This window comes from Brevundimonas sp. (assembly GCF_027487935.1).
Lineage (GTDB): Bacteria > Pseudomonadota > Alphaproteobacteria > Caulobacterales > Caulobacteraceae > Brevundimonas.
Genome location: NZ_JAIYCP010000034.1, coordinates 1 through 54162 on the forward strand (window position 1 = coordinate 1; position 54162 = coordinate 54162).

At 67.8% G+C, this 54162-nt stretch carries 56 protein-coding genes and 3 tRNA genes; 30 read left to right on the plus strand and 29 right to left on the minus strand.

The window, feature by feature from the left end; genetic code table 11:
* Positions 1-80 precede the first annotated feature (80 nt).
* Positions 81-165: transfer RNA gene (locus tag Q0053_RS12975), tRNA-Leu, on the plus strand.
* 63 nt (positions 166-228) lie between these two features.
* Here Q0053_RS12975 and arsC read toward each other — a convergent pair.
* Positions 229-630: an arsenate reductase (glutaredoxin) gene (arsC, locus tag Q0053_RS12980; RefSeq protein ID WP_298100825.1), complete on the minus strand. Its 402-nt coding sequence runs from the start codon at positions 628-630 to the stop codon at positions 229-231.
* A gap of 103 nt (positions 631-733) precedes the next feature.
* Here arsC and Q0053_RS12985 point away from each other — a divergent pair, with 103 nt between their 5' ends.
* From Q0053_RS12985 to Q0053_RS13005, 5 genes are all read left to right on the plus strand, one after another.
* Complete coding sequence (locus Q0053_RS12985; protein ID WP_298100827.1) at positions 734-1993, plus strand: multidrug effflux MFS transporter; 1260 nt, start codon at positions 734-736, stop codon at positions 1991-1993.
* Positions 1994-2047: 54 nt separating this feature from the next.
* Positions 2048-4060 carry a M1 family metallopeptidase gene (locus Q0053_RS12990; RefSeq protein WP_298100829.1) on the plus strand — a complete coding sequence of 671 codons (2013 nt, stop codon included), beginning with the start codon at positions 2048-2050 and terminating at the stop codon, positions 4058-4060.
* A 3-nt stretch (positions 4061-4063) separates the two neighbouring features.
* Complete coding sequence (locus Q0053_RS12995; protein ID WP_298100831.1) at positions 4064-5377, plus strand: serine hydrolase; 1314 nt, start codon at positions 4064-4066, stop codon at positions 5375-5377.
* Between the two features lie 108 nt (positions 5378-5485).
* Complete coding sequence (gene hppD / locus Q0053_RS13000) at positions 5486-6589, plus strand: 4-hydroxyphenylpyruvate dioxygenase (protein WP_298100833.1); 1104 nt, start codon at positions 5486-5488, stop codon at positions 6587-6589.
* A complete protein-coding gene (locus tag Q0053_RS13005; protein WP_298100835.1) occupies positions 6582-6767 on the plus strand; it encodes a hypothetical protein in 186 nt (61 codons plus the stop codon). The genes hppD and Q0053_RS13005 overlap by 8 nt, the downstream gene beginning before the upstream one ends.
* 8 nt (positions 6768-6775) lie before the next feature.
* Here Q0053_RS13005 and Q0053_RS13010 read toward each other — a convergent pair whose 3' ends face one another.
* The 4 genes from Q0053_RS13010 to Q0053_RS13025 all read right to left on the minus strand — a co-directional run bounded on the left by Q0053_RS13010 (position 6776) and on the right by Q0053_RS13025 (position 13086).
* The gene (locus Q0053_RS13010) at positions 6776-7330 is read right to left on the minus strand and encodes a hypothetical protein (RefSeq protein WP_298100836.1); all 555 of its coding nucleotides are present in this window, start codon (positions 7328-7330) and stop codon (positions 6776-6778) included.
* 308 nt (positions 7331-7638) lie between these two features.
* Entirely contained in the window at positions 7639-10920 is a 3282-nt protein-coding gene (locus Q0053_RS13015; RefSeq protein WP_298100837.1) for an error-prone DNA polymerase, read from the minus strand.
* Positions 10917-12527: a DNA polymerase Y family protein gene (locus Q0053_RS13020; protein ID WP_298100839.1), complete on the minus strand. Its 1611-nt coding sequence runs from the start codon at positions 12525-12527 to the stop codon at positions 10917-10919. The genes Q0053_RS13015 and Q0053_RS13020 overlap by 4 nt, the downstream gene beginning before the upstream one ends.
* Positions 12433-13086 carry a hypothetical protein gene (locus Q0053_RS13025; RefSeq protein ID WP_298100840.1) on the minus strand — a complete coding sequence of 218 codons (654 nt, stop codon included), beginning with the start codon at positions 13084-13086 and terminating at the stop codon, positions 12433-12435. The genes Q0053_RS13020 and Q0053_RS13025 overlap by 95 nt, the downstream gene beginning before the upstream one ends.
* A 171-nt stretch (positions 13087-13257) precedes the next feature.
* Here Q0053_RS13025 and Q0053_RS13030 point away from each other — a divergent pair, with 171 nt between their 5' ends.
* Positions 13258-14403 (plus strand): N-acetyltransferase, encoded by a 1146-nt coding sequence (locus Q0053_RS13030; protein WP_298100841.1) that lies wholly within the window; start codon positions 13258-13260, stop codon positions 14401-14403.
* 21 nt (positions 14404-14424) lie between these two features.
* Here Q0053_RS13030 and mscL read toward each other — a convergent pair whose 3' ends face one another.
* The 6 genes from mscL to aroA all read right to left on the minus strand — a co-directional run bounded on the left by mscL (position 14425) and on the right by aroA (position 19465).
* Positions 14425-14844, minus strand: a complete 420-nt coding sequence (gene mscL / locus Q0053_RS13035) for a large-conductance mechanosensitive channel protein MscL (protein WP_298100845.1) — start codon at positions 14842-14844, stop codon at positions 14425-14427.
* 7 nt (positions 14845-14851) lie between these two features.
* Positions 14852-15139 (minus strand): integration host factor subunit beta, encoded by a 288-nt coding sequence (locus tag Q0053_RS13040; RefSeq protein ID WP_298100847.1) that lies wholly within the window; start codon positions 15137-15139, stop codon positions 14852-14854.
* 211 nt (positions 15140-15350) lie between these two features.
* Positions 15351-17060: a 30S ribosomal protein S1 gene (gene rpsA, locus Q0053_RS13045; RefSeq protein ID WP_298100849.1), complete on the minus strand. Its 1710-nt coding sequence runs from the start codon at positions 17058-17060 to the stop codon at positions 15351-15353.
* 154 nt (positions 17061-17214) lie between these two features.
* Complete coding sequence (gene cmk, locus Q0053_RS13050; RefSeq protein WP_298100851.1) at positions 17215-17865, minus strand: (d)CMP kinase; 651 nt, start codon at positions 17863-17865, stop codon at positions 17215-17217.
* Positions 17862-18143 (minus strand): hypothetical protein, encoded by a 282-nt coding sequence (locus Q0053_RS13055; RefSeq protein WP_298100853.1) that lies wholly within the window; start codon positions 18141-18143, stop codon positions 17862-17864. Before Q0053_RS13055 ends, cmk begins: the two co-directional genes overlap by 4 nt.
* Before the next feature lie 14 nt (positions 18144-18157).
* The gene (aroA, locus tag Q0053_RS13060; RefSeq protein WP_298100926.1) at positions 18158-19465 is read right to left on the minus strand and encodes a 3-phosphoshikimate 1-carboxyvinyltransferase; all 1308 of its coding nucleotides are present in this window, start codon (positions 19463-19465) and stop codon (positions 18158-18160) included.
* Between the two features lie 125 nt (positions 19466-19590).
* Here aroA and Q0053_RS13065 point away from each other — a divergent pair, with 125 nt between their 5' ends.
* The 4 genes from Q0053_RS13065 (at position 19591) to Q0053_RS13080 (ending at position 21192) form a co-directional block, all read left to right on the plus strand.
* Positions 19591-20052, plus strand: coding sequence for a TIGR02300 family protein (locus Q0053_RS13065; protein ID WP_298100855.1), 462 nt, complete (start codon positions 19591-19593; stop codon positions 20050-20052).
* Positions 20053-20277: 225 nt separating this feature from the next.
* Positions 20278-20353, plus strand: a tRNA-Ala gene (locus Q0053_RS13070).
* Between the two features lie 150 nt (positions 20354-20503).
* Positions 20504-20926 carry an Hsp20 family protein gene (locus Q0053_RS13075; RefSeq protein ID WP_298100857.1) on the plus strand — a complete coding sequence of 141 codons (423 nt, stop codon included), beginning with the start codon at positions 20504-20506 and terminating at the stop codon, positions 20924-20926.
* A gap of 5 nt (positions 20927-20931) precedes the next feature.
* On the plus strand, positions 20932-21192 hold the full coding sequence (locus Q0053_RS13080) for a DUF1150 family protein (protein WP_298100859.1): 261 nt from the start codon (positions 20932-20934) through the stop codon (positions 21190-21192).
* Between the two features lie 100 nt (positions 21193-21292).
* On the opposite strand, the gene Q0053_RS13085 is transcribed toward Q0053_RS13080, so the two are convergent.
* The 3 genes from Q0053_RS13085 to rpoN form a co-directional block, all read right to left on the minus strand.
* Entirely contained in the window at positions 21293-21760 is a 468-nt protein-coding gene (locus tag Q0053_RS13085) for a PTS sugar transporter subunit IIA (protein WP_298100861.1), read from the minus strand.
* 75 nt (positions 21761-21835) lie between these two features.
* Positions 21836-22501, minus strand: coding sequence for a ribosome-associated translation inhibitor RaiA (raiA, locus tag Q0053_RS13090; protein ID WP_298100863.1), 666 nt, complete (start codon positions 22499-22501; stop codon positions 21836-21838).
* A 114-nt stretch (positions 22502-22615) separates the two neighbouring features.
* Entirely contained in the window at positions 22616-24133 is a 1518-nt protein-coding gene (gene rpoN / locus Q0053_RS13095; protein WP_298100865.1) for an RNA polymerase factor sigma-54, read from the minus strand.
* A gap of 147 nt (positions 24134-24280) precedes the next feature.
* On the opposite strand from rpoN, the gene Q0053_RS13100 reads away from it, so the two are divergent.
* Positions 24281-25588, plus strand: coding sequence for a M20/M25/M40 family metallo-hydrolase (locus Q0053_RS13100; protein ID WP_298100867.1), 1308 nt, complete (start codon positions 24281-24283; stop codon positions 25586-25588).
* Between the two features lie 47 nt (positions 25589-25635).
* On the opposite strand, the gene Q0053_RS13300 is transcribed toward Q0053_RS13100, so the two are convergent.
* From Q0053_RS13300 to Q0053_RS13125, 6 genes are all read right to left on the minus strand, one after another.
* Positions 25636-26013, minus strand: a complete 378-nt coding sequence (locus Q0053_RS13300) for a TonB family protein (RefSeq protein ID WP_367276692.1) — start codon at positions 26011-26013, stop codon at positions 25636-25638.
* Positions 26014-26129: 116 nt separating this feature from the next.
* The gene (gene lptB / locus Q0053_RS13105; RefSeq protein WP_298100928.1) at positions 26130-26888 is read right to left on the minus strand and encodes an LPS export ABC transporter ATP-binding protein; all 759 of its coding nucleotides are present in this window, start codon (positions 26886-26888) and stop codon (positions 26130-26132) included.
* A 53-nt stretch (positions 26889-26941) separates the two neighbouring features.
* Complete coding sequence (locus Q0053_RS13110) at positions 26942-27472, minus strand: LptA/OstA family protein (RefSeq protein WP_298100869.1); 531 nt, start codon at positions 27470-27472, stop codon at positions 26942-26944.
* Positions 27469-28125, minus strand: coding sequence for an LPS export ABC transporter periplasmic protein LptC (gene lptC / locus Q0053_RS13115; protein WP_298100871.1), 657 nt, complete (start codon positions 28123-28125; stop codon positions 27469-27471). Before lptC ends, Q0053_RS13110 begins: the two co-directional genes overlap by 4 nt.
* Positions 28125-28739 carry a ribonuclease D gene (locus Q0053_RS13120; RefSeq protein WP_298100873.1) on the minus strand — a complete coding sequence of 205 codons (615 nt, stop codon included), beginning with the start codon at positions 28737-28739 and terminating at the stop codon, positions 28125-28127. The genes lptC and Q0053_RS13120 overlap by 1 nt, the downstream gene beginning before the upstream one ends.
* A gap of 220 nt (positions 28740-28959) precedes the next feature.
* Positions 28960-29046, minus strand: a tRNA-Leu gene (locus Q0053_RS13125).
* 175 nt (positions 29047-29221) lie between these two features.
* On the opposite strand from Q0053_RS13125, the gene Q0053_RS13130 reads away from it, so the two are divergent.
* Positions 29222-30193, plus strand: coding sequence for a complex I NDUFA9 subunit family protein (locus tag Q0053_RS13130; RefSeq protein WP_298100875.1), 972 nt, complete (start codon positions 29222-29224; stop codon positions 30191-30193).
* A 128-nt stretch (positions 30194-30321) separates the two neighbouring features.
* On the opposite strand, the gene Q0053_RS13135 is transcribed toward Q0053_RS13130, so the two are convergent.
* Together Q0053_RS13135 and Q0053_RS13140 are read right to left on the minus strand one after the other, a co-directional pair.
* Entirely contained in the window at positions 30322-31179 is an 858-nt protein-coding gene (locus Q0053_RS13135) for an undecaprenyl-diphosphate phosphatase (protein WP_298100877.1), read from the minus strand.
* 25 nt (positions 31180-31204) lie between these two features.
* Complete coding sequence (locus Q0053_RS13140) at positions 31205-32389, minus strand: citrate/2-methylcitrate synthase (RefSeq protein ID WP_298100879.1); 1185 nt, start codon at positions 32387-32389, stop codon at positions 31205-31207.
* A 135-nt stretch (positions 32390-32524) separates the two neighbouring features.
* On the opposite strand from Q0053_RS13140, the gene Q0053_RS13145 reads away from it, so the two are divergent.
* From Q0053_RS13145 to queG, 3 genes are all read left to right on the plus strand, one after another.
* A complete protein-coding gene (locus Q0053_RS13145) occupies positions 32525-33475 on the plus strand; it encodes a cation diffusion facilitator family transporter (protein WP_298100881.1) in 951 nt (316 codons plus the stop codon).
* Positions 33476-33547: 72 nt separating this feature from the next.
* Positions 33548-34234, plus strand: a complete 687-nt coding sequence (locus Q0053_RS13150; protein WP_298100883.1) for a glutathione S-transferase family protein — start codon at positions 33548-33550, stop codon at positions 34232-34234.
* Between the two features lie 34 nt (positions 34235-34268).
* Positions 34269-35318 carry a tRNA epoxyqueuosine(34) reductase QueG gene (gene queG, locus Q0053_RS13155; protein ID WP_298100885.1) on the plus strand — a complete coding sequence of 350 codons (1050 nt, stop codon included), beginning with the start codon at positions 34269-34271 and terminating at the stop codon, positions 35316-35318.
* On the opposite strand, the gene Q0053_RS13160 is transcribed toward queG, so the two are convergent.
* Positions 35315-35818 (minus strand): FKBP-type peptidyl-prolyl cis-trans isomerase, encoded by a 504-nt coding sequence (locus tag Q0053_RS13160; RefSeq protein WP_298100888.1) that lies wholly within the window; start codon positions 35816-35818, stop codon positions 35315-35317. The genes queG and Q0053_RS13160 overlap by 4 nt on opposite strands.
* A 19-nt stretch (positions 35819-35837) precedes the next feature.
* Entirely contained in the window at positions 35838-37040 is a 1203-nt protein-coding gene (locus Q0053_RS13165) for a threonine ammonia-lyase (protein ID WP_298100890.1), read from the minus strand.
* Between the two features lie 140 nt (positions 37041-37180).
* On the opposite strand from Q0053_RS13165, the gene Q0053_RS13170 reads away from it, so the two are divergent.
* The 4 genes from Q0053_RS13170 to Q0053_RS13185 all read left to right on the plus strand — a co-directional run bounded on the left by Q0053_RS13170 (position 37181) and on the right by Q0053_RS13185 (position 39559).
* A complete protein-coding gene (locus tag Q0053_RS13170) occupies positions 37181-37687 on the plus strand; it encodes a hypothetical protein (RefSeq protein ID WP_298100892.1) in 507 nt (168 codons plus the stop codon).
* 65 nt (positions 37688-37752) lie between these two features.
* Complete coding sequence (locus Q0053_RS13175; protein WP_298100894.1) at positions 37753-38388, plus strand: hypothetical protein; 636 nt, start codon at positions 37753-37755, stop codon at positions 38386-38388.
* A 163-nt stretch (positions 38389-38551) separates the two neighbouring features.
* Positions 38552-38749, plus strand: coding sequence for a hypothetical protein (locus Q0053_RS13180; protein WP_298100896.1), 198 nt, complete (start codon positions 38552-38554; stop codon positions 38747-38749).
* Between the two features lie 72 nt (positions 38750-38821).
* Entirely contained in the window at positions 38822-39559 is a 738-nt protein-coding gene (locus tag Q0053_RS13185; protein ID WP_298100898.1) for a hypothetical protein, read from the plus strand.
* On the opposite strand, the gene Q0053_RS13190 is transcribed toward Q0053_RS13185, so the two are convergent.
* From Q0053_RS13190 to rplU, 3 genes are all read right to left on the minus strand, one after another.
* Complete coding sequence (locus Q0053_RS13190) at positions 39560-40093, minus strand: GNAT family N-acetyltransferase (protein WP_298100900.1); 534 nt, start codon at positions 40091-40093, stop codon at positions 39560-39562.
* 169 nt (positions 40094-40262) lie between these two features.
* The gene (gene rpmA / locus Q0053_RS13195) at positions 40263-40550 is read right to left on the minus strand and encodes a 50S ribosomal protein L27 (RefSeq protein ID WP_298100902.1); all 288 of its coding nucleotides are present in this window, start codon (positions 40548-40550) and stop codon (positions 40263-40265) included.
* Between the two features lie 27 nt (positions 40551-40577).
* Positions 40578-41075, minus strand: a complete 498-nt coding sequence (gene rplU / locus Q0053_RS13200; RefSeq protein ID WP_298100904.1) for a 50S ribosomal protein L21 — start codon at positions 41073-41075, stop codon at positions 40578-40580.
* A 193-nt stretch (positions 41076-41268) separates the two neighbouring features.
* Between rplU and Q0053_RS13205 the strand changes: the two genes are divergently transcribed.
* The 8 genes from Q0053_RS13205 to Q0053_RS13240 all read left to right on the plus strand — a co-directional run bounded on the left by Q0053_RS13205 (position 41269) and on the right by Q0053_RS13240 (position 50456).
* Positions 41269-41928 carry a hypothetical protein gene (locus Q0053_RS13205; protein WP_298100906.1) on the plus strand — a complete coding sequence of 220 codons (660 nt, stop codon included), beginning with the start codon at positions 41269-41271 and terminating at the stop codon, positions 41926-41928.
* Positions 41929-41938: 10 nt separating this feature from the next.
* Complete coding sequence (locus Q0053_RS13210) at positions 41939-42901, plus strand: cation diffusion facilitator family transporter (protein WP_298100908.1); 963 nt, start codon at positions 41939-41941, stop codon at positions 42899-42901.
* Between the two features lie 264 nt (positions 42902-43165).
* Positions 43166-44272 (plus strand): GTP-binding protein, encoded by a 1107-nt coding sequence (locus tag Q0053_RS13215; protein ID WP_298100910.1) that lies wholly within the window; start codon positions 43166-43168, stop codon positions 44270-44272.
* Positions 44269-44715: a DUF1330 domain-containing protein gene (locus tag Q0053_RS13220; RefSeq protein WP_298100912.1), complete on the plus strand. Its 447-nt coding sequence runs from the start codon at positions 44269-44271 to the stop codon at positions 44713-44715. The genes Q0053_RS13215 and Q0053_RS13220 overlap by 4 nt, the downstream gene beginning before the upstream one ends.
* Positions 44712-45680, plus strand: coding sequence for a WD40 repeat domain-containing protein (locus Q0053_RS13225; protein WP_298100914.1), 969 nt, complete (start codon positions 44712-44714; stop codon positions 45678-45680). The genes Q0053_RS13220 and Q0053_RS13225 overlap by 4 nt, the downstream gene beginning before the upstream one ends.
* Positions 45681-45751: 71 nt before the next feature.
* Positions 45752-46462, plus strand: a complete 711-nt coding sequence (mtgA, locus tag Q0053_RS13230) for a monofunctional biosynthetic peptidoglycan transglycosylase (RefSeq protein ID WP_298100916.1) — start codon at positions 45752-45754, stop codon at positions 46460-46462.
* Positions 46463-46548: 86 nt separating this feature from the next.
* Positions 46549-48441 carry a M2 family metallopeptidase gene (locus Q0053_RS13235; protein ID WP_298100918.1) on the plus strand — a complete coding sequence of 631 codons (1893 nt, stop codon included), beginning with the start codon at positions 46549-46551 and terminating at the stop codon, positions 48439-48441.
* A gap of 149 nt (positions 48442-48590) precedes the next feature.
* Positions 48591-50456: a ubiquitin-activating E1 FCCH domain-containing protein gene (locus Q0053_RS13240; RefSeq protein ID WP_298100920.1), complete on the plus strand. Its 1866-nt coding sequence runs from the start codon at positions 48591-48593 to the stop codon at positions 50454-50456.
* Positions 50457-50471: 15 nt separating this feature from the next.
* Here Q0053_RS13240 and Q0053_RS13245 read toward each other — a convergent pair whose 3' ends face one another.
* Positions 50472-51413: a 2-oxoglutarate and iron-dependent oxygenase domain-containing protein gene (locus Q0053_RS13245; protein ID WP_298100930.1), complete on the minus strand. Its 942-nt coding sequence runs from the start codon at positions 51411-51413 to the stop codon at positions 50472-50474.
* A gap of 206 nt (positions 51414-51619) precedes the next feature.
* Here Q0053_RS13245 and Q0053_RS13250 point away from each other — a divergent pair, with 206 nt between their 5' ends.
* Entirely contained in the window at positions 51620-52294 is a 675-nt protein-coding gene (locus Q0053_RS13250; protein ID WP_298100922.1) for an OmpA family protein, read from the plus strand.
* Between the two features lie 197 nt (positions 52295-52491).
* A complete protein-coding gene (locus Q0053_RS13255; RefSeq protein ID WP_298100924.1) occupies positions 52492-52683 on the plus strand; it encodes a hypothetical protein in 192 nt (63 codons plus the stop codon).
* Here Q0053_RS13255 and Q0053_RS13260 read toward each other — a convergent pair.
* The gene (locus tag Q0053_RS13260; protein ID WP_298100931.1) at positions 52659-53963 is read right to left on the minus strand and encodes a UDP-glucose/GDP-mannose dehydrogenase family protein; all 1305 of its coding nucleotides are present in this window, start codon (positions 53961-53963) and stop codon (positions 52659-52661) included. The genes Q0053_RS13255 and Q0053_RS13260 overlap by 25 nt on opposite strands.
* Positions 53964-54162 lie beyond the last annotated feature (199 nt).

Sequence of the window (54162 nt, forward strand, 5' to 3'; positions counted from 1 at the left end):
CCCTGAACACCGTTCCCGATTGACCTGATCGGACCGCGCGAGCTACCAAGCGCGCCTGCCGAAGCGAGCAACCGGCCTGTGCGGGCGTGGTGGAACTGGTAGACGCGCCGGACTCAAAATCCGGTTCCGAGAGGAGTGTCGGTTCGAGCCCGACCGCCCGCACCATCCTGCTTCGCCCTTCGGGCTTCGCAGGACCCGTCCCGGCAGATCAGGCGAAGCAGGGCCGGTTCAGACCACCTGGCCGTCTTCCTTGACGAAGCGGTCCGGCGCTTGCTCCAGCAGGTCGAACACCTTTTCCGACGGGCGGCACAGGGCGGCCCCCTTCGGCGTGCGTACGATCGGGCGGTTGACCAGCACCGGATGGGTGACCATGGCGGCAAGGATGGCGGTGTCCGGGGTGCCGGGGTCCAGCAGGCCGAGTTCGGTCGCCGGAGAGCCCTTCTCGCGCATGGCTTCGCGCGGCGTCAGGCCGGCCTTGGCGAACAGGGCCTTCAACTGATCGACGGTCCAGCCGGCTTTCAGATATTCGACCACCTCGGGCCGGTAGCCGGCGGCCTCGACCATGGCCACGACATTGCGCGAGGTGCCGCAGGCCGGGTTGTGGAAGATGGTGACGGGGAAGTCGGTCATGGGGCGCTCCGGGAGGAGGACCTAACATCCGGCCCGGGAGAAATCACCCTCCGCCGCCGTTTCGAGGCTTGCGCCCGCAATCCGCAGCCCGCATCTGACCCCGATGACTGCGCTTGGCTCCGGACCCGCCGCCCCCGCCTTCAAGGGCCCGGGCTTTCCCGAGTTCGTGGCCCTGATCGCCATGATGATGGCGCTGAACGCCCTGGCCATCGACGCCATGCTGCCCGCCCTACCGGCCATCGGCGATGCCCTGGGCGTGGCATCGGAGAACGGTCGGCAGTGGGTCATCACCGCCTATCTGCTGGGCTTCGGCATCGCCCAGATCGTCTATGGCCCGCTGGCCGACCGGTTCGGGCGCAAGCCGGTTCTGATGACCGGACTGGCCCTCTATGTCGTGTTCAGTCTGCTGGCGGCGTTTTCACCGACGTTCGAACTGCTGATCGCGGCCCGGGTCGGCACAGGGATCGGCGCGGCGGCCCTGCGGGTGCTGGCCGTGTCGATCGTGCGCGACCGCTATTCGGGGCGGACCATGGCGCGGGTGATGTCTCTGAGTTTTCTGGTCTTCCTCGGCGTGCCCATCCTGGCCCCGGCGCTGGGCCAGCTGGTCCTGACCATGGCCCCCTGGCGCGGGGTCTTCGGCGTGCTGGCGGCCGCCGGCACCGCCTTCGCGATCTGGGCCGCGATCCGCCTGCCCGAGACCCTGCATCCGGAGGACCGGATGCCGATCCAGGTCGGCCGCATCGCCTCGGCCTTCCGCCTGGCCCTGACCAACCGGCGGTCCATCGGCTATACCCTCGCCATCACGGCCATCTCGGGGGCCCTGTTCGGCTTCATCAATTCCAGCCAGCAGATCTTCTTCGACGTCTTCCATGAGCCGGGCCTGTTCACCGTCCTGTTCGGCGCGGTTGCGGGCGGCATAGCGGTGGCCTCCCTGCTCAATGCGCGGCTGGTCGAGCGGCTGGGGTCGCGACTGATCTCGCACACGGCCCTGCTGGGCTTCATCACCATGTCGACGATCCATGCGGCGGTGGCGGTGTCGGGCCATGAGACGATCTGGACCTTCGCTGTCCTGCAGGCCCTGACCATGTTCTGCTTCGGCTTCATCGCCGGCAATTTCGGCGCCATGGCCATGGAGCCGATGGGCCATATCGCGGGCACGGCCTCGTCAGCCCAGGGGTTCATCTCGACCACCGGCGGGGCGACACTGGGCTTTCTGATCGGCCAGCAGTTCAACGGCTCGACCGTGCCGATGACGACCGGCTTCGTCCTGCTGGGTCTGGCGGCACTGGTCTTCGTCCTGTTCGCGGAGCGCGGACAGCTGTTCCGGGCGCGGAACCTGCCTGCGGTTCCGGCCGCCTCTTGATCTTTCCGGCCGGACGGGGCGTTGTCCGCAGCGTTGACGTTCAAGGACACAGTCATGTTCCGCACGCTGCTTTCGGCCCTCTCGACGGCTCTCATCGTCGCGGCCTGTGCCACGCTCCCATCAGCGGCCCCTGACGCGGCACCGATGCCGTCATCGCCCCCAGCGGTCACAGCCGCCGACATCGGCAGGATGTTCTACGGCGTTCGGCAGTGGCCGGAACCGATACCCGGGGTGCGCGACGTTCACTCCCACGCCCGGCCGGAAATCGCCCGCGTGGTGAATGTTTCACTGCTGCTGACTGCGGATTTCGACGCCAAGGTTCTCTCGGGCACTGCCCAACTCGGCGTCATCGGCCGGCCGGGCGCGGACCACGTTGTTCTCGACACGCGGAACCTGGACATCCACTGGGTCATAGGTGGCGACAAGGTGCTGCGTTACGAACTCGGGCCCGAGGATCCGATTCTTGGCCGGTCGCTGACCGTGTGGTTCGACACGCCGACGACAGCGGAAGACAATTTCCGCACCGTCGTAATCGCCTATTCGACGCGTCCGGATGCCGCCGCCCTGCAATGGCTCAAGCCGGAACAGACCGCCGGCGGCCAGAAGCCCTATCTGTTCAGCCAAGGGCAGGCCATCCTGACCCGCACCTGGATTCCCACCCAGGACAGCCCCGGCATTCGACAGTCCTGGCAGGCCGGTATTGATGTGCCCGCTGGCCTGAGAGCCGTCATGAGCGGTGAGATGCGTTCGCCCGACGAGGGCGAAATCCCGACCTTGTACCACCAGGAGACGGGGCAACGGCGCTGGAACTTCCGCATGACCAATCCGGTCCCGCCGTATCTGATTGCGATTGCTGTCGGCGATGTCGCCTTCGCGCCGATCGATGAGCGCACCGGCGTCTGGACCGAGCCTTCGATGCTGCATGCCGCCGAGGCTGAACTGGCCCCCACGGCCGGGATGGTCGATGCGGCCGAGGCGCTCTACGGCCCCTATCGCTGGGGCCGCTATGACCTGCTGGTCCTGCCGCCCAGCTTCCCCTTCGGCGGGATGGAGAATCCGCGCCTGACCTTCGCCACCCCGACCATCATCGCCGGCGACCAGTCGCTGGTCAGTCTGGTGGCGCATGAGCTGGCGCACAGCTGGTCGGGCAATCTGGTCACCAATGCCACCTGGGACGACTTCTGGCTCAATGAGGGGTTCACCGTCTATTTCGAGAACCGGATCATGGAGGCGGTCTATGGCCGCGACCGCGCCCTGATGCTGCAGTCGCTGGGCTGGGGCGACCTGCAGTCGGTCCTCGCGAGACTGCCCCCCGAAGACACCCGGCTGAAGCTCAACCTGGTCGGACGTGATCCCGACGAGGGCATGAACGATGTGGCCTATGAGAAGGGCGCGGCCCTGCTGTTCACCATCGAGCGGATTGTCGGACGCGAACGGTTCGATGTCTGGCTGAAGGGCTATTTCGAGCGCAACGCCTTCCGGCCGATGACCACGGAGATGTTCCTCGCGGACATCCGCACCCATCTGGTCACGACCCGCGCCCTGGAAGACCAGCTGATGATGGACGCCTGGATCTATCAGTCGGGCATGCCGTCGAACTGGGTGCCGCCGGTGTCGGGGGCCTTTGCGCCGGTGGATGCGGCGGCCCGGTCCTTCCATGCCGGTGGCCCGGCCGCTGCGGTGCCCTGGGCCGGCTGGTCGACGCAGGAGCGCCAGCGCTTCCTCGCCTGGCGTCCCGAGGGCCGCGTCGCGGGCGCCGACTGGCTGACCCCGGCCCAGCTGGCCGATCTGGAGGCGACCCTGAAGCTGCGCGAGGAAGGCAATGCCGAGCTGGTGTTCGCCTGGCTGCAGATCGCGGTCCAGCACCACTACCAGCCTGCCGTGCCGACGCTGGAGCGGTTCCTGACCACCATGGGGCGGCGCAAATTCGTCCTGCCGCTGTTCACCAGCCTGTGGGCCGAGGGCGACTGGGGCCGGGGCATCGCCACGTCGCTGTATGCCCGGGCTCGCCCCGGCTATCACCCGGTGACGACCAATTCGGTCGATGCCGTGGTGGGTCGCCCCTGAGCCATGCGCCCGGATCGCCGCAGCCTGATCGCCGCCGCCGCGGTCCTGCCCTGGATCGGCAGTGCCGCGCGCGCAGGCACGGAGGCCGGGACGCTCGCCGCCCTGGCCGATCCGGCCCGGCCGGACACGGTCATGGGCGTCGGCGTGATCGCCCGGGACGGTGCCGGGCGGGTGGTGCTGGAAGAGGCCCACGGGTCGGGGCGGCTGACGGTCGGCGGCAGCTTGCGGACCCGCCCCTTCACCCTCGACACGCCGATGCGGATCGCCTCGGTCACCAAGCTGGTGGCCATTACCGCGCTGATGACCCTGGTCGAGGCGGGCCGGCTCTCGCTCGACGACGACGCGGGTGATCTGGCGGGCTTTCGCCTGCGCCATCCGGACCATCCGGACATCCGCATCACCCCCGCCATGCTGGCCAGTCACACCTCGAGCCTGCGCAACGGCCCCAGCTATCCGGTCCCGCTCGGGCATCATCTGGCCGAGGCCTTCACCGCCGGCGGGCGGCATTTCGACGACGGCGGCTGGTTCGCCCCGGCGTCCGAGCCGCCGGGCTTCTTCGCCTATGCCGATGTCAATTTCGCCGTCCTCGCCCAGATCGCGGAGCGGGTGTCCGGCGAGCGGTTCGACCGTTTCCTGAAACGCACCACGCTGGACCCGCTGGGCCTTTACAGCGGGCTGAACTGGAGCGGCGTGCCCGACAGCGTCCGCGCCCGCGCCTCCGCCGCCTGCCGGCCGGTCGACGGGGTCTGGGAGCCGCAGGTCGATGGCGAGGTTGCCCCCGCCCCGGCCATTCGCGTCACCACCCCGGCCGAGACCCCCGGCCTGACGGCGGATGACTATGTCCCCGGCGAGAACGGCTTTGTCTTTTCGCCCCAGGGCGGGCTGCGGGCCTCGGTCCGCGACCTCGACCGGCTGGCCCGGTCCTATGCCGGTCATGACGGCGTTCCGAAGATGGTCGCGCGTGAGACCATAGAACGCATGAGCGCGCCGCTCTGGACCTGGGATCCCGCAGCCCCGAACGGCGATCCGGACCGGGGCCTGCTCCAGAGCTATGGCCTGTCGGTACACATCCTGACCGGGCGCGAGGGCGACGCCTTCCTGGGTCCCGATTCGCGGGACTGGCGCGGTCATTTCGGCATCGCCTACGGCCTGCAGTCCGGCCTGTTCTGGAACCGGCGGGACGGCCGCACCCTGACCTATATGATCTCCGGCACGCCCCGGGACGGCGAGGGCCTGTCGGGTGCGCGCTCGGCCGCCGCTCCGTGGGAGGAGTTGATTTTCGACGCCGCCCTGGCCGCCTTTGCCGGGCGCGGGTGACGCTCCCGGCCCTGTGACCACGCCCCACCTTCCCTTCGCGCCTCTCCGCCCCTAGTTTCCGCCCGACAAACGGCGGCCAACGCCGACACGCGCTTTCAGGAGCCCCCCATGCATGACGCCCCCCAAACCGACGCGGCCGCGCGCCTCGACAAGGAAAACCCGCTGGGCGTCGACGGCTTTGAATTCGTCGAATTCACCGGCCCCGATCCGGCGGCCATGGTGGCGCGGCTGGAGCTGATGGGGTTCACCGCCACCCATGTGAACCCGGCCAATGATGTGGTGCGCCTGAAACAGGGCGACATCACCATGCTGGTCCACCGCTCGCCCAAGGGGCAGGCGGCCGCCTTCGCCGGTGAGCACGGCCCCTCGGCCAACGGCATGGCCTTCCGCGTCCGTGATGCGAAATCGGCCTTCGAGGGCGCGGTGTCGCGCGGTGCCAAGCCGGCCGAGGGTCACGAGGGCGGGGCCCTGGCCGGCGGCTATCCCTATGTGCTGCAGGGCATCGGCGGCTCGCTGCTCTACATCATCGACGCCTATGGCGAGGCCGGCTCCCTCTATGACAGCTGGGACGAGATCGAGGGCTGGGAAGAGGCCGAGCGCAAGAATTCGGTGAACCTGTTCAGCCTCGACCACCTGACCCACAACGTCCGGCGCGGCCAGATGCGCACCTGGTCCGGCTTCTACGGCGACGTCTTCGCCTTCGAGGAGCAGAAATACTTCAACATCAAGGGCAAGGCGACCGGCCTGCTGTCCCAGGCGATGATCGCCCCCGACCGCGCCATCCGCATCCCGCTGAACGAGAGCCAGGACGAGAACAGCCAGATCGAGGAATTCCTGCGCCGCTACAATGGCGAGGGCATCCAGCACATCGCACTGGCGACCGACAATATCTTCGAGACGGTGGAAGAGCTGAAGCGTCGCGGCATTCCCTTCCAGGATACGATCGAGACCTATTTCGACCTGATCGACAAACGCCTGCCCAACCACGGCGAGGACGTGGCCCGGATGCGGCTGAACCGCATCCTGATCGACGGCTCGGACGAGGACGGCCTGCTGCTGCAGATCTTCACCCAGGACACCTTCGGTCCGATCTTCTTCGAGATCATCCAGCGCAAGGGCAACCAGGCGTTCGGCGAGGGCAATTTCCAGGCCCTGTTCGACTCCATCGAGCTGGACCAGATCCGGCGCGGCGTCATCAAGGTAGATGCGTAAGCCGCCGTACTGGCTGCCCTGGCTCGGCCCGCTGCTCGCGGCCGTGGTCGGGGCCGCGGTCGGCGAATACGGCCTCGGCGGCGGCTTCTGGACGGTCCTGATCGCCGCGCTGGTGGGCGGGTTTGCGCCGATCGTGGGGTATCGCGTTTGGGTGTGGCGGGTGCGGCGGCGGGGGTAGGCTGAAGTTCAGGGCACCCGGCTCGGCGTCAGCGGTCCCCAGCATCGCAGTAGCGCCGATACGGCGTCATGCCCCCACCGACTGTAGTCGTTGCCCCCGGCCACTTCGACCGAGGCATAGGAACCGTCGGCGGTCTCGGACGCGAACGCCAGCCGGGTCGAGAAGCCGTCCTTCCTTGAGGGCGACATCGGCAGGGCCGCGCCGGGTTCGCCGCCGTGAGCGACGGACGGCATCGGCCGGACCTGTAACGGCGGCAGGGTTGCGAAAGACAGGGCGATCGTGCGCAATGCGGGGCAGGCGTCGGAGTCGATGGTTTCGGTCCCTCTTTCGGAGGTGCGCGTCGCCGTCCATGAGCGACCTTCCAGCTCCGCCCCGGTTCGCGCGTAAACGGGCTGGCCCGCCTCGATGACGATCGAATGAGCGATTGTGTAAGGCCGGTCTTCGGTGACCGTGATGGTCACCAACCGGTCGGACGGTATCTGGCGATCCTGGGCGCTGGCGATGGCGGGCGTGCTCAGTAGCACTGTGAGGACGCCAAATCGGACGAAGCTGCGGCAATCCATGATCGGCTCCTATTTGTGTCGGGCACGATGCCATCATCGGAGTGCAGTCACCACATCCCACGGAAGGCGATGAACGCTTGTCATCCCGGACGCCGCGCAGCGGCGATCCGGGACGCTTGTGCCCACCACTCGTTCACCCTCCCGGACGCTGCGTCAGCAGCGAGCCGGGAGACGGGTCAGGTCACAGCGCGGCACCCGCCCGTCTCCCGGCTCAGCCCTGCGGGCTGTCCGGGAGGGACAGATGGAAAGCCCGTCCCGTCCCCGATCTCCGCTTCGCTCCGTCGGGGATGACAAGGACCGCGCCACCCTCAATGAAATTCCCGCGACCCCGGCAGCACCCGCACATCGCGCGGATGCCGACCGCGGGCCGGGGCGTGGGCTGAGCCCGGGGCGGTGTCCGGGGTCAGGTCGCCCAGCATCGGGGTCCAGTCGTCCAGATGGTCGACGACCAGATGGGTCACGCCCTCGGCGGTCTGGACCTTGCCCCGCGCCAGCACCATGCGCGCGCCCATCGCCACAGGCCGGAAACGTTCGAACACATCGGGCCAGAGGACCAGATTGGCCACGCCGGTCTCGTCCTCCAGGGTCATGAAGCAGACGCCCTTGGCCGTGCCGGGCCGCTGGCGGACCAGCACCACCCCGCCGACGGCGACCTTCCGGCCGTTGGGGCGCGCCGGATAGTCACGCGCCGTCAGGGCTCCGACGCCCGTCAGCCGCTCGCGCAGGAAGCTGACCGGATGGCCCTTCAGCGACAGGCGCAGGGTCTGGTAGTCGCCGACCACCTCCTCCGACGGCGTCAGCAGCGGCAGGGCCTCGGGCGGGCGGCCGTCGGCCTCGTTCAGCCCCATGGCCTCGAACAGGGGCGCGGAGGCCGCCGGGGCCGCGCCCCTGGCCGCCCAGACGCCCTGCCGTCGGGTCAGATCGAGCGACCCGTAAGCATCCGCCTCGGCCAGCCGGTCCAGCGCCGGCGGTGTCAGGGCGGCGCGGCGGCGCAGGTCGTCGAGGTCGAGGAAGGGGCCCTCCGCCCGCGCGTCCATGATCGCCTCGGCCCAGTCCCGGCGGAAGCCGTCGATGGAGCGCATCCCCAGCCGCAGGGCGTGGCGGCGGCGGCGCGAGCGGGGCTCCAGGGAGGCATCCCAGTCGCTGGCGTTCACATCCGGATGCCGCACCTCGACCCCGTGCTCGCGGGCGTCGCGGACGATCTGGGCCGGGGCATAGAAGCCCATGGGCTGGCTGTTCAGCAGGCAGGCGGCGAAGACGTCCGGGTACAACCATTTCACCCAGGCCGAGACATAGACCAGATGGGCGAAGGAACAGGCGTGGCTCTCGGGGAAGCCGTATTCGCCGAAGCCCTTGATCTGGTTGAAACAGTTCTGCGCGAATTCGGCGTCATAGCCGCGCGCGATCATCCGCCCGACCATCTTCTCCTCGAAATTGCCGATGGTGCCGTTGTGCCGGAAGGTGGCCATGGCGCGGCGCAGGCCATTGGCCTCCTCGCCGGTGAATTCGGCCGCGACCATGGCGATCTTCATCGCCTGTTCCTGGAACAGGGGCACGCCGAGCGTCTTGCGCAGGACATTGGCCAGTTCGTCCGGATCGGCGGCCGAGCCCGGCATGGAGAAGCGGTAGCTGCCCGGCCCGTGCCGCGCCTCATGGGTCCGCCGTTCCAGCCGCCGCTGCAGATAGGGGTGCACCATATTGCCCTGGATCGGGCCGGGCCGGACGATGGCGACCTGGACCACCAGATCGTAGAATTCCATCGGCCGCAGGCGCGGCAGCATCGACATCTGGGCCCGGCTCTCGACCTGGAAGACGCCCACGGAATCCGCCCGGCACAGCATGCGGTAGACCCCCCGCCGCTCGACCGGGACGGCGGCGGTGTCGGGCAGGGGCCGGCCATAGGTGGTTTCGATCATGCGGAAGGCCCGCTTCATCGCCGTCAGCATGCCGAGCGCCAGCACATCGACCTTCATCAGCTTGAGGAAGTCGATGTCGTCCTTGTCCCATTCGATGAAGGTCCGGTCGGCCATGGCCGCATTGCCGACGGGCACGATCTCGATCAGCGGGCTCTGGCTGAGCACAAAGCCGCCGACGTGCTGGCTGAGATGGCGGGGGAACCGGATCAGTTCGGCGGTCAGTTCGAGGGCCAGCTTCATGCGGACGTCGTCGCGGCTCAGCCCGGCGCGATCGACATGTTCGTCCTTCACCCCGGCTCCCCCCGAGCCCCAGACGGTGTCGGCCATGCGGGCGGTGACGTCCTCGGTCAGGCCAAGAACCTTGCCCACGTCGCGGATCGCCGAGCGCGGGCGGTAGTGGATGATGGTCGCCACAATCCCCGCCCGGTCGCGGCCGTAGCGCTGATAGACATACTGCATCACCTGTTCGCGCCGCTCGTGCTCGAAATCGACGTCGATGTCGGGCGGCTCGGACCGGTTGGCGGAGATGAACCGCTCGATCAGCACCTCCTGTCGGGTGGGGTCGACATTGGTGATGCCCAGACAGAAGCAGATCACCGAATTGGCCGCCGACCCCCGGCCCTGGCACAGGATCGGATCGGGCCGGGACCGGGCCCAGGCGACGATGTCGTGGACGGTCAGGAAATAGGGGGCATAGCGAAGCTCGCGGACCAGCCGGAGCTCCTTGAGGATGATCGCCCGGATCGCCTTAGGGACGCCGCCGGGCCAGCGCGACCGGGCCCCCTTCAGGGTCAGCCGGGCCAGCCAGCCCTGGGCGGAATAGCCCGACGGGACCGGTTCGTCCGGGTACTGATAGCTGAGCTCCCGCAGTGAGAAAGTGCAGGCCCGCGCCACCGTCATGGTCCGCGCCAGCGCCGCCTCATGGCCCCGGAACAGCCGCGCCATCTGGGCCGGCGGCTTCAGATGGCGCTCGGCATTGGCCTGCAGCCGCCGCCCGGCCCTGTCGATCGTCGTCCCCTCGCGGATGCAGGTCAGGACGTCCTGCAGGGTCCGCCGTCCGGGGTGGTGATACAGCACGGCATTGGTGGCGATCATCGGGGCCCCGGTACGCTGCGCCATGGCCGCCAGCCGGTTAATCCGTGCACGGTCATCGCCCCGCCACAGGGGAGCCACGGCCAGATACAGGTCGTCCGGCCAGCGCCTTCGCCAGGCCGCCAGCCGCGCCTCGAAGGCTGCGTCGGGCCGTTCCGGCGCAGGAACGAGGGCGATCATCCCCTCACCCAGCGCCAGCGCCTGTTCGAAGGTCAGCCGCGTCTCGGCTTTTTCGATACGTGTCTCCTCCTCACGCAGTGGGGAGGAGAAGGCCTCGCTCTTGCCCAGGGACAGCAGGCGGCACAGGCGGCCGTAAGCGGCGCGATCGCGCGGGAAGACGATCAGCTCGGTCCCGTCAGTGAAGCCCAGCCGGGACCCCACGACCAGCGGGAGGTCGACGGCCTCCGCCCCCATCAGGGCCCGGACCATGCCCGCCAGGGTATTGCGGTCAGCCACGCCGACGGCGGCCAGGCCGAGGGATTTCGCCTGATGCATCAGCTCGGCGGGATGCGACGCCCCCTCCAGAAAGCTGAAATTGGTCATGGCCCCGAGCTCGGCATACGCGCCGTCCCAGCCGATCACGGCAGGACCCCGTGCATCCACCACGAAGGCGCGCGCTCGGCCGGGTCGCCGGAGTATTCCCGGCCGTACAGCCCTTCGCGGAACAGCCAGTAGCGCCCGCCCGCGTCATCCTCGACGCGGTAATAGTCGCGGGTGCGGACCTGCCGGTCGTCGGGGCGGGGCCGCCACCATTCGGGCGACAGCCGCTCCGGGCCGTCGGCGCGGGTCACCCGTCGCGACAGCCTGCGCCAGGTGAAGCGGGCCGGGGCCCCGTCGGGCAGTTCGGCGATGGCCTCCACCGGCTCGGGCGGATCGAGCAGCAGGAGGGGCCGACGGCCCATGTCGTCATTCGCCGCCGTCGGCGACCGCCCCAGCGCCGGCCGCCAGCGCTCGGCCCGTTCGGGGACCCAGCTGTCCACCGGCTCGGGCGTCAGCACCCGGTCCTCGCCCAGCCGGGCCGTCAGCCGGTCGATCAGGGCGGCCAGGCTTTCGGCCTGTTTCGCCCCGGCCTCGCTTTCCAGCACCCCCTGAAGTGCCGTCATCGGCTCAACTTCGTCGGCGGTCAGCATCAGGGCGTCGAGACCGAAGCCCAGTTCCAGCCGGCCCAGCCCCGCCTCGCGGAACAGTCGCAGCCAGATGCCGGCGTCTCGCCCCGGCCGGCCCATGCGCACCGACAGACCGGAGGTCCCGCCGTCCGAACGGAAGCCCGTCAGGGTCAGGGCCTTCGCCCCCTGCCCGTCGCGCAGCAGTGGCGCGGACAGGTCGACGGCCAGTTCGCTCAACCGCGCCGCCACGCCCTCGATGTCCTCGACCGGCTCCATCCAGGTCCGCCAGGCCCGGTATTTCGGTGGTGGCCGCACCGGGGTCAGGGCCTCGCCCGCGAACCCCAGCGCCTGATCCAGTCGTTGCACCAGCCCCACGCCCGCCCCGTCCCGGAAGCGCCGCGCCAGTCCTGCGCGCGGCATGGGATAGAGGTCGCCGATCCGCTTCAGCCCGAACCGCCGCGCCTGGGCCAGGGTCCGTTGATCGATGCGCAGGGCCTCGACCGGCAGGGGAGCCAGACGGTCCCGGACCGTCTCCTCGTCGGCGATCGCCCCCTCGCCCCCCGCCTCGCCCCAGCGGGCCAGGGCCCAGGCCGCGCCGGGGGTGGGGGCCACGGCCACGCGCGCCCGCGCCCCGGCCTCGGCCAGCCGGTCCCGGATCTGGGCCAGCAGCGCCGCCTCGCCGCCGAACAGATGGGTCGCGCCGGTGACATCGAGGAACAGGCCCTCCAGCCCATCGCTGGCTGGATCGAGGCTGATCGAGGGCGACCAGCGCCCGGCCCAGACCGCCAGCGCCGTCAGAGCCCGGGCGTCGGCCTCTGGATCGGCCGGCTTGCAGATCAGGTGCGGGATCATGGCCCGGGCGTCGGCCTGGGTCTGGCCCCGGCGCAGACCGGCCCGGCGCGCGGCCGGATTGAGGGCGTGCAGGATCGCCGCGCCCCGACTGTTCTTCAGGACCAGGGCGAAGGGGGTCTGTGGATCAAGGGCGGGGTCAGGCGGCGAGGCCGGACGGCGCGCCCGCATGGCCGATCGCCGCCAGACCGTCACCGGCCAGTCGATCAGCCAGACGGAGACGATGCGTCTCATCATCCTGCTCCAGTATCCAGGCACCCGGCCGCTCGCCCCGGCCGCGGACCAGTTCGGCGACCAGCCGCGCCGGACCGGGGGCCCGGGGGTCGTCGGGGTCCGTCGCACTCCCGCAGGTCGAGATGCGCCAGCGCCGCCGCGCCGCGCTCAGCCCGTCCAGGCCCCGGGGCAGGATCAGGCCCACCGCCTCGCCCTGTCTGGCCGCGAAATCCAGCCGCCGCGTCTGAGCCAGGCTGGCCCCGTCCACCGCCCCCAGGGCCAGGGCCACCGCCCCGGAGCGCAGGGCCTGTTCCAGGGCCCACAGTGCCTCGGCCGCCGTCGTCGTCGGGGCCAGGATCAGTGGAACGCCCGCTGCGCCGGGCCCGTAAGGCCGCCCATGCTCCCTGAACCAGGCCCGGGGCGCGGTCATCAGCACGGGCCGCCGGTCCCCCGCGATCCGCCGTGACAGGGCGAACAGCAACAGGGCCGCCATGTCGCGGGGCTCTGACGCGCACGCCTCCTCCAGCGGTGCCGGCGGCTCCGGATAGGGGTCTGACGAGAGAGGGGAAGCGGCGGTCATGGGAATCCGGAAAACGATATGTTCACTTTTTGTTCCATATCCGCCCGGAGTCAAATCCTGAATCCGGCGCGGCCCGGCCGGGCCTGTTCCAGCGCCGCCGGAGCTGGCCCGCTTCCTGCGTCGATGCGGCCCCGGAGGCTGATCCTGCCCCGAAAAGAGACCCGACCAGAAATGGTGCCCCGCGAACTGACCCCGGACGACTACCCCGCTGTCCAGGCGCTGCACCGCCTGGTCGGCTGGCCGGCGCGTTCGGCCGCAGGTTGGCGCTGGCTGTATGACAATCCGGCCCGGCTCGAGGCGAAGGCGGCGGCCGGATGGGTGACAGACGGCCCCGACGGACAACCGGCGGCCCATGTCGGCAATCTGGTGCAGCGCTTCTGGCTGGGCGATCAGGTCCTGTACGGGGCGACAGGGTTTTCCGTCATCGTCGCGCCCGGGGCCCGCGGAGCCAGCCGCGTCCTGCTCGAAGCCTTCAGCCACCAGCCCGGCATGTTTGCCACCTGGGTCTTCAACGCCAACCGCCGGTCACAACCCCTGTATCACCGCCACGGCATGGTCGCCTGGCCGGAACAGACCCATGCGCTGAAGCTCAGCTGGATCCTGTCGCCCCTGCCCCTTCTGGCCGGACGGGCCCTGAGGGCGGCCGGCCGGATTGCGCCGCACACGATCGCCGCCCTGGACGAGCCACTGCTGAACGCCCGACTGTGGGAGACACCGCGGATCACCTTTCCAATCGGCGTGTCGCTGCTGACCGAGTTGACCGACGATTCGCCCTTCGCCCGCTTCTGGAAAACACTGCAAAACGAGGGTCGACTGCTGGCCGACCGCAGCCCGGCCATGCTGCGCTGGCGCCTGGCCGATCCGGATATCACCATCCCGCCCCTGCTGCTGGCCCATCGGCGCGACGGGGCCGTCACCGGCTATGCCATGGCCCAGATGGCCAAGGGCAACAGCCTGGAGCCGCCGGTGCTGGAGATCATCGACCTTGAGGCCCTCGCGGACGACAGCGAGGCCATTCCGACGCTGATGGACGGCCTGAAACTGGCCGCCCGGGCCATGGGGGCCGCCAAGCTGAGGCTGCAGACCATGACGCCGCAGGGCCTCTCACGCCTGGGCCGGCATGCCAATGTCACGCGGCGCGAAGGGGGCTGGGGTCACTGTCACGTCCGGTTCGCCCAAGGGGCTCCGGATCCGGCCCTGTGGTCGCCGACCCCCTATGACGGCGACTATGCCGCCTGTCTGAGACCCTTGCCGCTGCAGAACCGCTCCGTGGCACGCCGCGGCAGGGTCCTGGCGACGGTCACCGCCCGGGCCTGACGAGGGTTCGCGCGAGGTCGGTCAGACGCGCGGCCGCGCCTTCAGTTCATCGCGGATCTCGGCCAGCAGGGCCTCGGTCGCGGTCGGGGCGGGTGGTGCCTCCGGCTCGGCCGCCTTCTCGCGGCGCAGCTTGTTGATCGCCTTGACCATCAGGAAGATCACAAAGGCGACGATCGCGAACTGGATCAGGGTGTTGATGAAGGCACCGTACTGGATGGCCACTTCCTCGACCGCCGTGGTGGCCGGATCCTCGGGTGACAACACCCATTTCAGGTTCGAGAAATCGACCTTGCCCAGCAACAGGCCGATCGGCGGCATGACGACCTGTTCCACCAGACTGGTGACGATCTTCCCGAAGGCGGCCCCGATGATCACGCCGACCGCCAGGTCGATGACGTTACCGCGCGAGATGAAGTCCTTGAACTCGGAGATCATTCCCATGGTGGCCTCAGGCGTCCCCGGCGTTCAGCCGCTCACGCAGCTCCTTGCCGCTCTTGAAGAAGGGCACCGCCTTGGCGGGCACATCGACGGTCTCGCCGGTCCGCGGATTGCGTCCGGCCCGGGCCGGGCGGGCCCGCACCGAAAAGGCCCCGAAGCCACGCAGTTCAACGCGACCGCCGTCGCCCAGTGAATCCACCATCCGCCCCAGCACGATATTGACCACCCGCTCGACCTCGGTGTGGGTCAGGTGCGTATTCTCGGCAGCGAGTTTTTCGATCAGCTCTGACTTGATCATCCGGCAGGCCCCCGCCCAGTTGGCCGCATCCGGGTGCATCCGAACGCGGTTTGCTGAAGCACACTAGCCCTCCCCTGTCGGGGGAAAAAGGCCCGAGATGCGGATTAACGGCCGAAATGTCCGTTAACGCTCATAAATCTGCCCGTTCCGCGCATGAAAAAGGCGGCGGGATTGCTCCCGCCGCCTGATCCGTTTCATCGGGTGAAGGAGACTATTCCTTCGACGCCGCCTTCTCACGCATGGCCGCGCCCAGGATGTCGCCCAGCGAGGCACCCGAGTCCGAGGAGCCGAACTGTTCGATGGCCGAGGCCTCGTCCTTCATTTCCAGCGCCTTGACCGACACCGAGACGCGGCGCGAGGCCTTGTCGATGGCGGTGATCATGGCGTCGACGCGGTCGCCGACCGAATAGCGCTCGGGGTTCTGCTCATTGCGGTCGCGCGACAGGTCGGACTTGCGGATGAAGGCCGAGACCGGCGCGTCATCCTCGCCGAACTTGACCTCGATGCCGCCGGACTCGATCGAGGTGACCGTGACCGTGACCTGCTGGCCCTTCTTGTAGGTGTCGCCTTCGGCGATCGGATCGCCACCCAGCTGCTTGATGCCCAGCGAGACACGTTCTTTCTCGACGTCGACGTCGAGAACCTTGGCCTTGACCATCTCGCCCTTGCGGTAGCGCTGGATGGCCTCCTCGCCGGAGACGTTCCAGTCGAGGTCGGACAGGTGCACCATGCCGTCGATGTCGTTGTCCAGACCGATGAACAGGCCGAATTCGGTGGCGTTCTTGACCTCGCCCTCGACGGTCGAACCGATCGGGTTGGCGGCCACGAAGGCATCCCACGGATTGTCCTGGGCCTGTTTGAGGCCCAGCGAGATACGGCGCTTGGAGGCGTCGACATCCAGCACGACCACATCGACTTCCTGCGAGGTCGAGACGATCTTGCCCGGGTGGACGTTCTTCTTGGTCCAGGACATTTCCGAGACGTGGACCAGGCCTTCGACGCCGGCTTCCAGCTCAACAAACGCACCGTAGTCGGTGATGTTGGTGATGCGGCCGGTCATCTTGGCGCCGACCGGATATTTGGCTTCCACGCCGTCCCACGGATCGGTCTGCAGCTGCTTCATGCCGAGGCTGATACGCTGGGTGTCCGGGTTGATCTTGACGATCTGGACCTTGACGGTGTCGCCGACGGCGAGGACCTGCGAGGGGTGCGAGACGCGCTTCCACGACATGTCGGTGACGTGCAGCAGGCCGTCGATGCCGCCCAGGTCCACGAATGCGCCGTAGTCGGTGATGTTCTTGACCACGCCTTCGCGGACTTCGCCTTCCAGCAGCTGGCCGACCAGTTCGGTGCGCTGCTCGGCGCGGGCTTCCTCGAGGATGGCGCGACGCGAGACGACGATGTTGCCGCGCGGACGGTCCATTTTCAGGATGGCGAAAGGCTGTTCCTTGCCCATCAGCGGGCCGACGTCGCGCACCGGGCGGATATCGACCTGGGAGCCCGGCAGGAAGGCCGAGGCACCGCCGAGGTCGACGGTGAAGCCACCCTTGACGCGGCCGACGATGGCGCCGTTGACCGGCACGCCCTCGGCGAACACGACTTCCAGACGGGTCCAGGCTTCTTCGCGACGGGCCTTGTCGCGGCTGATGACGGCTTCACCCAGGGCGTTCTCGACGCGCTCGAGATAGACTTCGACATTGTCGCCGACCTTCGGGATGACGGCGCCTTCGCCGATGCCGAACTCGCGGGCCGGGATACGGCCTTCGGTCTTCAGACCGACGTCGATGATCAGGATGTCCTTTTCGATACCGACGACGCGGCCGTGGACGACCTGACCTTCGCCGAGGTCACGGCCTTGAAGGGTTTCGTCGAGCAGCGCGGCGAAATCATCGCGCGAGGGGGAGAAGCTGGTGTCAGTCATACGGTGGTTGGGTTTCTAACGGTTATGGCGCGCGACCGAAGGGCCCCGCGCGAGGTGGTTGAAAAGCAGGATCAGGTCGTCGGGATACGAGGCCGGTAAAGGTCAGAACGCCCGCGGAAGCCGAGGATGACGCGCTGGATTTGCCTTGGGGTCCCTAAAGACCGTGCCGGACACGCGCCGCCTCGACGATACGGCGGGCCGCATCGAAGGCCGCCTCTATATCCATATCGGTCGTATCCAGCAAGACGGCGTCTTCGGCCTGGACCATGGGGGCGGCGCCGCGGCCGGCGTCGCGTTCGTCCCGGCGCATGATGTCGGCCAGCATGTCCTCATAGGCGATGACGTCGCCGCGGCCGGTCAGCTGCTTCCAGCGACGCATGGCGCGGACCTCCGGCGTCGCCGTGATGAACAGCTTGGCCATGGCGTCGGGGGCGATGACGGTGCCGATGTCGCGCCCGTCCAGCACCGCCCCGCCCGGCCGGGCGGCGAAGGCGCGCTGGAAGTCCAGCAGGGCGGCGCGGACGCCGGGATAGCCGGCGACCCGGCTGGCGGCCTCGCCGGCGTCGCCACTGGTCAGGCGGTCGGTGTCGTGCAGGCTCTCGGCCTTCAGCGCCCGCGCCACGGCCTCGGCGGCGGCCGCGTCATCCAGCGAACCGCCCGCATCGAGCACGCCGACCCCGACCGCGCGGTACAACAGACCGGTATCGAGGAACGGCAGGCCATAGAGCGCAGCCAGCCGGGCAGCGATGGTGCCCTTGCCCGAGGCGGCGGGCCCGTCGACGGCGATGATGAGGAGTGAGTTCATGGGCGAGGCACGTAACGCTGACCTGCGGCACCGAGAAGAAGAATGATCCCGGCTGTGCCGAAAAACACGGCCGGCATGACGCCGCGCAGCATAACGATGGTCTTGAAGTCCTGTGCGTTTGTCGCGGCATCCACCTGGCGGAAGAACGGGCCATCCTCGTACCGCGACCGCTTTCGCCACGTCGAGCCGTCACGCAGGTCGATCCATGAGGCACCGGCCCAGACAAGAGCCAGGACGATGACGAGCAGACCGGCATGCGCCAGCTTCCGGGCCAGCAAGACGGGCGCTCCCCTCATGCGATCACGCCGCCCAGCCCGCGCATCAAAGCCACAAACCCCGGGAAGCTCGTCGCGATCATTCCCGGCTCGTCTACCGTCACCGCCTCGTCCGCCGCCAGCCCAAGCACCAGATGGCTCATGGCGATGCGGTGGTCGCCGTGGGTGGTGACGGTCGCACCGCCTCGCACCGGGCCGCCGAAGACGGTGAACCCCTCCGGCTCCTCCTCGACGCGGACGCCGCAGGCGGTGAGCCCCGCCGCCATGAGGGCAATGCGGTCGCTCTCCTTGACCCGCATCTCACCGATGCCGCGCATCACCGTGGCCCCCTCCCCGAAGGCGGCGGTCGCCGCGAGGACCGGATATTCGTCGATCATCGCGGCAGCCCGCTCCGGCGGCACGACCACACCCTTCAGCGTCGAATGCCGGGCAGTGATGTCGCCGACCTCCTCGCCCCCGGCCATGCGACGGTTCGAGACGGTCAGGTCGGCGCCCATCTCGCGCCAGGTCTCGAACAAACCGGTGCGCAGCGGGTTCAGCATCACGCCCCCTACCGTCACTTCCGATCCGGGGACGATCAGCCCCGCCGCCAGAGGGAAGGCGGCCGACGACGGGTCGCCGGGGACGTTGACGACGGTTCCGGCAAGCGCCTGTCCGCCCTGGAGGCTGACGAGCCAGCCCGCGCCGACCGGCCGGACCCCGACCTCGATCCCGAAAGCCCTGAGCATCCGCTCGGTATGGTCCCGGCTGGGCTCCGCCTCCGTCACCGTGGTGATGCCCTCTGCGTTGAGCCCGGCCAGCAGGATGGCCGACTTGATCTGGGCCGAGGCGACGGTCTGGATATGGTCGATGGCCGACAGCCCCCCACCGGCGACCGTGACCGGCAGCCGGTCCGCGGCATCCTGCCAGCCGAACCGGGCACCCATTTCGGCCAGCGGTCCGGTCACCCGCTTCATCGGTCGTTTCCGCAGGCTGGCGTCACCATCGAAATCCGTGGTGATCGGATATCCCGCCGCCGCCCCCATCAGCAGGCGAACCCCCGTCCCGGCATTACCGCAGTCGATGACACCGGCCGGTTGCCTGAACCCGCCCCGGCCCGTGACCCGCCAGCGGCCTTCGCCCAGACGTTCGACCGTCGCGCCGAAGGCCTCGACCGCCCGCGCCGTGGCCAGGATATCGTCGCCTTCCAGCAGGCCCTCGATCCCGGTCACGCCCGTCGCCATGGCCCCGAGGATCAGGGCGCGGTGGGAGATGGACTTGTCACCCGGTGCCCGCACCCGGCCGGACAGCGCGGGGCTGCGGCAGGCGGTCAGATGGGCGGGAATCGACACCCGGCGGTCTCCGAACAGGTCAATCGGGCGCGGGGGCGCAGAGATGGCTTTTGACAGCGGCGTCAGGGGGTGGCAAGGGAGCCGCCCGTTTTCCCCACTCCCGCCAAAGGTCTTCAACCGTGGCCAAACCCGAACTGGGCCAGAAGCAGGTCTGCCCGAACTGCCAGGCCAAATTCTACGACCTGGGCCGTCGCCCCGCCCACTGCCCCAAATGCGGCACCGACTTCGATCCGGAGGAGGCGCTGAAGCTGCGCAACCGTCGCGGCCGCCCGGCCGGCTATGCCGCCGACGACTCTGATGAAGATCAGGTCAAGGACAAGAAGGTCGACGGCGACGAGGACGAGGAAGAAGAAGCGGTCGCAACGCCCGAGATCGATGAGGAAGGCCACGAGCCGATCCTGACGCCGGACGACGATGACGACGCCGTCGTCGACCCGACCGAAGAGCCCGGCATGGGTGAAGCGACCGAGGATGACGACGTCCTGGCCGACGATGACGATGACGACTCCGTCCCCTTCATCGAGGACGAGGACGACGACAATTTCGAAGATGAGATCAAGGCGCCGAAGGACGACGAATAGGACTTTCCGGGCCCCAGCCGCGCTTCGCCTTCCTGGCAGCGCGGCAGGATCGGGCCTCCTGACGGCGGCGTGTCGGGAGGTCCCGGAGGGCCGGCGATGGCGGTCCAAAATAAATGGCTGAACCGGGCTTGATCGTGATCAGGCCCTGACATAGGTTCCGCCGCCTCGCCGCAGGGCCTCCCGGCCCCCACGCGATCCGACCGGCAGGCCCCGCGCCTGACGATTGGGGCTTTAGCTCAGCTGGTAGAGCGCTTGCATGGCATGCAAGAGGTCAGCGGTTCGACTCCGCTAAGCTCCACCATCGAAGGCCCTGCGGGAGACCGCGGGGCCTTCGTCCATTTCGGGACCCCGTTGATCTCTGCGCCATCCCGCCCCATCTGGTGTCTGGCCGACGCCTTGCCGATGACGGGGGGCGCAGACGGCTGAAGGCCTGCTTCGGGGGCGAGAGACCATGACGACACGGACCATCCTTTTCGACAGCCCCTTCCTGCTGGGCTTCGACCATACCCGCGCCCTGATCGACCGCGCCGCCCGGGCTGCGGCGGACAGCTACCCCCCCTACAATGTCGAACAGCGCGGCGAGCATTCGGTACGCATCTCCCTGGCCGTGGCCGGCTTCGGGCCGGATGATCTGATGATCACCCTCGAAGGCCGCCAGCTGACCATCGCCGGCAAACGCGAGCCGGGTCCCGAACAGGCCGAACAGGCCTTCCTGCATCGCGGCATCGCCGGGCGCGGCTTCGTCCGCAGCTTCGTGCTCGCCGACGGTCTGGAGGTCGATGCGGCCCACCTCGAGCACGGTCTGCTGCACGTCGACATGAGCCGCCCGGAGGACCTCCCGGCCGTCCGGCGAATCCCCATCACCACCGGCTGACCGTGATGACGCCCACCACCCTCATGTCCGGAGAAGATTTCAGGGGTCTGGGCGCGCCCGACCTCGTCTATGTGCGCGAGATCCGCGCCGCCGACGTCATGGACCAGGTCGCCGCAACCACGACCCGGGGCCTGTCGATCGATCCCGAAGCCATCCTGTACGCCGTGCATGGCGCGGACGGCGAGCGGCTGGCCGTCATGATGGACCGCGAATCCGCCTTCGCCGCCGCCCTGGCCCATGCGCTGGAGCCCGTCTCGGTTCATTGAGGGGCAGCGGTTCGTTTCATCACGACGGGATCGAACTGCGGTCAGGTTCGTCGCCCTGCCGCGCCTCACAAGAGCGCGGCGTCCGCCGCGTTGAGCGGGCTCAGGCCGCCGACGCCGAAACCTGATCCCTGACGAACAGGGCGCGGACTGCGTCGACGGTTCGGGCCTGACGCAATTGCTCGCGCATCTCGGGGGAACGAAGCGCACGGGACACAGCCGCGAGCGCGCGGAGGTGTTCGGCTCCGTCGCAGGGCGGGGCGAACAGGGCGAACAACAGATCCACGGGCCGGTCGTCGACGGCACCATAGGCGACGGGCGTATCCAGCCGGACGAACACCGCCGTCACCCGCGAGATACCCTCAAGCCGGGCGTGCGGGACGGCAACCCCGGAACCCAGCCCGGTCGAACCCAGGGCCTCGCGTTCCAGCAGGGCTTCCATGATCCGGCCTTCCGGCAGGCCAAACGTGTGCGCGGCGGCCTCAGCCACCGTATGCAGGGCCTGACGCTTTGACGAGGCACCGCTGTGCAGGACGACACCGCCGTCCGCCAGCAATTCACCGATATCCATAAGGAGTTCCCGACTCAGCCCATCCGTCCCGAATGGGCGGGGGCCCAGTAGACCACCCGCCTCGATTGGGGAAGACTATACGTCGCTACCCTTTACCGATCGTTGTCCGTTGATCGACTTCACCGTTCGTTCCGGATCAATCCAGCCCACATTGCCGTCCGGCCGACGATAGACCACCGATATGCCGCCATGGGCTGCATTGCGGAACAGCACGACCGGATAGCCGGTCATGTCCAGCTCAAGAACCGCCCGGCCTACGGTGATGGTGCGAATTTCCGAAACGGTCTCGGCGATGACCATGCCGACCGGTGGTGGCTCGTCCGGAGCGCCTGCGTCACCGAAGGCGTCGTCCTCAACCGCATCCGGGCTGCGAAGGACCATGCTGCGGGCCACGTCACGCGCGGCGTTCTCGGTCTTCTCGGGCGACAGGCCGCGCGGGCCGGCGTGATGATTCTTGAGCCGGCGCTTGTAGCGACGGACCCGCTTCTCGAGCTTCTCGAGCGAGTCAGAGAAGGCCGCGTGGGCGTCGCCGCCAAGGCCGCTGGTGACGATGGCCTCTCCCGAGGCGAGGCGAACCCAGCAGTCCACCTTGAAGCCGTGGCCGTCCTTGGACACCACCACCTCGGCGTCCTGGGCCCCGCGTTCGAAATATTTTCCGATCCCGTCTTCGAGTTCCCGGGAGATGCGCGAGCCTAACGCGTCGCCGACATCCACTTGTTTGCCACTGATCTGGATTTGCATGGGCCTAGAACGCGACTGTTCCAGCCGGGTGTCAACGGCGATCACCGAAATGTGGTGAGGGTTGTCGGGGGTCGCTTCTCTCTCCGCCGAAGGGGGGAGGGAGAGGCCGGACGCCTACCCCGTTTTCAGCATCCGCTTGCGCTCGACCGAGGACGGTATCCTCAAGGCCTCGCGGTATTTCGCCACGGTGCGGCGGGCGATGTCGATGCCCGTCTCCTTGAGGATCTCCACGATCCGGTCGTCGCTGAGCACGTCGCCGTCACGGGCCTCGCTGTCGATCATCGCCTTGATCCGGTGGCGCACGGCCTCGGCCGAATGGGTCGCGCCACCGTCGGAGGACTGGATCGCCGCGGTGAAGAAGAATTTCAGCTCGAACACCCCGCGCGGTGTCGAGATGTATTTGTTCGAGGTCACCCGGCTGACAGTCGATTCATGCATGCTGATGGCGTCGGCCACGGTCTTGAGATTCAGCGGGCGCAGGAATTCGACGCCGAAGGCCAGGAAGGCATCCTGCTGGCGCACGATTTCCGACGACACCTTGAGGATGGTCTTGGCCCGCTGGTCCAGCGACTTGACCAGCCAGCTGGCCTGGGCGGCGCAATCGGCGACAAAGGTCTTCTCCACGTCCGAGCGCGAACCGGCGGCGACCACGCCATGATAGCGTTTGTCCATGATCAGGCGCGGCAGGGTGTCCGTGTTCAGCTCGACCTTCCAGCCGCCGGCGGGATCGGACCGGACATGCACATCGGGGATCACCGTCTGGGCCGGCTCGCCGCCGAAGCCGGCACCGGGCCGGGGTGTCAGGGCCTTCAGCTCGGCGATCATCTCGGCCATGTCCTCGGCGTCGACACCGCAGGCCTTGCGAAGCGCCGTCAGATCCCGTTTGGCCAGCAGGTCGAGGTTGGCCAGCAGGCTGTCCATCGCCGGATCAAACCGGTTGCGCTCGATCAGCTGCAGTTTCAGGCATTCCGGCACCGACCGGGCCATGACGCCCGTGGGCTCGAAACCATGGCAAATGGTCAGGACCGCCTCGATCCGTTCCAGCGGAACGCCGAGACGGTCGGCAATTTCGGCCAGTTCGCCGCGCAGATAGCCGCCCTCATCGACGGAATCGATCAGGGTCAGGGCGATGGCGTGGTCGGAGGACGAAAAGCCGGCCTGTGAAGCCTGAGCCTGCAGATGCTCCCACAGGGTCATTTCGCGGCTGTCGGGCTGCTCACGGCCCTCGCCGTCCGGAAGCCCCCCGCCGGACCCGGCGCGGGACCAGTCATTGAGCCCGACCTGGGCCTCGCCGACGCCGACGTCCTCCATCCGGTCGGAGGTCCGCTCGCCGGGGCTGGCATCGCCGTAAACATCGTCGGAGCGGGCATCGAGCATGCGGTCGGCGTCCGTGACCCGACCCTCATCGAAACTCATCTCGGCGGCGTCATGGCTTTCCGTGGGGGCCGGCGCCTCGATCTCGCCGCCGGGCTCGGCGTCCTCGCGCTGCAGCAGCGGATTGCGCTCGAGCTCGGCCTCAATGAAGGCGTCCAGCTCCTGGCTGGACAGTTGCAGCAGCTTGATCGCCTGCTGCAGCTGGGGCGTGATGACCAGTCCCTGGCCCTGCCTGATGTCCAGCCTCTGTCCGAGCACCGTTCTTTTTCCTCTACTCCCGGGCGTGGCCCGAAACTTGCTCAGGCCACCTTGTGGCCTGACCGGTTAACGGCGTTCTAAACCGCTGGACGTCGCGCGCGCGCTTTGCTCCCCTGTCCCGACCGTCCGTCCAGAGCGAGAGCCCCGATGCGCCTGATCCTAGCTGCCCTGCTGCTTCTGGCCCTGCCCGGTGGTGCCCTGGCGCAGTCCACGCCCGCCGAACAGACGATGGTCCGGACGGTCGCCACCGAGCATGACCGCCACATCGCCCTGCTCGAAACGCTGGTGAACCAGAACAGCGGCACCCTGAACCTGCCGGGCGTCCGTCTCGTCGGCGACAGGGTCCGGGCCGAGCTGGAGCCGCTGGGCTTTACGGTTCGCTGGGTGGACATGGCGGAGACCGGCCGCGCCGGCCATCTGATCGCCACCCATGAGGGCCCGGGCCGGAACGTCCTGCTGATCGGCCACCTCGACACCGTCTTCGAGGCCGACAACCCCTTCCAGCGGTTCGAGCGCACGGGGATGCGCGCAACCGGCCCCGGCGTCGGCGATGACAAGGGCGGGGTGGTGGTCATCATTGCCGCCCTGCGCGCCATGCAGGCGGCCGGCACGCTGGAGGACGCCAATGTCACCGTCTTCCTGACCGGGGACGAGGAACGGATCGGCGCGCCGCTGGCGATCGCCCGCCGCGACCTGATCGAGGCCGGCCGCACGGCCGCCTTCGCCCTGGAGTTCGAGAATCTGGCGGTCGAGGACGAGGCGGATTTCGGCACCATTGCCCGGCGCAGTTCGTCCAACTGGACCCTGACCACGACGGGCCGCACAGGACACTCCAGCGGGGTGTTCAACGACGCGCTCGGCTATGGGGCGATCTATGAGCTGGCCCGCATCCTCGACGGTTTCCGCCGCGAACTTCCCGAGCCCAACCTGACCTACAATGTCGGGGTGGTCGCCGGGGGCACGCCCGCCGCCATCGACGCCGAGGGCTTCAATGTCACGGCCTCGGGCAAGACCAATATCGTGGCCTCGACCGCCATCGCCCGGGGCGACCTGCGCACCCTGACCCGCGAACAGGACCAACGCGTCCGGGCCCGGATGCAGGCCATCGTCGCCGAAAACCTGCCCCGCACCGACGCCGAACTGGTCTTTGGCGAGGGCGGCTATCCGCCCATGGCCCCGAGCGAGGGTAACCGCGCCCTGCTGGCCCGTCTGAACGCGGTCAACCGCGACCTCGGCCTGCCCGAAATGGCCGAATACGACCCCGCTCGCCGCGGGGCCGCCGACAGCGGTTTCGTAGCCGGGGATGTCGACACCCTGGGCGGCCTCGGCATGGCCGGCGGCAATGCCCATGCGGACGGGGAGTGGGTCGATCTGGACAGTCTGGTGCGGCAGGCCCAGCGGGCCGCGGTGCTGATCTCGCGGCTGAGCAACGGAGCGACGTCCGCCTCAGACTGAATACCGGCCTGCGATTATGGGGCTCGACCAAAGGCAGGCGAAAACCTTCAAGGGCCTGACCTGCGAAACCCGACGGAAAACTGGACGTGGGTTTCGACCGGACGACCATCAATTGTCCTCGGCGTCAGGCGGACGGCCCGGACTGCGGCCAACGCCTCACGTCCGAAGCTGAAGCCCGGTGGCGTCTCCTCAGTGATCTCGCAGTTCCGGAATCGCCCCTGGACAGTCACGATGCAACTCAATCGCACCGTACCCGCACGAACCTGGCCACGCATAGCTTCGCGAGGAAATCTCGGGATCGGCGTTGTCAGCCAGCCGACATGCGTAACGACCTGACCTGGAAGGGCCTCAACCTCAACAAAGGTGGACGCCGGTGCCGAGGGCACGTCCTGGAGCGCCGCCATCATGAGAACAAGGGCCAGCATGGACAACTCCTTTGGGAACGCTGCGGAAGTAGTTCAATGCCAAATGGCGAAGATTTTCCTGCCGGTCCACTTAAGATTGCGAGACAACGAGACCCGAGGTCCCCGATCACCCCGCCTCACCCGTACATATCGCCCAGATAGACTCGACGCACTTCCGGGTCGCGGATCACGTCCTCGGCCTTGCCCTCGAACAGCACGGCCCCGCCCGAGATGATGGAGGCGTGGTCGATGATCTCGAGCGTCTCACGCACATTGTGGTCGGTGATCAGGACGCCGATGCCCTGACCGGCCAGATAGCGGATCACCTGACGGATGTCGGCGATGGCCAGGGGGTCGATGCCGGCGAAGGGTTCGTCCAGCAGCATGAAGCTGGGCTTGCCCGCCAGCGCCCGGGCGATCTCGCAGCGCCGCCGCTCGCCGCCCGACAGGCCCGAGGCCGGGGCGTGGCGCAGGTGGTCGATGCGCAGCTCTTCCAGCAGACGGCTGGTCTCCTCCGCAATGGCGGCCTGGCCGGTGTGATGCAGCTCCACCACCGCCATGACGTTGTGCTCGACCGTCATGCCGCGGAAGATCGAGGCCTCCTGCGCCAGATAGCCCAGACCCATGCGGGCGCGCTGGTACATCGGCTGGGCCGTGATGTCCTCGCCGTCCAGCCAGATGGTGCCGCTGTCGGGCGGGATCAGGCCGGTGATCATGTAGAAGCAGGTGGTCTTGCCGGCCCCGTTCGGCCCCAGCAGGCCCGCGACCTGACCGCGCTCGACATGCAGGGAGACATCGCGCACCACCTGCCGCTGGCCGAAGGCGCGGGCGATGTGCTCGACCCGCAGGCCGGTCAGGCGCGCGGGCTCGGCCGCCGGGGTTGCCGGGGCCTCGATCACATTGAGGGCTGAGAGTTCCTTGCGCGCCAATGGTCAGACCGGGCCGGGGCTCAGTTGCCGCTGCGTTCAGGATAGAAGACGCCGCGAATACGCCCGCCGTTCGATCCGGCCCCGCCGGCCATGGTGACCGCCTGGGTGGCTGTATTGTAGGTCAGCCGGCCACCCGTCATGACATTCTGGCCCTGGGTCACGATGACGTCACCGGTTATGACCACGAGGTTGTCCCCCGGCGTATAGACGGCCCGGTCGCCACGAATGGTCTGATCAGGCGTGACGAAATAGACGTTGCCGATGGCCTCGATCCGCTCCGTCCCGCTATCGGTACCGGAACCGTTTATGGCGTCGGCGCGAAGGCGGTTCTGTCCCTGCACGACTTCAGCCCGGCCGCGCAGCGACAGGCTGTTCGGCGTCGCTTCACCGGCATCTGCCCCATAGGAGATGGCCCCCTGGCCCAGCCGGGGCGTTGTCTGGGGCGCGGACTGAGGCGTTGTCTGTGGCGTCGTTTGGGCACCGCCGATGGTCGGCAGGGCCAGAAGCGCCAGCGCCGCCGTCGCGATCGTCAGGGTTCTGGTCATGCTCATTGGGTCGCCCCTCCGGCGTTGATCGTGCCGCGTATCTTGTTCTCGCCGGAGCCCCGAAACTCGACGCGCCCGCCCTGCTCCCGGATCACATAGGACGAAGCGGAGAAGGTTCCAAGCGGGCCGGAGCCCTGAACGCCCTTGTTCCCGCTCACAATACCGGTCGCGGTGTCGACCACTGCCTCGGGCGTGACAAGGGTAAAGCCCGAGCCGCCGTCGGAAATCCGCACATTGGGGCCGATCACCACGCGCTTGCCGGCCTCGTCATAGACCCCGCCGTCGGCGGTCAGGGTGGTCACCTTGCGACCGCCGAGGTTCAGCCGCAGGGCCGGGCCGATCAGGCGGTAGCGGCCCGTGTCCGGATCGCGCACAGCCCCCTCCGCGCCGATAACGAAGCTGCGGCCCGCCGCGTCCTGACCGTGGAACCTCAGCTTATCAAGGCGGATCTCGCGACTGGTCCCGGCCTTGCGCTCGACGTCGGACATGACGCTGCGCAGCACGATCCAGCTAACCGTGCCGCCGGCCAGCAGAATGATCGCGACCGGCAGCACCCGGCGCAGCAGCTGCACCCGCCGCGACCGCGCGCGGAAGGCCCGGGCTGTCGCGGCGACGCGGGCCTCGTCCTGATGCGCATGGATGTCGGCGGGATCGGTCATCAGCTGTGCGCGAACACGTCCATCTCGTCCCAGCCGGCCAGGTCCAGCGCCGAGCGGGTGGGCAGGAAGTCGAAACACTGGCGGGCCAGTTCGGTCCGGCCCTCGCGCGCGAGCATTTCGTCCAGCCGGACCCTGGCGGCATGCAGATAGAGGACGTCGGAGGCGGCGTATTCCAGCTGGGCAGGCGAAAGCTCGTCTGCGCCCCAGTCGCTGGACTGCTGGGCCTTGGACAGATCGACCCCGACCAGTTCGCGCACCACATCCTTCAGGCCGTGGCGGTCGGTATAGGTGCGGGCCAGTTTCGAGGCGATCTTGGTGCAATAGACCGGGCGGGTCTCGACCCCCAGGTGCAGCTGGAACATGCCGATGTCGAACCGGCCGAAATGGAACAGCTTCAGCACCTTCGGATCGGTCAGCAGGCGTTTGAGATTCGGGCAGTCATAGGCCGGGCGGTTCAGGCGCACGACATGGGCGTCGCCGTCACCGGCCGACAGCTGCACCACGCACAGGGGATCACGCCGGAAGCGCAGCCCCATGGTCTCGGAATCAACGGCGACCTCGGGGCCGAGATCGAGGCCGTCGGGCAGGTCGCCGTCGTGGAGGAACACCGTCATTCGTGAAACCCTTTCAAGCCCTCAACTAGCGTGTGGCGGCGGGGATGTCTCCCTCCGGCTCGGAGTGGCTGGTGGCTAGTGGTCAGTGATTGGTGGCAGAGGCTGAACAGGCGACGCCGAAGGCTTCTGGCCAGCGAACCCGCCCCCGCCAGTCACTAACCACCAGCCACTCCTCAAAGACAAACGGCGCCGCACCGAAGCGCGACGCCGTTCAGAATATTGGTGCCCAGGAGAGGACTCGAACCTCCACGACATTTCTATCACTGGCACCTGAAGCCAGCGCGTCTACCAATTCCGCCACCTGGGCCCAGACGTCTTGCGTTTGCACACGTTTCGTCCGGAAGGCGCGGACCCTTAAGGCAGGGTCCGGGGCCGGTCAACAGGGATTTGCGGCCTTTGCGTTGCGAGGGCTGCGGCCATCGTCTAATCCCCGGCGCTTCGAGGCTCTTGCGTCCTCGCACCGTCGCCCAATGGAGCCTGTCATGAACGAAGTCGCCCCCGGCCTTGTCACCGTCTTCGGCGGCTCCGGTTTCGTCGGGAGCCAGGTGGTCCAGGCGCTGGCCAAACGCGGCTGGCGGGTGCGCATCGCCTGCCGCCGTCCCGACCTCGCCTGGAAGCTGCAGACCTCCGGCACGGTCGGCCAGTTGCAGTCGGTCCGCTGCGACGTGACCCGGCCGGAAGACGTGGCTGCGGCCCTCAGGGGTGCGGACGCGGCGATCAATCTGGTCGGTATCCTGTATGAATCCGGACGTCGCACCTTCCAGAGCCTGCATGTCGACGCCTCGCGCAACATCGCCGAGGCCTGCGCGGCCGGCGGTGTCGGTCGTCTGGTCCAGGTCTCGGCCATCGGTGCCAGCCCGGAAAGCCGCTCCGACTACGCCCTGTCCAAGGCCGCGGCCGAGATGGCGGTGCGCGAGATCAAGCCGGACGCCGTGGTGATCCGGCCGTCGATCGTCTTCGGGGCCGGTGACGACTTCCTGAACCGTTTCGCCGCCCTGGCCTCCATGGCCCCGGCCCTGCCGCTGATCGGCGGCGGCCAGACGAAATTCCAGCCGGTCTATGTCGCCGATGTCGCCGAGGCCATCGCCCGCGCGACCGTGTCCCCCGAGGCGGCAGGCCGGACCTTTGAACTGGGCGGCCCGGCGGTGATGACCTTCGAGGACGTGCTGAAATTGATCCGGCGCGAGACCTATCGGGCCTTTGTCCTGGTTCCCCTGCCCTTTTTCGCAGCCCGCGCCATCGGCTCAATGGCCCAGTTGACCGCCATGATCGGCATCGCCCCGGTGCTGACCCGTGACCAGGTGACCCTGCTGGAGAGCGACAATGTCGTCGCCGACGGTGCCGAGGGTCTGGCGGCGCTGGGGATCGAGCCGACCGGCATCGAGGCCATCGCCCCGTCCTACCTCTGGCGCTACCGCCGCGGCGGCCAGTTCGCAGAGGCTCCGGCGGCCTGAAGCCTGAGGCCTGCGCTGCCGCGCGCTGGTTCACCACAACGAACACAACGGCGTCACGACGGACACAACGGGTCCCGGGAGGCTGACCGTCCCGGCCACCGCACGCTGAACGTCAGCGCCGGCCTGACTCAGTAGAGCCAGATCGCCAGCAGACCGACGGTGCCGACCAGGATGCGCCAGGCCGAAAACGGGGCGAAACCGAAGCGGCCGACAAAATCCACCAGGAAGCGGACGACGAACAGGCCGCTGATGAAGGACACCACGAAGCCGATCGCGATCAGGCCGGCGACGTCGTTGGTGATCATCTCCCGGCTCTCCCAGAAGTCGAGGGTGAACGCGCCGACCATGGTGGGAATGGCCAGAAAGAACGAAAACTCTGCAGCGGCCTTCTTGTCGACACCCAGCAGCAAGCCCCCGACGATCGTCGCGCCGCTGCGCGATACGCCCGGAATGATCGACAGACATTGCCACAGGCCGATGCCCAGCGCCGTCTTCCATGACAGCTTCATGGAGTCCTCGATCAGGTCACGCTGTTCGAGGGTCTCGACCCCGTCCCTGACCACGCGCCTCAGACCCATGGTGCCGGCATCGGACCAGCGTTCCAGCACGATCAGGGCGATCCCGCCGACAATCAGCGTGACGCAGACGATGGTGGTATTGAACAGCACGCCCTTGATGAAGTCGTGAAACAGCAGGCCCAGGAGCGCCGAGGGGAAGAAGGCCAGAAGGACGGAAATGGCGAACCGCCGTGCGGCGGGATCCTTGCCCGGCAGACCCAGCAGCACCTTCCAGAGCCGGGCGAAATACACGGCGACCACGGCCAGGATCGCGCCCAGCTGGATCATCACGATGAAGGTGTCCCAGGGCGTATTGGGAAGACCGAGAGCTTCCTTGGCCAGCAACAGATGGCCGGTCGAAGAAACCGGAATGAACTCCGTCAGCCCCTCGACGAGCCCGAGAATGATTGCCGCAATCCAGTCCTTCACGCACGCCCCCGATGTCCAAGGGCCGTCAATGCGCGCCCGGTTCGGGTCCCACATAGCGCAGCCGCGCCCGGATAGGCGAGCCATTCGTCGCCTGATCCAGCGCATGACCCAGCAAGCCGGCCAGACGGCCCAGCAGCAGCAGGTCCCGGGCGGCGTCGCGGGGCAGTTCCAGACGCCGGGCGATGACCGCCAGCGCCAGGCCGAAATTGGCCGGCTGCCCGGTGGCAGCTTCGCCCTCCTGCACGGCGCGGGACAGGTCAGACGGCAGGTCCGCCGCGCTGATCAGCGCGACGGCGCGTGGATCGCCGGCGGGGTATTCAGCGCTGCCGAAACCGGCCAGTCCACCGGCGGCATGGGCCCGACGCGCGGCGTCGGTGGCCTGGCGGCGTACGGCCACCACCCAGTCCGATGCCCGCATCAGCTCGGCCATCGCCTCGGACCCGCTCAGGGTCATCAGTCCGGAGAAGGCTGCTGCAGCGGGGGCCGCCCCGCCGCTGACCGCCGCCCGGGTGGCCAGGACCGAGGCATTCATCTCGTGGTCCGCTGACAGGACCAGCGCGCGGCGGATCAGGTGGGCGTCGCGGTCCGGCGTCTTCCACGATCGGGCCAGCCGCTGGTGCAGGAACAGGCGGGGCCCCGAGCCGGCTGCGGCATCCACCGCCTCATCCAGCACCCGGGCGCATTCCAGCCGCAGGTCCTCGACGGTGCGCGCCTTGGGATCGGCGTCCTCCTCGGCGCGGCGCGCGAGGGCTGCAAACAAACGGGCCCGGATCGACCCGCCGGGCACGGCACCGACGCGCGGCCGGATCTCGGCGAAAGGGTTGGCGGATCGGGCGTCCCAAAGTCGCCGGGCCACATCTTCCAGTGTCGCCGTCTCGGCAAGCTGGATAGCATCCAGCCCGCGATAGAACAGTCGCCCGTCGTCGATCACCGTCAGGGATGATGAGACCTCGGCCTCGCCGCGGCTGGCCAGCCGGGGGATGCGGCGCTGTGCCGCCTGAACCTCATCGTCGACGATATCGCCGCTCAGACGGGCGATGTCCTGAACGGCATAGAGGCTGCGCCGGGGATCTGTCGGGTCCGGTCGGGCGGCGATCCGGCCACGGCTGACATAGGCATAGAGGGTCTGGGTCTTGACCCCGAGCCGGGCCAATGCCTCGCCCCGTCCGATCCAGCGGACGGCTTCCATGACCGGGTCGACACGCTCCAAGTCGCAACCTCCGCGGGGAGCCCAAGGCTCCGTCCCCTATCGGAACGCCACCATGGGGCCGTTTCGTGACGATCCCCCTAACAGGCTTAACAGACCGGTCTTGGCAGGGAACGGGCTTTCCGCGACAAGGCAGCCATGACGTCCGCCCCCTCACTCATCGATATCCACGCCGAGGGTCATGCCGCGACCCGCGCCGTCACCCGCCTGTCGGTGGGTGTCGCGGTGTTGCTGATCGCGCTCAAGGCCTTCGCCCTCGGGGCCTCCGGCTCGGTGTCGATCCTGGCCTCACTGGCCGACTCGGCGCTGGACCTGCTGGCGTCTCTGGGCGTGTTCTTCGCCGTGCGCTGGGCCGCCATGCCGGCCGACGAGGATCACCGCTACGGTCATGGCAAGGGCGAGGCCCTGGCTGCGCTGGTTCAGGCCGGTCTGGTCTTTGCCTCCGCCCTTTTCATCGGCTGGGAAGCGGTCCAGCGCATGCTCGACCCCCGGCCGATCGCCTCGGGCTACTGGGGCGTTCTGGTCATCCTGATCTCGATCGCCCTGACCGGATGGCTCGTCTGGATGCAGGGCCGTGCCATGCGCCAGAGCGGCTCCATGGCGGTCGCCGCCGATCGCGCCCACTACGCCGGCGACCTGGCGGCCAATGGTGTGGTCCTGATCGGCGTGATCTCCGGCTCCTTCCTGGCCGCGCCCGGCCTTGATGCGGCAGCGGGCCTGGTCGTCGCGGTCTGGCTGTTCTGGGGAGCACTGAGCGTCCTGAAAACCGCGGCCGACCATCTGGTTGACCGGGCCGTGCCCGATGCCGACCGGATCACCATCACCACCGCCGTCCTGGCGGATCCCCGGATCTCGGGCGTGCACCAGCTGCGCACGCGGATGGCCGGCTCCGCGATGATGATCCAGATGCACATCGACCTCGAGCCGACCCTGACCCTGGAAGCGGCCCACGCCATCGTCGTGGAGGCCGAGAACCGGCTGCTGGCGGCCTTTCCGCGCGCGGATGTCCTGATCCACGCGGACCCGCGCGGCCGGGCCGAATCCCACGGCGGCGCTTTCGGGGAAAAGGAACAGCCCGACCTCAACTGAGGCATGGCCTCACAGGCCGCACGGGCAAGACAGCTAACGCGGACTTAACGCCCTCGCGTGCAAGACGGACCCATGTCGAGCTTCGTCCTCTATCATTTTGCCTTCGATCCGGGCTCGCGCGCCGTCCGACTGGCGCTGGGCGAGGCAAGGATCGAATTCTCCGAGACCCCCGTCCGCCCCTGGGAAGACGACTGCCCGCTGGCGACGCTGAACCCGTCGGGCATGCCCCCGGTGCTGCGGATCGGCGACGACAACGGACGCGCCCTGACCCTTTGCGAACCCGCCGCCATCCTCGGCTGGCTGGAGGAGCGGACGGCCGAACCCCTGCTCCTGCCCACGGACGTCGCCGAACGGGCTGAGGTGCGGCGACTGCTGGCCTGGTTCGACCGGCGGTTCACAGACGAGGTGAATGCGGTCCTGCTGCACGAGCGGATGGAAAAGCCACTCCTGCGTCTCGGTCCGCCCGAGGCTCGCGCCCTGCGCGCCGGGCGCGAGGCGCTCCGGTCCCATCTGGCGATGCTGGAGGCGCTGTTGACCCAACGCGACGCCCTTGCCGGCCGCCGGATCAGCCTGGCCGACATCGTCGCCGCCGCCCACCTCTCGGTGCTGGACTATTTCGGCGAGATCTCCTGGGTGTCGTATCCGGGTCTGAAGACCTGGTACATGAAGCTGAAGTCGCGACCCTGCTTCCGGCCCCTGCTCGCCGACCGCTTTCCGGGCGTCGCCGCCTCGGCCTGGTACGCCGATCTGGATTTCTGATTTCGCTGAACCGGGCGGTATGGGAGACAGGGCCATGCTGGCCGACCCCCGCGACACCCTCCGTCAAGGCGCTGCAGCCCTGGGCTTCGACGTCTGCCGCTTTGCCTCCGCGACCGAGCCATGGAGTGCGGGCGAACGGCTGGCGCATTTCGTCGAGGCGGGGCGGCACGGCGAGATGGGCTGGATGGAGACGACGCTGGAGCGCCGCGCCCATCCCACCGCCATGTGGGACGGGGCCCGGACCGCCGTGGTGCTTGGCCTCAACTATGGGCCGGAGCACGACCCCCTTCCCGAAATGGCGGACCGCTCGGCCGGCTATATCTCGGTCTACGCCCGGGGCGATGACTATCACGAGGTCATCAAGGGTCGCCTCAAGACCCTGGCCGGCCAGATCGCCGCCCGGACAGGCGAGGAGGTCAAGGTCTTCGTCGACACCGCCCCGCTGATGGAAAAGCCGCTGGCCCAGCGCGCCGGCCTCGGCTGGCAGGGCAAACACACCAACCTGCTGAGCCGCACCCACGGCAACTGGTTGTTTCTCGGCGTGATATTGACCGCTGCCACGTTCGAGCCGGATCCGCCCGAGCACGAGCATTGTGGCACCTGCACAGCCTGTCTGGACATCTGCCCGACGCAGGCCTTTCCGGCCCCTTTCCAGCTCGATGCACGCCGCTGCCTGTCCTATCTGACCATCGAGTTCGCCGGGCCGTGGCCGGAAGCGTTCAGGGTGGCGACAGGCAGCCGGATCTATGGCTGCGACGACTGTCTGGCCGTCTGTCCATGGAACAAATTCGCGGCGGCCTCGCGGGAGTCGCGGGTGCAGGCGCGCGAGGCCCTGGTCTCGCCCCGGCTGGCCGATCTCGCCGCCCTGGACGACGCGGCCTTCCGCACCCTGTTCGCAAAGAGTCCGGTCAAGCGGATCGGTCGCCACCGCTTCGTGCGCAATGTCCTCTATGCGATCGGCAACAGCGGTGACACGGGGCTGATCCCCGCAGCGGAGCGGCTGCTGGACGATCCGGACGCCGTGGTGCGTGACGCTGCGCTTTGGGCGGTAGGACGGCTGAGGGAGACCGTCCCGGCGTCCTAACCTTCCGCCACGGCCCCGCCGCGCTCGCCGCCGGGCGCGCGGGCGATGTCCAGCAACTTCAGTCGGAACACCATGACCGAATTGGGCGGGATGCCCGGACGGCCCTGTTCTCCGTAGCCGAGCGCCGGGGGCAGATAGATGATCCACTCGTCACCGACCCGCATCTCCTGCAGGACCTCCGTCCAGCCGGGTACGACATCACTGACCGTGAACACCGCCGGCTGGCCGTTCTGGAACGAGCTGTCAAACACCGTCCCGTCGGTCAGGGTGCCCTCATAGTCGACGCGGACCAGATCGTTGCGGTCCGGATGCTCGCCACCGGGCGGGCCCGAATGGACGACCTTGTACTGGACGCCCGACGGCAGGGTCTTCACGCCCTCCACCCGTGCGTTGGACGTCAGGAAGAATTCGGCTGCGCGCAGATTCTGCGCCGCCGTCTCGTCCGGGGCCGGCGTTCCGCGATCACAGGCGGCCAGCGGCCCCGCCAGGACCGCGACCATCGCCAGCGCCGATGCGCGCCTAACCCATCCGTAATTCATATCCCGCCTCTTCCAGTGCATGTCTGATTTCAATGACGTGGGCCTCGCCACGGGTCTCGACCATGATGTCGAACTCCGCGCCCTTGGCCGGTACGTCCAGCGCTAGCCGGTTGTGCACCACGTCGATGATATTGCCGCCGAGACCGCCGATCACGGCGCTCATCTTTGACAGCATGCCGGGGCGGTCGTCGCCGAGGATGCGATAGACGATCATCTTCTTTTCGCGCACCAATTCGCGATTGAGGACCACGGCCAGCATGCGCGCGTCGATGTTGCCGCCACAGAGCACCAGCCCGACCTTCATGCCGCGGAATTTGTCCGGATAGGCCAGCAGGGCCGCGAGGCCGCCGGCACCGGCTCCCTCGGCCACCGTCTTCTCAAGGGTGGCATAGTAGGCCACCGCCGTCTCGAAATGGGCCTCCTCGCAGACAAGGACGTCCTCGACCAAGGGGTCGGCAAGGGCGAAGGGAATGTCGCCCACGGCCTTGATGGCGATCCCCTCGGCGATGGTCTGGCCACCACATTTCGGCGTCTCGCCGCGCCGTCTGGCACTGAACGACGCATACATGGCCGCCTCGACGCCGAAGATGCGGATGTCCGGCCTCATCGCCTTCGCCGCTATCGAACTGCCCGCGATCAGTCCGCCGCCGCCGATGGGGATGATCAGGGCCTCCAGGTCCGGTGCGTCCTCCAGGAACTCCACCGCGCAGACGCCCTGGCCCGTGACGATCCCCTCATCATCAAAGGCGGAAACAAAGACAAAGCCCTCCTCGTCGCGCAGCCGGTGCGCCTCCTCGGTCGAGCCGGAGAAGTCGAGCCCCTTGATCACCACGGTGGCACCGTGGGCGCGGGTGCCGTCGGCCTTGGTGAAGGGCGTGCCCTCGGGCATGACGATGGTCACAGGCACACCCAGCCGGGCACCGTGATAGGCGAGGGCCTGGGCATGGTTGCCGGCACTGGCTGCCACCACGCCGCGCCGGCGCTCGTCCGGCGTCAGCTGCAGCAGCCGGTTCAGGGCTCCGCGCTCCTTGAAGCTGCCGGTGAAATGCAGGTTGTCGAACTTGACCCAGACCTCGGCACCGGTCAGCTGCGACAGGCGTCGGGAATAGCGGACCGGCGTCCGGTCCACCTGGCCGGCGATGCGGTCCCGGGCCGCCAGAATGTCGTCAAACGTGACTGTCATGGACGCTCCCTATACCCGGTCTGCGCCGGGTTTATGCGCGCTTTTGGCCCACGGCCCGATGCGCCGCAACCTTGACCTTATGGCGGCGTTGAGCGTCTGATCGGGATGTTCGACCCGCACCCTCGACGGAGAGAGCCTGCATGTCTGCCCGCCACCTGTTCCTTGTCGCTGCACTCGGTGCCGCCCTCGCGGGCTGCGCGACTGTTCCCACGGGCGATTCCGCATCCGGCGGGGCCGCCGCTTCAGCCTTCCGTGCGGAAGATTTCGCCTGGTCGGCGGCATCGGGACGCGGGTCTATCGACGGGCGCATCGCCTTCAACCGCGGCGGCCAGGCCTTCACCTGCACGGGTTCGGTCGCGCTCACGCCCTACACCCCCTATACCCGCGCCCGGTTCCAGACCCTGTACGGGTCGACCGACCGCGCCGCGGTTCCGGAAGCGGTGGTGCGGACGCGGACCGTGGAGAACCCCAGCGCCGACTATCGCTCCTTCGTCCGCTCAACGACCTGCGAGAATGGCCGGTTCGAATTCCCGGGATTGCCGGACGGGGCCTGGTTCATCATCAGCCCGGTCAGCGCCGGGGGAGACCGCATCGTGCTGATGCGCCGTATCGTCACCCGCGGCGGACGCGTGTCCGTCACACTCTAACCGGTTCACCTGCCTTTGCCGGCTGTCATTGAGGCCGTGTTTCCGGCCGCTTCGGAGCGTTAACCATGATCCGTCTCGCCCTTGTCGCCATCGCCGGCCTGAGCCTGTCCGCCGTCCCGGCCGTCGCCCAGTCGTGGGGCGGAACCCACGACCCGAGCGACCGGGGTGGCGACCGCTTCAGCCCCTACCCGAGCGGATACGGCGAACGAGCCTACCCGGGCGGCTACGGCGCCCGTCGCTCCAACGCCGTTCCGTCGAATTTCGACTGGCGCGGCCAGCTGGACCGGCCCGGCGACTTCCGCTGCGACCGGTTCCAGGACGCAAACCGGGATGACTGCGGTGCCGGCTGGCGCGACCAGCGCCGTCAGGCCGGCCTGCAGGCATCGCGCAATGATCGCGAACTGGCCGGCGACCGCCACGACGATTCCGGTCGCGGACCTTACGGCTACGCGAATCAACGGGGCCATGGCGCGGCCTGGAACCAGGACCATGCCCGGGGCTCGACGACCTGGCACGGGGCCTATGGCCGACCCGACCACGTCTATCCGGGCCGCGGCGTGGTCTACAGCCGTGGCCATGCCGGCGGATACAACAGCGGCTACGGATCACGCGCCGACTGGTGCCGCGCCAGCTTTCAGTCCTACGACCCGCACACCGGCTACTACCGCGCCTACTCCGGTCGACTGATCTATTGCGGCTGACGCGCTCAGACAGGGCGCGACCTCCACGCGCCCCAGAGCAGGATCCGGGATCGCTCTTTTGATCACGGATTGGTGCTTAAGCGCCGTTCGCCATTGTTTGGCCTTGTCCGACCCGCTTCGGTGGCCGCGACCCGCAACGGGTGGTGGACCAGGGAGCGCGTATATGTCCCAGCACAATATCTCGGGATCGGAGGTTTTCGGCCCCAAGCCCGGCGTGATGGTACGGTCCGTCAGGACCAGCGGCCTGCGGCGGCAGCGGGCCGCCCGAACCTGGGCGGCCTTCATCGCCGGCGCGATCGTCGCCGTGGCAGGCGGTGCCATCGCCATGGCCGCCATCTTCGGACCTACTCTGTTCGGCTGACCGGATCGCCTCCGGTCTGGACTTCTCTGCCGGTCGCTGATTGGAATGGGGGGTGATCGGGGGCCAGATCAAATGACATCGCCAGAAGCAGCCACTGTCCGGCCGGTGCGCGACAGGGTGTTCTTCACCTCCATGGCGGCGATCGTCCTGGTGGTGATCTTCATCGGCTTCGCACCCAGCTATTATCTGCGCGGCATCCTGCCGGCCCCCCATCCCTATGAGGCCATCAGCCCTGTGGTGATGGCTCACGGCCTGGTTTTTTCAGCTTGGGTGATCCTGTTCGCGATCCAGGCCAGCCTGGTGGCGACCAACAGGGTCGCCGTGCACCGCCGGCTCGGCACGGTGGGCATGGTCCTGATCGCGATCATGATTCCCCTGGCGGTCGTCACCGCGCTCCAGGGCGTTGACCGGCCGTTCTCGAGGCCGCCGGGGATCCCTGGGCTGACCTGGCTGGCCGTGCCCCTGCTGGACGTCCCGGTTTTCGGTGGCCTGATCGTCGCGGCCCTCGCGTTCCGAAGGACTCCGGCCATCCACAAGCGGCTGATGCTGATCGCCATGATCGATCTTCTTCAGCCTGCACTGGGGCGAATTCCCGACCCGGCATGGCTGCCGATGGCGCTCTCCCCTCTCCAGACACTGGTGTTTCTGCTGCCGCTGTTCGTCTGGGACCTGTTCACCCTGAAACGTATCCATCCGGCGACGCTCTGGGGCAGCGTCGTCATCGCCGCCGTGATGTTCACGGTGCCGCTGATCTGGACCTCGCCGGCCTGGCTGGCGTTTGCAGGCTGGGCCCACGGGCTGACCGGCTGATCAGGCCAGCCAGACCATGCGACGGATCTCGGTCTCGGCACCGCGCGCCCGGCTGAACCCCTTGCGCACTTCGCCGGTGTAGAGAAAGCCGGCCTTTTCCAGCACCCGGCCGGAGGCCGGATTGTCGCTGAAATGCCCCGCCACCAGGGCGCGCCGCTTCCACGACCGGCCGGCCCAGGCCGTCGCCCCCTGCAGGGCCTCGGTGGCAAGGCCACGGCCCCAGAAGGGACGGGCAATCCAGTAGCCGACCTCGGGTGCCGGATCGCCGTCCTCGAACAGGCCGATGACGCCGACCGGGCCATGGTCCTCATGTTCAATCAGGAAGGTGCGGGCCCGTGCGGGGTCCTGGACCGCCACCTTCAGCACAAACTCCTCGGCGTCCGCGACACCATAGGGGTGCGGCATGCGCAGGGTCATACGCGCAATGGCCGGATCATTGGCAAAGGCGGCAAGGCGGGCGACATCCTGGGCCCCCGGCGCACGCAGGACCAGGCGTCGCGTCTCGACGACGGCAGAGGGTTCGATCAGGCACATCAGACGCAAGCCTCGTTCGATATGCCGCCTCCTTGGAGGGCCCGGGCGGCTTCGAGGCGGGGAAACGCAAACGGGGAGCCTGGTGATCCAGACTCCCCGCGGAAACTTGTCCCTTGGTCCGGATCGCGGCTCTTGAGCCTTGCGCGATCCGGATGATCTTCCGTTCGCGCTACTCGGCAGCCATGGCCTGTTCGGCGGTGTCGTTGGCCGGAAGAATCGATACGTAACAACGGCCGTTGGCCTTCCGGGTGAATTTCACGGCGCCATGGGCGGTCGCGAAAAGGGTGTGGTCGCGGCCGAGGCCGACGTTGTCACCCGGGTGGAAGGTGGTGCCGCGCTGGCGCACGAGGATGTTGCCGGCCAGAACGTTCTCGCCGCCGAACTTCTTCACGCCGAGGCGCTTGGAATGAGAGTCGCGACCGTTACGCGACGAACCACCGGATTTCTTGTGAGCCATAGGTCTGCTCCCTGTCTCTGACTGTTCTTACGCTTCTTCGGTGGAGGCGGGCTTGGCCTTGGGCGCAGCCTTCTTGGCCGGAGCCTTCTTGGCGGCGGCCTTGACCGGCTCGGCTTCGGTCGCTTCGACGCGCGGGGCCAGGCCACGGGCACGAAGGTTCATTTCAGCCTTGGTCATCAGCGAGGTCTCGCCGTCCCATTTGGCCTTCTCGCCGGCACCGTCGATGCCGGTGATGCGCAGGACGGTTTCCATCTGGCGATGGCCGTTGGTGCGGCGATAGCCCTGACGGCGGGTCTTCTTGAAGATCTTGATCTTCTCGCCCTTGCGGGTCTCGACCAGGGTCGCGGCGACCGCGGCACCCGCGATCATCGGAGCGCCCACCGTCACGCCCTTTTCGCCGCCCAGCATCAGGACGTCGCCGAACGAAACGTTCGAACCGGCCTCGCCGTCGAGCTTCTCGACCACGATGACGTCGCCCGGTTGAACCCGGTACTGCTTGCCGCCGGTCTTGATCACCGCGTACATGTTGAAGCCTCAGCGAAACGCAAAAAGAATAAGCCCGACGGGGGACCCCCTCGGGCGAAGAGCGGCGACATAGACGCAGAGGGCTGTTCGAGTCAACGCGGACGGGCGAAAAATCGGGGGTTGGCTGATCACCCCGGCCAGAATGACGGGCCGCTCTGGACTGTTATAAGATAACATTCTATGAGGGCCGACGATGATGCCGCCCGACCTCCAGCAACCCGTCCTGTTGTCCGTCCTCGGCGTCGGCTTCGCCACGGCCTTCCTGCACGCGGCCCTGCCGACCCACTGGCTACCGTTTGTGCTCGTCGGACGCGGTCAGCGCTGGACCCTGACCCAGGTGCTGACGACCGTGGCCATCGCGGGGTCGGCCCATATCGTCACCACCGCCGTCGTGGGCGGCCTGATCGTGGCCGCCGGCCTGGTCGTGGACCAGTGGATTACCGGCCTGCTGCCCGGCCTGTCCGCCGGACTGCTTTTCCTGTTCGGCGCCTTCTATCTCGGCAAGGCCCTGCTGCGCCCGGCGGTCCTGGCCGGCGGCCCGTCCCTGGCCCTGTCCGAACCGACCGTTTCGCACACCGCCGCCTTCTGGGGGCTGGTCGTCATGATGGCTGTATCGCCGGGCGAGGTGTTGTTGCCGATCTATCTGTCGCAGGCGACAGAGGGGCCCGTGGTTCTGACCGCACTGACCCTGGCCTTCGGTGTCGGCACGGTGCTCGGCATGGCCCTTTTCACGGTTCTGGCCCGTGCGGGCTGGTCCGTGCTCAGGCTGGAGCGCTGGGTCCGATACGAGGGCATCATCCTCGGCCTCGCCCTGATCCTGATCGGCCTTCTCGTGATCCTGCGCCCGCACTAAGGATAGCGGAATGGCGCACGCCCACGGATCTCACGACCACGCACACGATCACAGCCTTGGGCACGGGCACGGGCATGACCACAGCCATGGTCCGGGCGGCCATCACCACGGTCCCGTCGATACCGGCGACTGGCGCTATGCCGTCGGCCTGCTGGTCAATCTGGCCTTTGTCGCCGTCGAGTTCGGAGCGGGGATCGTCAGCGGCTCAACCGCCCTGATGGCCGACGCCGGCCACAATCTGTCCGATGTAATGGGTCTGGCCATGGCCGGTGGTGCGGCCTGGCTGGCGCGGCGCGCAAGCGGACCGGGCAAGACCTATGGCTACGGCAAGGCCACGGTGCTGGCCGCCCTCGCCAACGCCCTGCTGCTGATCTTCGCCTGCGGGGCCATCGCCTTCGAAGCGGTCCGCCGCCTGGCCGAACCGGCCCCGGTGATGAGCGGGCTGATCATGGGCGTGGCCGCGATCGGCTTCGTCATCAACCTGGGCACCGCCCTGCTGTTCATGCGCGACCAGCACAGCGACCTGAACGCCCGCGGGGCCTATCTGCACATGATGGCCGACGCCGCCGTCTCGATCGGCGTGGTCATTGCCGGTGCCGTGATCATGTTCAGTGGCTGGTCGATCATCGACCCGCTGGTCAGCATCGTCATCGTCGCTGTCATCCTGCTGGGCACCTGGGGCCTGCTGAAGGACTCGGTCAATCTGGCCATCGACGCCGCGCCGCGTGGCGTGGACGTCGAGGCCATCCGCGCCGCCTTCCTGACCCTGCCCGGCGTCACCGCCGTGCACGATCTCCATGTCTGGGGCCTGTCGACCACGGAAACCGCCCTGACCGCCCACCTCTGTCACGACCGGACCGATAGCGACGCACTTCTGGCCGAGGCCCAGGCGCTGGCCCGCGGAAAATTCCGCATCGGCCACACGACGCTGCAGCTGGAAGCCGCACCGCTGGCGGACTGCCCGACCTGCTGACCGTACCCGGCCGCCTCCGCCAGAAGGTTCATCACAAAGGACACGAAGGGATCACGAAGGACACAAAGAGACCGTGCGGGTCATGACGCGGCACGCGTCAATCCTTCCAGAGTCCCTGGCTCGCTGCCCCGGACACGCCCCGGCCCCTTCGTGTCCTTGGTGACCTTCTTTGTGTCCTTCGTGTTGAACCAGCCGCCTTCAACCATGACGGCGCCTGCGGCGCGGCAGTCGATCTCACTGGCGCCATGCGCCCCCCGCCCCTAGATGAGCCCCATGACCGACAAAATCCCCGTCACCGTCCTCACCGGCTACCTCGGCGCCGGCAAGACCACCCTGCTGAACCGCATCCTCACCGAGGACCACGGCAAGCGTTATGCCGTCATCGTCAATGAGTTCGGCGAGATCGGCATCGACAATGACCTGGTCGTCGGGGCCGACGAGGACGTGTTCGAGATGAACAACGGCTGCGTCTGCTGCACGGTGCGCGGCGATCTGATCCGCATCATCGCCGGGCTGATGAAACGCCAGAAGCCCGGCACCCGCGCTTTCGACGCCATCATCGTCGAGACCACCGGCCTGGCCGACCCCGGCCCGGTGGCCCAGACCTTCTTTGTCGATGAGGACGTCAAGGCGAAGACGCAGCTCGACAGCGTCACCGCCCTGGTTGACGCCAAACACGTCATGGCCCGGCTGGACGACTCGAAAGAGGCCCGCGAGCAGGTCGCCTTCGCCGACCGCATCATCCTCAACAAGACCGACCTCGTCAGCGAGGCCGAACTGGTCGCGGTCGAGGCGCGCCTGCGCAAGCTCAACCCGCTGGCCCCCATCACCCGCGCCGAGCGCGCCAATGTTCCGCTGGACCAGGTGCTGGGCCTCGGCGGATTCGACCTCGGCCGGATCCTCGACATCAATCCCGAGTTCGCCAATCCGGCCCATGGCGAGCCGGGCCATGTCCATGACGAGCACTGCGGCCATGATCACCACGATCACGACCACGCGCATCATGATCATGACCATACTCACGACCATCCGCATGACGCCCCGTCTTCAGGCGCGAGGGGCCATGCGCACGAGGACGACATCAAGGGCATTTCCCTGTCGCTCGACCGGCCGATGGACGGGACCAAATTCACCGCCTGGCTCGACCGGCTGCTGGGCGAGCAGGGTCAGAACATCCTGCGCGCCAAGGGCATCATCGACGTCAGCGGCGAGGACCGTCGGCTGGTCTTCCAGGCCGTGCACATGATCCTCGAGGGGGATCTTCAACGCGAGTGGGGTCCCAACGAGCGCCGCTGGTCCCGCGCCGTCTTCATCGGCCGCGAACTGGACGAGGCCGCCCTGAAGTCGGGCTTCGAGGCCTGCGCGGCATGACTGGCTTTGTCGATCCGACCCGCGAGGACATGGCCCTGTTCCGCGACCTGCCGGCGGACCGGCCGATCGCGATGATCAACCTGCTCCGTTTCCGGGAGACAGCCACCTATCCGGCCGATCATCCGGACCATGCCGGGACCCGGACCGGGGCCGAGGCCTATGCCGCCTACGGCCGTACCGCCGCGCCGCCCTTTTCCCGGGCAGGCGGTAAACAGGTCTGGCTCGGCCGTCCGGAGATGACCCTGATCGGGCCCCGGGACGAAACCTGGGACCTGGCCTTCATCGCCTGGTACCCCTCGGGAGAGGCCTTCGGGGCCATGCTGCGCGATCCCGAGTACCGGACGGCTGTCGTGCACCGTCAGGCCGCGGTGGCCGACTCCCGGCTGATCCGGTGCTTCCCGTCGGAGCCCGGTGCCGGTTTCGGCGAGAGCCGCCCGGCATGAGGACCTCCTCTTTCGACGCCCAGATCACCGCCGTCGTCTTCGACGCCGAGGGCGCGATCTTCGCCCTGGGCGACGGTTCGGTCCGCTTCGAGGGCGGCGAATTCAGTGCCGCCCATGACGGCGCGATCCTGTGCGCGGTGGCCCATCCGTCCGGTGACGGCGTGGTGACCGGCGGCGACGACGGCCGTCTGATCTGGCACCGCCGCACGGACGCCGGGGTGCTGGCCACCAGCGCCAAAGGCCAGTGGATCGATGCAGTCGACGCCTCGGCCGAGAGCGGCCTGATCGCCTTCTCCGCCGGCAAGACCCTGACCGTCCTGGATGCGAAGGACGCCGGCTTCCGGCGTGATTTCCAGCATGAGCGTACCGTCTCCGGCGTGGCCTTCGAACCCAGGGGTCGTCGGATCGCAACCTCGACCTATGGCGGGGCCGCCCTGTGGTTCGCCCGGATCGCCGAGCAGAAGCCGACCTTCCTCAAATGGGCCGGGTCGCACACCGCCGTGACCTTCTCGCCCGACGGGGCCTTTGTGGTCACCGCCATGCAGGATTCCCAGCTGCATGGCTGGCGGTTGAAGGACCAGAAGAACATGCGGATGGGCGGCTATCCGTCCAAGGTCCGGGCCTTCAGCTTTCTGTCCAACGGCCAGTTGCTGGCGACCTCCGGGGCCCAGGGTGCCGTGCTCTGGCCCTTCGTCGGTGCCAACGGACCCATGGGGCGCGAGGCTACAGAGATCGGCTTCGACGAGGGCAGTCTGGTCGCTCTCGTTGCGTCACAGCCGAAACAGGGCGTCCTGGCCGCCGGCCTGAACGACGGCCGCGTCTGGCTGGCCGATCCGGCGGGACAGGGTCTGAATTTCCTCAAGGCCGAACGGGGTGCCCCGATCACGGCCCTCGCCATGAGCCCCGACGCGACCCGGGTCGCCTGGGCCGACGAGGACGGGAACGCGGGGGTTTCGACCCTCTAGCGATCGTCATTCCGGGCGGAGAGATGAATCGGCCTCTTGCTCCCCACCCTCGCCCGCGCCACCATCGTCCCATGTCCGGGGTGAAGAGAACTGCGAAGAAGGGCCGCCCGTTGCTGGCGCTTTTCCTCCTGCTCGTCCTGCTGGCATCCGGCAGTGTTGTGATCCAGCGTTTCGTGGCCCCGCCGCCCACCTTTCTGATGGTCAGCCGCGCGATCGAGGGTGAGGGCCTGTCGTACCGCTGGCGGTCGCTGGACGACATCTCGCCCCGGCTGGTCCAGGCCGTCATCGCCTCCGAGGATTCAACATTCTGCGCCCACAACGGCTTCGACATGAAGGCCATCGAACGCGCGCTGCAAGCCAATGCCCGGGCCGAAAAGCGCGGGTCCGGCCGTATCCGCGGTGGTTCAACGATCAGTCAGCAGACCGCGAAGAACGTCTTTCTCTGGCCGGGTCGCGACTGGATCCGCAAGGGGCTGGAGGCCGGCTACACCGTCGCCATCGAGACCGTCTGGGGCAAGCGGCGGATCATGGAGGTCTATCTCAATGTCGCCGAATGGGCCCCGGGCGTCTATGGTGCCGAGGCCGCCGCCCAGCACTGGTTCGGCAAGTCGGCAGACGCGCTGACCGCCCGCGAGGCCGCCCGGCTGGCCGCCATCCTGCCCTCACCGCGTCGTTACAGCGCCTCCTCGCCCGGCCCCTATGTCCGCCGCCGCACCTCGCGCATCCAGGCCGCCATGGGCACGGTGCGGGAGCAGGGTCTGGCCGCCTGCGTACTGGGCTGAACGGCGACGCTTGACGCGACCGCTCCACTCCCTTCACCTGCCCGCCCAAAGGCGCGGCGGCAGACCGCGCCCCGGAGGAAATTTCCATGAAACGCACCCTGATGACGGCAGCCGCCGCCTGCGCCTTCACCCTTGGGCTGGTCGGCTGTGCCAGCCTCGGCATGACCGATGAAGCGATGGACACAGCATCGGTCGATGAGGACGCCGTCGCCGCAGCGGTGCGAGCGGTGGAGGCCGCCGCCGTCCCGACAGCGGCGGACGCCATCGCCTTCGTCGCCGACGCCGAGACCCGTCTCGCCGCCCTCAGCGAGGAGGCCGCGCGCATCCAGTGGAGCCGGGCCACCAACATCACCTATGACACCATGTGGCTGGAGAGCCGGGTCAACGCCGAATACACCGAGCTGCAGGTCGAGCTGGCCAATGGCGCGGCCGGCTTCAACGACGTCGAGGTTCCGGCCGATGTGCGGCGCAAGCTGAACCTGCTGCGGCTTGGTATCGTCCTGCCGGCCCCCAACCGCCCCGGCGCCGCAGGCGAACTGGCCGAGATCACCACCCGACTGGATTCGACCTATGCCACCGGCAAATTCGAATACCAGGGCCGTCAGATCACGCTTGAGGAAGCCTCAGCCCTGCTGGCCACGACCCGTGATCCGGCCGAGGCGCGCGCCCTGTACGAAGGCTGGCGCACCATTTCCCCGGTCATGGCCTCCGACTACGCCCGTATGGTCGAGATCGCCAATGAGGGTGCCTCCGAGCTGGGCTTCGCCGACACCGGGGCCATGTGGCGCTCCGGCTATGACATGGAGCCGGATGCCTTCGCCGCCGAGACCGACCGGCTGTGGGCCCAGGTCAAACCCTTCTACGAAAACCTGCACTGCTATGTGCGCGGTCGCCTGAACGACCGCTACGGCGACGCCGTCCAGCCGGACCAGGGCCCGATCCGCGCGGACCTGCTGGGCAATATGTGGTCGCAGCAGTGGGGCAATATCTATGACGTCGTGGCCCCGGCGACGGGCGGCGGCTCCAGCTATGACCTGACCGAGCGGCTGGTCGCCTCAGGCTATGATGCCCGCAGGATGGTCGAGACCGGCGAGGGCTTCTACGTCTCCATGGGCCTGCCGGCGCTGCCCGGCACCTTCTGGGAACGCAGCCAGATCACCCGGCCGCGCGACCGCGAAGTCGTCTGCCACGCCTCGGCCTGGGACCTCGACAACCTCGAGGACATCCGGATCAAGATGTGCACCGAGGTCAATGCCGAGGACTTCTATACGGTCCACCATGAGCTCGGGCACAACTACTACCAGCGCGCCTACAAGGATCAGCCCTTCCTGTTCAAGAACGGGGCGAACGACGGCTTCCACGAGGCGATCGGGGACTTCGTCGGCCTGTCGGCCCTGACCCCGACCTATCTCAACCAGATCGGCCTGCTGCAGACCGTGCCGGGTGAGGCCGAGGACATCCCCTTCCTGCTCAAGATGGCGCTCGACAAGATCGCCTTCATGCCGTTCGGCCTGATGGTCGATCGCTGGCGCTGGGGGGTGTTCAACGGCGAGACCAGCCCGACCGAATACAATGACGCCTGGTCGGCCAATATGCTGCGCTACCAGGGCCTTGTCCCGCCCGGACCGCGTCCCGCGAACGCATTCGACGCCGGTGCGAAATACCATATCCCCGGCAACACCCCGTACACCCGCTATTTCCTGGCCCACATCTACCAGTTCCAGTTCCATCGTGCGGCCTGCGAACAGGCCGGCTGGACCGGGCCGCTGCATCGCTGCTCGGTGTATGGAAATGCAGAGGTCGGCGCGCGCTTCAACGCCATGATGGAGATGGGCCAGTCCCGTCCGTGGCCCGAGGCGATGGAGGCCTTTACCGGCCAGCGCGAGAATGACGCTTCGGCGGTGGCCGACTATTTCGCACCGCTGAACGCCTGGCTGACCGTCCAGAACCGCGGCAAGGATTGCGGCTGGGAGGCCTGACGCCCGCGTCGAAGCGCGATCGCATTAACCCTTGGCGTTGAGCCTTCCCTTAACCGAACTGGTTCAGTCTTGCGCGGTCGAGTGTGTGCGCCTTGCACCCGCGATCAACGGCGGAACCGGTGATGGGGCTAAAAACCTGGATGAAGGGCATGAACCGGTCCCTGTCGGCGTTCACCCGCCGCCTGGCCGAAAATTCCGGCGGCAATGTCGCCCTGATGTTCGCCATCAGCCTGCCCGTGCTGATCCTGTTGACCGTCGGCGGCGTGGACATCCATCGCGCCTCGACCGTGCGCGCCAATCTTCAGGACGCGCTGGACGCCGCCGCCCTCGCAGCCGCGCGTTCGCCCTATACGGCCAATTCCGACCTGCAGCGCGTGGGGCTGGCGGCCCTGAAAGCCAACCTTAAAGCCTTTCCGGAGGTCACCCTCAGCGAGGACGATACCAGCTTCGTCATGAATGACGACAATGTGGTGATCGCCACATCCAAGGTGTCCGTAAAGGCCATGGTCGCCCACATCGTCCTGCCGCCCTACGGCCGGTTCATGGACGAATACCTGCTGGTCCGCGCCGATTCCGAGGTCGACCGCTCGTCCAAGAACATCGAGGTCGGACTCGTACTCGACATCACGGGGTCCATGGGAGGACGACGCATCGCTGACCTCAAGGCGGCGGCAACCCAGTTGGTCGACATCGTGGTTGAGGACGTCCAGACGCCGTTCTACACCCGGATGGCGATCATACCCTATTCGATGGGGGTCAATCTCGGTGGCTATGCCGACGACGCCCGCGGGACTCCGATCGGAGCCCGGGCGATCTCGGACATGGAATGGGCGGACTCCAGCGCCAAGAACATCAGCGACATCACCCGCGCCAGCACGGGCGTGGTCACCACCGCCTCCAGCCACGGCCTCCAGACCAATGACTTTGTCTGGATCCGGAACGTCTCCGGCATGCCGCAGGTGAACGATCGCGCCTACCGGGTCCAGAGGATCAATGACACCAGCTTTTCCCTGCAATCGTGGAACGGCACATCCTGGGAAACCTTACAGACCAGCGGTTACGGCCGCTATAGCCGCAGGGGCGAGGTTCGAAAGTGCCGTCTTTCGGACTGCACGGTTCAGGTGAGCGCTGCGGGCCATGGGCTCGCAAACGGAGACGGGGTCTATATCACGGGGGTCAACGGCATGACCGAGGTCAACGCCCGGCCCTTTATCGTCTCCCATGTCACGGAAAACACCTATTCGATCGGCTTCAACGGCGCGGAATGGGGGACCTATACGTCCGGTGGCTCCAGCTGGTGCGGCCAGGACGGCTGCCAATGGCGGGTCTTCTACAATCCTTCGGGTGACCTGCGCGCGCTTGAAACCAGCACCTGCGTCAGCGAACGCACGGGCCGTCAGGCCTATACCGATGCCGCGCCTGACGCCTCGGCCCGGGTCGGGCGCAACTATCCGTCAACCTCGGGCAATCCCTGCCCGTCTGCGACCATCCTGCCGCTCAGCAGCGACCGGGCGACGTTGAAGTCCCGTATCCGCGACCTGTCCGTCGTCGGCTCCACCGCGGGCCAGATCGGCATGGCCTGGGGCTGGTACGCCGTATCGCCGAACTTCAACGGCCTCTGGCCCGGCAGCCCGGCAGGTGCCTATGCCCCCGAGGATACATTGAAGGCGGTCATCATCATGACCGACGGCGAGTTCAACACCCCCTACAATAGCGGCGTGATCGCGGTGGACGCCGGAGCGGGATCCGGCGGGAACCGTGACAAGATCAATCAGAACGCGACCAATGGTGACCCTTTCGCCCAGGGGCGGGCCCTGTGCGACAGCATGAAGGCGGCGGGCGTCATCGTCTACACGGTCGGTTTCCAGATTTCCGCGGGCGGCAACGCGGCGGCCCTGCTGGCCGATTGCGCCACCAGCCCGCAACACGCCCATCTTCCCGCCAGCGGGGCCGACCTCTCCACAGCCTTCGCCGAAATCGGGCGCGACATCACCAGGCTGAGAATCTCGAAATAGGTTCCGACGCGCCGGTCAGATCAGCCGGATTTCCCTGAGCCGCTCGGTCAGGAAATCCTCGGCCATGATCGCCTTGCCCGCATAGCGGTCGGGATTGGTTTCCGAGATCATGCCCGGCAGGGTCTCGATGACGAAGTCCGGGTTGAAATGCAGGAAGAAGGGCGTCGAATAGCGGGCGAAGCTGGCCCGCTCCGGCGTCGGATTGATCACCCGGTGGCTGGTCGACGGCAGCACATGGTTGGTCAGTCGCTGCAGCATGTCACCGATATTGACCACCAGGGCACCCGGCGGCGGGGCGATATCCAGCCACTCACCATCGGCATCCTTCAGCTGCAGCCCCGCCTCCTCGGCGCCGAGCAGCAGGGTGATGACATTGATGTCCTCATGGGCTCCGGCCCGGACACCCGAAGCGCCGGCGGGTACCGGCGGATAGTGCAGCATCCTCAGGATCGAATTGCCCATCTCGACCTTGTCCTCGAAGAAGTCGTCTCCGAGTTCCAGGTAGCGGGCTATGGCCCGCAGGATCCGTCGGCCCAGGGCGTCCATGGCGGTGAACATGCCGTAGAGGTGGGGTCGAAAGCCCTCGATCTCGGTCGGCCAGACATTGTCGCGCATGTATTTGCGATAGGGGTGGCCCGCCGGCAGCTCGCGCCCGACGTGCCAGAACTCCTTCAGGTCGACCGTGGCCGCACCCTTGGCCGCCTCAACACCGAACGGCGTCAGCCCGCGCGCGCCGCCCGTGCCGGGCAGGTGATACTGACGCTTGGTTTCATCCGGCAGGGCGAAGAAGGCCTTGGTGTCGGCGACGGCTGCGTCGAGCACCGACTCGTCGAGACCGTGATCGGCGATCACCGCGAACCCGTAGCGTTTGAACGAGGATCCCAACCGGTCGGCGAACGCCTGGAAGTCCGAATCGTGGAGAGACATCGACACGGGTTCAATCGCCTTGCGGGCCATGGCTGCGGTCTCCGGGCTCGGGGTCGTACTCACTTAAGGCCTCATCATTCGGGAGCAAACGGTTCCTTACGCCCTAAGGCGCGAACCTGGCAAAGTCGGGACGGGATCACATCCGCCTCGTTCGTTCAGGTGCCATACAGGTCGGAACCTTCACCATAAGCTCGCGTTTCGCCGCCAGACCGTTTTTTCAGACAGGATTCCCCACAATGCGCAGCAAGCTTCTCCTTACCGGTGCCAGCATCGCCATCCTTCTGGGCGGGGTCGCCTGCACCACCACGGATCCCTACAGCTCGGCGCCGCGTCGCAACAACACCGGCACGGGCGTGATCGCCGGTGCCCTGGGCGGGGCCCTGCTGGGCTATCTGACCAACACCTCGAACTCCGAGGAAGGCCGCAAGAACGCCCTGATCGGTGCCGGGATCGGCGCCCTGGGCGGCGCGGCCGTTGGCCAGTACATGGACCGTCAACAGCGCGAACTGGAAGCCGAGCTCTCCGGATCAGGTGTCGGCGTGGCGCGCCAGGGCGACAACCTGGTCCTGCGCATGCCGTCCGATGTGACGTTCGCCTCCAACCAGGCTTCAATCAATCCGCGCTTCAACACGACACTGGACGATGTGGCCGGCGTGCTGAACCGCTATGATCAATCCATCGTCGACATCGTCGGCCATGCGGATTCGGACGGTACGGACGAGTACAATCTCGACCTGTCACGCCGTCGCGCCTCGTCAGTGGCCCAGTATCTGGTCAGCCGTAACGTCCTTGCCGACCGCGTCTATGTGGACGGCCGCGGCGAAAGCGCCCCGATCGCTTCCAATGCCACCGCCGAAGGCAAGGCGCAGAATCGCCGGGTCGAGATCCTGATCCGCCCGTTCCGCGGCTAGGCTGCGGCGCGCCCGGGCAGAGCGTCTGTTATCCGCGTGAATGACGGGATGCTTCAGCTGCCCTGGTTTACGGGTACCCGGAAATCAGGGCGGGGCGTCGCGGCCCCGCCCTTTTTTGTTACTGGACACCGTTCCGTGACTTGCGATGCGGCGCGTCCGGTGCTGGATACGAACAGCACACGTCGCGGGGGAATCGGTTGCTTCGAGAACATCAGGAACTCGCCGACGGAGCGAAGCTGGCCGCTATCGCTGCCGTCTCGGCGGTACTGACCGCGATCGTCGTCATTTTTGCCGGCCGGGCCTTGCTGGCCCAGCCGCACGCCGCCGCCAGTGAACGTCCTGCGCTCACCTCTGTCGAGCTGCGTCAGGCCCTGCCGATCGAGGCATAGCGGAAGCCGCGGGCCCGCACTTCTGCGGGGCGATAGACGTTTCGCAGATCGACCATGACCGGCTGACGCATCAGACCCTTGATCCGGTCAATGTCCAGCGCCCGGAACTGGTCCCATTCGGTCAGGATCACCACCACATCGGCGCCCGTGACCGCCTCATAGGGACCGTCCCTGAACTGGACGCCTTCCAGCAGCTTTGCGGCCTCATCCATGCCTTCCGGGTCGAACGCCTGGACGGTCGCGCCCATGGCCATCAGGGCGGGGGCGACGTCCAGCGAGGGGGCATCGCGCATGTCATCGGTGTTCGGCTTGAAGGTCAGGCCCAACAGGGCCACCGTCTTGCCGGCCAGGTCCCCGTCCAGGGCCGAGGCCACCTTGCCGGCCATGGCCTTCTTGCGCGCGTCATTGATCGCCACGGTCGTCTCGATCAGCCGCACCGGTGCCCCGGCGTCCGCGGCGGTCCGCACCAGGGCGATCGTGTCCTTGGGAAAGCAGGAGCCGCCATAGCCGGGTCCGGCGTGCAGGAATTTGGAGCCGATCCGCTTGTCCAGACCGATCCCCCGCGCGACCTGCTGCACATCGGCACCGACGGCCTCGCACAGGTCCGCCATCTCGTTGATGAAGGTGATCTTCATCGCCAGGAAGGCGTTGGCGGCATATTTGATCAGCTCTGACGTTCGCCGCCCCGTAAACAGGATCGGCGTCTCATTGAGGTTCAGCGGCCGATAGAGTTCGCGCATCACCGCCTGGGCACGCGGATCCTCGGTGCCCACAACGACCCGGTCCGGCCTCTTGAAATCCTCGATCGCGGCCCCTTCGCGCAGGAACTCCGGATTGGAGACCACGGCGAAGTCTGCATCGGGGCGGCGTGCGCGGATGATCCGCTCGATCTCGTCACCCGTGCCGACCGGAACCGTGGACTTGGTCACCACCACGGTGAAGCCCTCGATCAGCCCGGCGATCTCTTCCGCGGCTGCATGGACATAGGAGAGGTCGGCATGGCCGTCGCCGCGCCGTGACGGGGTACCCACGGCGATGAAGACGGCATCGGCTGTGCGGATCGCCTCGGCCGCGTCGAGCGCGAAGCTCAACCGCCCACCACGGACATTGGCCGCGACCAGATCGTCCAGACCCGGCTCGAAGATCGGAATCTCGCCCTGCTCCAGCCGCCCGATCTTGGACGGGTCCTTGTCGACGCAGATCACCTCATGGCCGAAGTCGGCGAAACAGGCCCCCGAGACCAGGCCCACATAGCCGGTGCCAATCATCGCAACGCGCATCGAAACCTGTCCCTTGTTCGTCGGGCGGAGATAGCGAGCGGCCGGGGCTTTGGCCACCCCGCGATCCGTTCCTCGCCCGACAAAGCAAAACCGCCGGCCCCCTTTCGGGAGCCGGCGGCTGCTTTTGGTCTGGCCGATCGGCCTTCCGGGTTTAGCGGAAGTTGATGCCGATGGTGGCGCGACGGTTGAGCGGCTCACG

What these genes read in the sequence shown, in the direction of transcription:
- arsC (WP_298100825.1), bottom strand. Translation starts at nt 630, where the DNA reads ATGACCGACTTCCCCGTCACCATCTTCCACAACCCGGCCTGCGGCACC.
- Q0053_RS12985 (WP_298100827.1), top strand. Translation starts at nt 734, where the DNA reads ATGACTGCGCTTGGCTCCGGACCCGCCGCCCCCGCCTTCAAGGGCCCG.
- Q0053_RS12990 (WP_298100829.1), top strand. Translation starts at nt 2,048, where the DNA reads ATGTTCCGCACGCTGCTTTCGGCCCTCTCGACGGCTCTCATCGTCGCG.
- Q0053_RS12995 (WP_298100831.1), top strand. Translation starts at nt 4,064, where the DNA reads ATGCGCCCGGATCGCCGCAGCCTGATCGCCGCCGCCGCGGTCCTGCCC.
- hppD (WP_298100833.1), top strand. Translation starts at nt 5,486, where the DNA reads ATGCATGACGCCCCCCAAACCGACGCGGCCGCGCGCCTCGACAAGGAA.
- Q0053_RS13005 (WP_298100835.1), top strand. Translation starts at nt 6,582, where the DNA reads ATGCGTAAGCCGCCGTACTGGCTGCCCTGGCTCGGCCCGCTGCTCGCG.
- Q0053_RS13010 (WP_298100836.1), bottom strand. Translation starts at nt 7,330, where the DNA reads ATGGATTGCCGCAGCTTCGTCCGATTTGGCGTCCTCACAGTGCTACTG.
- Q0053_RS13020 (WP_298100839.1), bottom strand. Translation starts at nt 12,527, where the DNA reads ATGAGACGCATCGTCTCCGTCTGGCTGATCGACTGGCCGGTGACGGTC.
- Q0053_RS13025 (WP_298100840.1), bottom strand. Translation starts at nt 13,086, where the DNA reads ATGACCGCCGCTTCCCCTCTCTCGTCAGACCCCTATCCGGAGCCGCCG.
- Q0053_RS13030 (WP_298100841.1), top strand. Translation starts at nt 13,258, where the DNA reads ATGGTGCCCCGCGAACTGACCCCGGACGACTACCCCGCTGTCCAGGCG.
- mscL (WP_298100845.1), bottom strand. Translation starts at nt 14,844, where the DNA reads ATGGGAATGATCTCCGAGTTCAAGGACTTCATCTCGCGCGGTAACGTC.
- Q0053_RS13040 (WP_298100847.1), bottom strand. Translation starts at nt 15,139, where the DNA reads ATGATCAAGTCAGAGCTGATCGAAAAACTCGCTGCCGAGAATACGCAC.
- rpsA (WP_298100849.1), bottom strand. Translation starts at nt 17,060, where the DNA reads ATGACTGACACCAGCTTCTCCCCCTCGCGCGATGATTTCGCCGCGCTG.
- cmk (WP_298100851.1), bottom strand. Translation starts at nt 17,865, where the DNA reads ATGAACTCACTCCTCATCATCGCCGTCGACGGGCCCGCCGCCTCGGGC.
- Q0053_RS13075 (WP_298100857.1), top strand. Translation starts at nt 20,504, where the DNA reads ATGACGACACGGACCATCCTTTTCGACAGCCCCTTCCTGCTGGGCTTC.
- Q0053_RS13080 (WP_298100859.1), top strand. Translation starts at nt 20,932, where the DNA reads ATGACGCCCACCACCCTCATGTCCGGAGAAGATTTCAGGGGTCTGGGC.
- Q0053_RS13085 (WP_298100861.1), bottom strand. Translation starts at nt 21,760, where the DNA reads ATGGATATCGGTGAATTGCTGGCGGACGGCGGTGTCGTCCTGCACAGC.
- raiA (WP_298100863.1), bottom strand. Translation starts at nt 22,501, where the DNA reads ATGCAAATCCAGATCAGTGGCAAACAAGTGGATGTCGGCGACGCGTTA.
- Q0053_RS13100 (WP_298100867.1), top strand. Translation starts at nt 24,281, where the DNA reads ATGCGCCTGATCCTAGCTGCCCTGCTGCTTCTGGCCCTGCCCGGTGGT.
- Q0053_RS13300 (WP_367276692.1), bottom strand. Translation starts at nt 26,013, where the DNA reads ATGCTGGCCCTTGTTCTCATGATGGCGGCGCTCCAGGACGTGCCCTCG.
- Q0053_RS13110 (WP_298100869.1), bottom strand. Translation starts at nt 27,472, where the DNA reads ATGAGCATGACCAGAACCCTGACGATCGCGACGGCGGCGCTGGCGCTT.
- lptC (WP_298100871.1), bottom strand. Translation starts at nt 28,125, where the DNA reads ATGACCGATCCCGCCGACATCCATGCGCATCAGGACGAGGCCCGCGTC.
- Q0053_RS13120 (WP_298100873.1), bottom strand. Translation starts at nt 28,739, where the DNA reads ATGACGGTGTTCCTCCACGACGGCGACCTGCCCGACGGCCTCGATCTC.
- Q0053_RS13130 (WP_298100875.1), top strand. Translation starts at nt 29,222, where the DNA reads ATGAACGAAGTCGCCCCCGGCCTTGTCACCGTCTTCGGCGGCTCCGGT.
- Q0053_RS13145 (WP_298100881.1), top strand. Translation starts at nt 32,525, where the DNA reads ATGACGTCCGCCCCCTCACTCATCGATATCCACGCCGAGGGTCATGCC.
- Q0053_RS13150 (WP_298100883.1), top strand. Translation starts at nt 33,548, where the DNA reads ATGTCGAGCTTCGTCCTCTATCATTTTGCCTTCGATCCGGGCTCGCGC.
- queG (WP_298100885.1), top strand. Translation starts at nt 34,269, where the DNA reads ATGCTGGCCGACCCCCGCGACACCCTCCGTCAAGGCGCTGCAGCCCTG.
- Q0053_RS13160 (WP_298100888.1), bottom strand. Translation starts at nt 35,818, where the DNA reads ATGGTCGCGGTCCTGGCGGGGCCGCTGGCCGCCTGTGATCGCGGAACG.
- Q0053_RS13165 (WP_298100890.1), bottom strand. Translation starts at nt 37,040, where the DNA reads ATGACAGTCACGTTTGACGACATTCTGGCGGCCCGGGACCGCATCGCC.
- Q0053_RS13170 (WP_298100892.1), top strand. Translation starts at nt 37,181, where the DNA reads ATGTCTGCCCGCCACCTGTTCCTTGTCGCTGCACTCGGTGCCGCCCTC.
- Q0053_RS13175 (WP_298100894.1), top strand. Translation starts at nt 37,753, where the DNA reads ATGATCCGTCTCGCCCTTGTCGCCATCGCCGGCCTGAGCCTGTCCGCC.
- Q0053_RS13180 (WP_298100896.1), top strand. Translation starts at nt 38,552, where the DNA reads ATGTCCCAGCACAATATCTCGGGATCGGAGGTTTTCGGCCCCAAGCCC.
- Q0053_RS13185 (WP_298100898.1), top strand. Translation starts at nt 38,822, where the DNA reads ATGACATCGCCAGAAGCAGCCACTGTCCGGCCGGTGCGCGACAGGGTG.
- Q0053_RS13190 (WP_298100900.1), bottom strand. Translation starts at nt 40,093, where the DNA reads ATGTGCCTGATCGAACCCTCTGCCGTCGTCGAGACGCGACGCCTGGTC.
- rpmA (WP_298100902.1), bottom strand. Translation starts at nt 40,550, where the DNA reads ATGGCTCACAAGAAATCCGGTGGTTCGTCGCGTAACGGTCGCGACTCT.
- rplU (WP_298100904.1), bottom strand. Translation starts at nt 41,075, where the DNA reads ATGTACGCGGTGATCAAGACCGGCGGCAAGCAGTACCGGGTTCAACCG.
- Q0053_RS13205 (WP_298100906.1), top strand. Translation starts at nt 41,269, where the DNA reads ATGATGCCGCCCGACCTCCAGCAACCCGTCCTGTTGTCCGTCCTCGGC.
- Q0053_RS13210 (WP_298100908.1), top strand. Translation starts at nt 41,939, where the DNA reads ATGGCGCACGCCCACGGATCTCACGACCACGCACACGATCACAGCCTT.
- Q0053_RS13215 (WP_298100910.1), top strand. Translation starts at nt 43,166, where the DNA reads ATGAGCCCCATGACCGACAAAATCCCCGTCACCGTCCTCACCGGCTAC.
- Q0053_RS13220 (WP_298100912.1), top strand. Translation starts at nt 44,269, where the DNA reads ATGACTGGCTTTGTCGATCCGACCCGCGAGGACATGGCCCTGTTCCGC.
- Q0053_RS13225 (WP_298100914.1), top strand. Translation starts at nt 44,712, where the DNA reads ATGAGGACCTCCTCTTTCGACGCCCAGATCACCGCCGTCGTCTTCGAC.
- mtgA (WP_298100916.1), top strand. Translation starts at nt 45,752, where the DNA reads ATGTCCGGGGTGAAGAGAACTGCGAAGAAGGGCCGCCCGTTGCTGGCG.
- Q0053_RS13235 (WP_298100918.1), top strand. Translation starts at nt 46,549, where the DNA reads ATGAAACGCACCCTGATGACGGCAGCCGCCGCCTGCGCCTTCACCCTT.
- Q0053_RS13240 (WP_298100920.1), top strand. Translation starts at nt 48,591, where the DNA reads ATGAACCGGTCCCTGTCGGCGTTCACCCGCCGCCTGGCCGAAAATTCC.
- Q0053_RS13245 (WP_298100930.1), bottom strand. Translation starts at nt 51,413, where the DNA reads ATGGCCCGCAAGGCGATTGAACCCGTGTCGATGTCTCTCCACGATTCG.
- Q0053_RS13250 (WP_298100922.1), top strand. Translation starts at nt 51,620, where the DNA reads ATGCGCAGCAAGCTTCTCCTTACCGGTGCCAGCATCGCCATCCTTCTG.
- Q0053_RS13260 (WP_298100931.1), bottom strand. Translation starts at nt 53,963, where the DNA reads ATGCGCGTTGCGATGATTGGCACCGGCTATGTGGGCCTGGTCTCGGGG.